This window comes from Variovorax palleresanus (assembly GCF_051144945.1).
Classification (GTDB): domain Bacteria; phylum Pseudomonadota; class Gammaproteobacteria; order Burkholderiales; family Burkholderiaceae_C; genus Variovorax; species Variovorax paradoxus_S.
In genome coordinates this window covers 4,696,802-4,753,918 of record NZ_JBJNVP010000002.1, presented here as the reverse complement: position 1 = coordinate 4,753,918, position 57,117 = coordinate 4,696,802, and the positions used below count along the sequence as shown (strand labels likewise).

Here is a 57,117-nt window from a genome sequence, read left to right as displayed (position 1 = left end):
GCGCTGTCGGCATCGCTCCCCGTGCCGCCAGGCGCCCTGCACTTCTTTGCCGGCGATGCCGGCTGGTGCGCCACCGCCGCGGACGTGGCGCGGCACTGGGAGCACATTGCCTCGGCCAACTGGCTCGCCACCGCACGGCATGCCGCGCTGGTGTTTTCAGAAGGCGTGCTGGTCGACATCGGCAGCACGACCACCGACCTGATCGCCTTCGGCAACGAGGGCGTGCTGACCACCAGCCGCACCGACGCCGAACGCCTGGTGAGCGGCGAGCTCGCCTACCACGGCGTGGTGCGGACCCCGGTGTGCGCGCTGACGCAGCGCATCGAATGGCGCGGCCAGGCACGACACGTGATGAACGAGTTTTTCGCCACCACGGCCGACGTCTACCGGCTGTGCGGTGAGCTCGATCCGGCGCACGACCTGTACCCGAGCGCCGACAACGCGGACAAGGGCCTGCCCGCCACGCGCCAGCGCCTCGCGCGCATGGTGGGGCTGGACGAGCGCGATGCCTCCGCGGGCGAATGGCTGGATCTTGCGCAGGCCTGGCGCGCCGCACAGGTCGAAGCCATTGCCGCACAGCTGCGCCGCGTGCTGGCCGCGCATGCGCTCTCGCGCGAGGCCGTGATCGTGAGCGCGGGCTGCGGTGCCTTCCTGGTGCCCGACCTGGCCGCCGCGGCCGCGGGCGAAACCCCCGGCTCCGTGCCGCGCCGTTTTGCCGCCTATGGCGGCGACGTCGCGAGCGTGGCCCGCCATGCGGCCGCGGGCACCACCACCTGGGCACAGGTGTGCGCACCGAGCGTCGCGGTGGCGGCGCTGTTCGAAAGGGAGCACGACTGATGTGGGTCGTCAAGATCGGCGGCAGCCTTTGTTCGGACCCGGTGCTGCCGCTGTGGCTCGACCTCCTGACGCAGATCGGCGGCGGGCGCGTCACCGTGGTCTGCGGCGGCGGCACCTTTGCGGATGAAGTGCGGCGCGTGCAATCGCACTGGCAGTTCAACGACCTGGCCGCCCACAACATGGCCGTGCTGGCCATGGCGCAGACGGCCTACCAGCTGCATGCGCTGAATCCGGGGCTGCAGCTGGCCACGCGCAAGACCGACATCCCCGACTTGCTGCGCCAGGGAAAGACGGCCTTGTGGCTGCCGCTCGAATTGCGCCGCGACCACCCCGACGAGCGCACCGGCTGGGACGCCACATCGGACACCATTGCGCTCGATCTCGCGAAACATCTCAACGCCGAGCAGCTGGTGCTGGTCAAGTCCTGCGCCATCGATCCGCGGATGACGCTGGCGGAGCTTGGCGATACCGGGGTGCTCGACCAGCAGTTTGCGAAGCAGTCCGATGACGCGGCCTTTCCGATCACGCTGCTTCACAAGAACCAGCTGTCGACCATGCGTGCGCTGCTGCTGGGCGAGGCCACCTTCACGCCACGCTGACGAACGCCGAGCGACCGAGCACGCGGGCGAGATCGCCCGGCGCCGAAAAGCTCAAGCCGCCGCCGCTTCCACGACCGCTTCGCCATGCAGCAACGCGGCCAGCGCCGCGAGCCGCTCGGGGCAGAGCGCCGTTTTGCGGTCGGCCACGCAAACCGCGCTGCGGAATCCCGCGAAGTCGGGCGCCAGCGCCTGCAGCAAGGGAATGTGCGCCACACGCAGCGCACCCGCCGCACCGGCCATGCGGCCCGATGCGCGCACCTTTGCCACGAAGGCGCGCAGGTCCGCCATGGGCACCGCATCGAACAGGCTGCCGGCCAGCTTGTCGGCGGTGTCGACCATGATCCCCGGAAAATCGAGCGCACAAGCGTGCGCGATGAGCGCGGCGTCGAGCCCTTTGTCGGCAATGAAGACCGGCACCACCGGCCACTCGCAGGCTGCCAATGCATCGAGCACCGCGAAGGCCTCAAGGCCACGCTCTATGCCGACCTTCACGTAGTCGACACCGCAAGCGCCCACCGCGTCCACTTGCGCGCGGATGCGGTCCAGCGCATGCATGGGCAGATCGCCGATGGTTGCGCTCACGGGCAGGCCGATGCCATGCGCGCGCAGTGCACCCACGATGGCGCCGATGGTCGCCACAGGCAAGCCGCCCAGCGCGCCGTCGCTGGGCTCCTTCAGGTCGATGAAGTCGGCCCCGCCGCGGGCCGCGAGCAAGGCTTCTTCCACGCTGCGAACGCTCACCAGCATGCGCGTCATGATGCGCGCTCCGGCATGCCCGTGCGGTGCTGCGCGACCGCGGCGCAGAGCCACTCCCAGGCCTCGCGCTCTTCGGGTCCGGCGGTCTTGTCGATCGCAATCTGCAGGTAGGTCATTTCGGTTTCCACTTTCTCTGGGGGCAGCATGTGAAGGCGGCTGACCAGCACCGCGCCTTCGATCACCGCGGCCTGCGCGCGGTTGAAGCCGATGAAGGGCGCATGCGTGGCCTCGTGCACGGCCAGCATGCGCAGCACCGGGCGCTGCGCGTCGTCTCGCTGCTCGGCCAGCTTCAATTCGACGTGGCGCAGCGCGGCGGCCAGGCGCACGCCTTCGATGCGTTCGGCCGGGAGCGTAGGCCAGGCCTTGCGGCCGGTCACGCAGCCGGCGAACACGCGGGTGTCGCAGACGATGTTGAGCACCGCATGGCCGGTGGCCACGATGTTGTCGTGCGTGGTCGAGGGCTTGAACGGCATCAGCAGGATGCCACCCTCCTGGTAGCGGATGCCCATCGGCGCCACGTGCGGTTGGCCGCCGGGGGCCACGGTGGTGACCACGGCTTCGAAGATCTGGTCGTTCATGAGGGTGTTGGCGCGGTGGTGGTGCCCACGGCCCCGGGTTCGGCTGCGGCGTTGTTCTTCTTCGATGTCTTCATGGTGGTTCCCGGTGCGCACCAGCGCGCAAGGTCTTCGGTGGGCCGCGGCGCGGCGCAGCCCCAGTCGAGCGGCTGGTCCTGCACATAGCGCTTGCCGAGCTGCCAGGCGATCTCGGCGCGCGCGAGTTCCACGCCCATGTAGAACGCATGGTCGGCATCGTCCTGCAGCTTGAGCTGCGGCCAGAGCTCGAAGGCGCCCTGCCCCAGCCGCAGGCCGTCGCGGTTGTACACGTGCAGACCCAGCGGCGATATCTGCACGCGGAAGTTCGGGTCGCGCACCTGCGAGGCGATCTCGCCGATCTCTTCGGGCGTGTCGGGGAACGGATGCTTGGCATGCACCGTCATCAGCGCGTCGCTCATGCCCTTGGGCAAGGTGCCGTGCCGGACCGCGGCATGCATGATGCGGCGCGCCCAGTCGGCCTCGCTCACCGCGCGGCGCGCATGCTGGCTCACCTGCGTGGTCAGCACGGCCGCCACGTTCAGCTCGGCGGCAATGCCGAACAGCACCGCGTTGATGCCGCTGGTGTCGGCCTCCGTCAGCTCCGTGAGGTTGCCCACGCCGAGCATGATCGGCGCATCGGGGAAGCGCTCGCGCAGCCGGTGATAGCGCACGATCGACGCCGTCAGGCCGAACGGGATCGGGTCGAGGATCGAATCGGCCAGGAAGGCGCGGCCACGCTGCTGCATCTGCGCCACCGCCTGGTACAGCGATTCTTCGTCGGCCGGAACGCGCGGAATCAGCACCGGCGTGGCCTCGACTTCGTCGGCGATCCACAGGGTGTCGAGCGTGAGGCTCAGCAGGTAGTCGGCACCGGCCTTGCCGCCGGTCAAAAGCTCTTGCGCCTCGCTCGAATCGACGCTCACCTGAAAGCCTTCGGCTTTCAGCGCCCGCACGCTGTCGGCCAGGTGGTCGAAGCGCGTCTCGGGCAGGCAGCCCAGGTCGATGACGTTGGCACCGTCGGCCGCCAGCTGCCGCGCACGCTCGACGATCTGCGGCACCGAGAGCCGCGGCGCATCGACGATCTCGGCAAAGATCGCGACCTCGTACTCGTTCAGGTCGACTGCGCGCGCGGTGCGGTTGAAGTGGCGCGGCAGGTCTTTCAGCTCTTGCGGGCCGCGCTCCACCGGAACGCCGAAGTGAAGGCTCAAGGCCTCGACGTCGCCGCGGCAGCGGCCCGGCACCATGATGCGGTCGGCGCGGCGCGGCGCGGCGCCCTCGCCTTCACCCTCGGTGCACACCGGAGCCGCGACGCGGCGGCGGATCATGTCGGCCGTCATCAACGCGGCCACCTGCAAACCGATCTCCCGCACTTCCCACGTGAACGGTGCCGCCTCGATGCCCGCCAGCACCCGCGTGAGGCTGGCTTGGGCGAGGCGCCCGGTCAGGAAGACGATGTGTTCCATGCGAGAGAGAGTTCCTTCATGCGTGCATCGAGCACGGCTTCGAGTTCGGCCGGCGACGCGACCACCTGGCAGAAGTCGATGCCGCGCAGCCGCTCCACGTTGTCCAGTTCGATGCGCCGCGGACGCAGCGTTACCCAGTCATGCGGCGACTTGGTCACCACCACCGGTTCCGTATCGCATGCAAACACGATGCCAGGAATTCCGAGCTTGCCGGCCTGGGCGAACATGTTGGTCGGCAGGCTGTCGCTGATGCCGAAAGCGCACTTGGCCACCGTGTTGCTGGTGGCCGGCGCCACCACCACCGTGTGATAGATGTCGTCGTAGAGCATGCCCACCGGCACGCCGCTCGCGGTCTTGTCGCGAAAGACGCGAAAGCGCGCCTTCAATGCTTCGATGTGCAGCTTGTAGATGGGCAGCACTTCCTCGGCGGCGGCCGAGAGAAACAGGTCTACCGAGGGCAGCCGCGAGGCGAGCGCCAGCGACTCCTCGAGAAAGTGGCCGGAACCCGTGATGCACCAGGCGATGCGCGAGCGCGGCGGCGAGGCCGGCAGCGGCGGCTCTCCGTCTTCGGCCACCAGCGCCGCGCCGCGTGGATCGATCTTGTTGCCCGTGGCCGGTGGCTCCCCATTCGTCGTCATGTCCAGCGAGCCTGCCGGCTCAATCGGGTGGAGAGATTTCGATGTGAAGCTTGTGGAGTTTTCGGTACAAGGTGTTGCGGCTGACATCGAGCGCCTTGGCGACGTTGCTCACGTTCCAACGATGCTGCTCGAGCATCTGCAACAGCACTTGCCGCTCGTTGGCCTGGATCGGGTTGAGTTTGACGGCGGGTGCCGCATCGGAGGGCGCGGCGTCCGCTGAAACTTCCGTGGGTTCGGATGCGGCAGGCAGCGCGGAATAGGCCGATACGGGCGAAGGCACCACCCTTGCGGCCAGCGACGGCAGGTGCTCGCGCGTGATGGTCTTGCCGTCGGCCAGCGCGGCGGCGCTGCGCAGCACGTGACGCAGCTGCCGCAGGTTGCCGGGCCACGGATAGGCCATGAGCACGCGCTCGGCATCTTCGCCGAGTCGGCTGTCGCTGCCGCCCTCGTCCTTCAGCACGTCGTGGATCAGTTCGCGCTTGTCTGTGCGGTCGCGCAGCGGCGGCAGGTCGAGCTCGATGCCGGCGAGCCGGTAATAGAGGTCCTCGCGGAAGCGGCCTTCGCGCACCAGGCTCGGCAGGTGTTGATGGCTTGCGCTCACGAGCTGGAAATCCACCGGGTGGGTTTCCTCGGTGCCGAGCGGCGTGACCTGGCGCTCGTCGAGCACGCGCAGCAGGCGGGCCTGCAGCTCCAGCGGCATGTCGGCAATTTCATCGAGAAACAGCGTACCGCCATCGGCTTGCAGGATCTTGCCGCGCCGGCCGCTGCGCTGCGCGCCCGTGAAGGCACCGGCCTTGTAGCCGAAGAGTTCGGATTCGATCAGCGTCTCGGGCAGGCTCGCGCAATTGACGGCGACGAAGGCGCCTTCGGCATGCGGGCTGGTCTCGTGGATGGCGCGCGCGAACACTTCCTTGCCCGAGCCCGTTTCGCCGCACAGCAGCACGGGCGTGCGGCGCGCAACCACGCGGCGCGCGGTGTCCAGGTGCGCAACCAGGCGCGCATCCTTGAAGGTGCGAATGCCAGGCGCACGCGTGGCCGATGGCCGCAGCGGCGCGCGGAAAGCCTCGGCGCCCGTCTCTGCGATGACGGGTGCCGTCCCTGCGCCCGCGCCGCGCACACGCGAAGGCGTGGCCGCATCGGATGCCGGCCGCCTGGCCACCGCGAAGAAGCGCAGCGCCGCGTTGGCCCGGTAGGCCACCACCGGATGGAATGAAGAAGAAAGGCTGCGCTGCACGATGTCTTCGAGCGAGGTCTGGAACAGATCGTCGATGCGTTGCGTGCGGATCTCGTCCATCGATTGCAGGCCGAGCTGGAACAGCGCGCTGCGGTTGGCCGCGAGAATGCGCCCGTCGTCGCCGACCGCGAGCTTGCCTTCGTGCAGCGTGTAGACGAACTCCGGCCGGCTGTGGAAGTGCAGCGGATGCGCATTCGAAAAGCGCTTGTCGATGAGCCGGTTTTCGATCATGCGCGCCGTCATGCCGAGCAGCACCAGCACGTGCTGCTGCATCAGGCTGGAGCGGCTGGTCACGTCGAGCACGGCAATGATCTCGCCGGACGGATCGAACACCGGCACCGCCGAACAGGTGAGCTGCGTGAAGTGGCTGAAGAAATGCTCTTCGCGCCGCACGGAGATCGGGTGTGCGGCAGCAAGGCAGGTGCCCATGCCGTTGGTGCCGGCCTCGGCCTCGCCCCACATGCCGCCGGCGCGCAGGCCCATGGGCTCCGCCTCGGCCGCGAACTCGGGCGAGGACACCATGTGCACGATGACGCCATCGGTATCGGTCAGCACCACGGCGGATTCCGCATCCGCGAGCTGCTGGTAGAGCGTGGTCATCTCGTAGCGCGCGCACTCGATCACGTCGGCATGCTGGTTGCGCCGGCTCTGCAAGGCAGACGACGCGATGATCACGGGTTCGCGCGGGCGGCCCGGGTCGAGCTGGTATTGATTGAGGCAACGGCTCCACGAGCGCGTGACCAGGTCGTTGCCTTCTTCGTGAAACCCTCGCCTCACCACGTCGAGCACACGGTCAGCGTGCCTGTCGCCTTGTCGCAGCGTCAATGTCATTGGAGTTCTCCGGCGCGTTCCATATGTCTCCTTGGTCGGCCCATTGTTGTGCCTGCTGAGTTACTGCGCACCCGGTGAAACACCAAGCACTCGCAGCCCCGCGGCGGGTCCGATCTCTGGCCTGCATTTTGCGTTGATGAATCCTGTCGTTGGCTGACTATCGGCCGCAAGACACACTTTCAAACACATTCGAATCACTGGAGACACCACTTGAACACCAGCCCGCGTCCTTCCACCGGTCCCTTTGCTTCGAATGTCTCGCATGCCTCCGGCGCGGTGGGCGCGGCCGAGGCGCCCGCGCCCATGGACCTGATCTTCATCGAAGGCTTCAGCGGCCAGACGGTGATCGGCATCCACGATTCGGAACTGCATCATCCGCAACCACTGATGATCGACGTGCATGCCGGCGTGCCGCGTGCGCGCGCCTGCGACACCGATCGCATCGGCGACACGATCGACTACGGCGTGGTGCGCGAGCGGCTGGTGCGGCTCATGGCCGAGCACCGGCTGCAACTGCTCGAGGCCTTTGCCGAAGCCATCGCCGACATCCTCATCGACGAGTTCGGTGCCAGCTGGGTCCGCGTGAAGGTGGTGAAGCCACGCAAGTTCGACGACGTGCAGGCCGTGGGCGTGCAGATCGAACGCCATGCGCCCACGCACCGCGCTTCCAAGTCGGCGCCCGGTGCCACGGTGCTGAACTTTCTCGCGAGCGGCATGGTGCCCGCCAAGCACTGAATAGCGCCCTCCGCCGCTTCTTGCGGCGGCACATGGAAAAAAACCGACGCGGTTCACGCGTCGGTTTTTGTTTGTGCGCTTCAGAGGTGGGCAGCGAACGGATGCGCCGTCGTGCCCTTCTTGTCGACCACCTCGGCGGCGGTCGGCAAACCGGCCACTGCACGCTGGATGGACTCGCGGGTGGCCTGGTAGTTGTAGTCCTGGATCTTCTTGTCGTCGTCGGCAAGCCAGTGGATGAACACGCCGACGCAGATGAACAGGTTGTCCGCCTCCGCCATGGGGATGGTGCCATCCTCCACGCTGTCGGCCACCGCCAGCGCCACGCCGCGCTGCGCCGGGCCGAACATCTGCACCGCCTGCTTGGCGCCCTTGATGGTCACCTTGTTGAACATCACGGTGGCCGGTTTGGTCAGCAGGTTGGGCGCCACGACTGCGAGCAGCGAAGTGAAGCCGTCCTTGTTGTTCGTCAACGCGTTGGCGAAGGCGGTCTCGGCAGCGCTGCCGCGCGGCCCGATGATCAGGTCGATATGGGCTACTTCATTGCCGTCGCCAACGAGCGATTCGCCCACCATCAGTCGATCGATTTTTGCCATGGTTTCGAGTCTCCTCTCAGAGGTCCAAGGTGATTAGGGTCATTACGACACCGGTCAGGAAGACCAGCGCAATGCCATGGGTATCACGATCCGTGCCATGCGTTCGCGGCATCGCGCGCGGGTGCCGCGCACGACTGGATCCAGCCCGAAAGCAGCAGCGCCGCCACGGTGAAATCGGCGCTCGTCCCGGGGTTGACGCCCTCAGCCTTTAGCGAAAGGTCCCACTCGGCAAAGGCAGGATCAGCATCGAGCACAGCGCCCGCGCCGGCGCGCTCACGCCAGGCCTGCGCCGCCGTCATGACAGTCTGTGCCACGCGCTCGCCGTGTTTTCGAACAATGTGTGAATCGGGAAAGGCGCCGAGGTAAGCCAGGTAAAGCCGTTGGACAGAAGCCACAGTGGCCGCATCCGGCGGCATGTCGGCATCGGCCAGGACCGCCCCGCAACCGGGCTGGCAGGCCGGCGCCTGGAACGCCAGCGCGAACAGATCCGCGAAGCCGTCGCGGTACTGGCGTGCGATGAGATCGCGGTCCGCGGCCAGCGCCATGGCGGCGCGCAGGTCGATGGTGGGAGCGTCGTGCACGTCCTGCTCCGCCGCGCTTCCAAGGCCTCCCGGATGCGCGCGTGCAATGGCGCGGTAGGCCGCGCTGGCGTCGTCGATGTCGAGCGTGGCCAGCACCCCTTCGATGGCGGCGCGCAAGGCCGCGGGCGTCGCGGCGCCGGGCTGCCGTTCCACGGCCAGCGCAATCGGCGCGCACAGCAGCAGGATGCCGAGGTTGGTGTTGCACCCGGCCACCGCCCAGGTGGCCTCCACCGCGGCCTCGATGCGCTCCCCCACGCGCAAGCCGGGCTCGAACAGCGCACCGGCCGCGGCGCGCGCGCTGGCGATGAACATCGAAGCCTGCATGCCATGGCCGGGCGAGGCCAGGCTCACGTTGCCCGGCTTGCGCACGGCCACGTCGAGCCAGCAGGCCCGAAGGAAACAGGCCCGGGCACGCTCGGTGGCCGCTTGGCGCATGGCCATCAGGCGCGGCGCTCCGGAGCCACGCTCTCCTGCACGCGGCGCTGGACCTGCGCCATCTTGCGGTCGAGCAGGTCATCGACGAGCGCGCGCGCGATGTTGAAACCCGTGACGCGCTGCAGCCCTTGCCACGCGGCCACGCCGTTGACCTCCAGCACCTGGATCTTCGGTCCGCTGGCCGCGGCGATGAGGTCCACGCCCGCGTAGTCCATGTCCAGCGCGCGCGCCGCGCCTTCGGCCATGTGCGCGAGCGCCGGCTCCAGCTCGGCCGGCTCACAGCGCGCGCCCTGCGCCACGTTGTGGACCCAGTGCGTGCTGACGCGCCGCATGGCGGTGATGGCACGCCCGCCCACCACCATCACGCGCCAGTCGAAGCCGGGCGAGGCCATCGGTGGAACGAAGCGCTGCAGGTAGGCGAGGCCCGCATAGCCGGCATCGATGTCGGGCATGGGATGGTGCACACCGTCGACCTCGCCCACGAGCCGGAGGTTCTTGCCCTGGGAGCCGAACAAAGGCTTGAGCACCAGCGCATGCCCCGCGGCCACCTCGCGCATGGCGATGCGCCGCGCCTGGGCCGCCGATTCGGTGGCCCAGGTGGCCGGTGCCGGAATGCGCGCGGCATGCAGCAGCAGGCTGGTCATCGACTTGTCGACCGTGCGCTCGATGGCGCGCGCATCGTTGTAGACCGGCACCCCCAGTTCGCGCAGCGCATGCAGCACGCCGAGGCGCTTGGTGACCTGCTCGAAGCTGCCGCCCGCAATGCCGCGCACCAGCACCGCGTCGGGCAGTTCGCGGCCATAGCCGGGAATGACCAGGCCATGCCAGGCCGCGGTGGTGTCGATGTTGCAGTCGGCCAGATCGACGCAGCGCCCCACCGCGCCGCGTGCGCGCAGCGCAGCCTGCAGCTGGCGGGTGTGCCAGCCGATCTCGTCCGTCATGATGACGATACGCATGGTCATGGGATTGCCTTCATGCTTCCTGCAGCCAGAGCCGCTGCAGCAGCCCCATGTCGGGCGCACCGCCGTGCCAGGTGTTGCCGCTGTCGATGTTGCTGACCCACACCTCGGCCGGTGCGAACAGCGCGCCGTCGATCTTGTAGAAGTCGTATTCGACCTCCTTGAAGATGTGGGCGAAGGAGCGGCCGTGATCGCGTGAATTGCGCGACGGCAATGCACGGGCCAGCTCGCGCGCCGCATCGTCGTCGCCCCGAACCGTCAGGTGCACGCGGCCGCCGTACAAGATGGCGTCGTTGGTGCGGCCCATGGCCTCGACGCCATCGGCACTTGGCGACGGCAGCGGCGCGGTGCCCGCGCCATCGACGATGTTGGCCAGCGCAAAGCCCAGTTCGTGCGCCTTGTGCAGTGCCACTTCGAGCACGCGCGCCACCACCTGGGTGGTGCCCGCCAGGCTGGTGGTGGGCGTGAGGATCAGCGTCAGCGCCTCGGGGGCCAGGCCGCAGTCGCGCAGCAGCTTGTCGATCACGACCTTGGGCGGGGCCCGGTCGACCTCGAGCACCAGCACGCCGCATGGCGCGTGGTCGCGGTAGTCCAGTTCGGCAAAGAGTTTTTCCTTCACCGCCAGTGCGCGTGCCGGACCGGAGCCGAGCGAAAAGAATTTCTTGCCGCCCGTCTCTTCCTTGGATGCCGCGAGGCTCCAGCCCGCGTACTGGCTGCCCAGGCACGCCAGCACCGGCTGCGAGCTGCGCACGTCGAGCCACGTGGGCCAAACCTCCGTGCCGGCGCCGCTGCGCAGGTTCACGTGTCCGAGCCCGCCCATGCAGATCTCGCCCACGCGCAGCCCCGCCGCCACGCTGCCCGCTGCCTCGATGCCGGCATCGACGATATGCACGCCGGTGTCGTCACGGCGCACGCGCAGCCCGAGCACATCGGCGTCGGCCAGCAGGCGCTCGACCAGCGGACGGGCCAGCAGGTTGACGCTCAGGCCCGCGGCGGCCGTGGGCGAGGATGTGTTGCTCATGCGTGGGTCTCCAATGATTGCAGCAGCCGTTCGCGGCCTTCGTTCAAGCGGGCGCGCACCTGCTGTGCGCTGGTGCCGCTCGCGGTCAGGGTGCACACGGGGTCGTCGATGTCGAAACGCTGGCCCGGGGCCGGCACGTCGCAGAGGCCGGGCCATGCGGCGAGCCGCTCTGCCGCGGCCGCATCGAGTTCGACGGGTTGCCGTGCGAACACGATCTCGATGCCTTCGATGTCTTGCGCAGGCGAAGAAACCGTTGACGGCGGAAGCTCGCCCTGCAGGCAGGCACGCACATGCGCCTGCATCACGCCCGGCGAGCCGTCGGGCCAACGGTAGAGGCTCATGCTGGCCGGCGGACGGGGGTTGATCTCGAGCACGCCGATGGCGTCGCCGTCGCGCATGAAGTCGAGGCTGCACAGGCCGCGCAGCTCGAACTCGACGGTCAATGCGCGCGCAATGTCGGTCACTCGGCTCGCGAGGTCGTCCGCCAAAGGCACCGGCCCGATGGCGCCGCAGAACACGTAGGGCCGCGTGCCGAAGCTGCGCACGCTCTGCTCGTTGAAGCCGAGCACATGCACGTCCCGGCCATTGGCGATGAAGGTGGCCGACATCGGCAGCCCCGGCATCTCGCGCTGGAAGTAGTGGTGCGACGAAGGCGGCTCATCCATCGACCAGGGCGCATGGCGCACGTGCCAGCCGCCGCAGCCATGCGCGTCTTTCATCAACCATCCCGAGGGGTCCTCGGGCGGCTGCAGCAAAACCTGCGGAAACGGCAGGACACGCGCCGAAAGAAAGCCGAAGAATGCCGCCGGGTCGCGCAAGCGGCGCACGGCGGCGGGCGCGATTCCGATCAGCGGCAGCACGGCCGCGCCCTCTTCGAGCAAGTCGGGCTCGCCTTCGAAGCCGCTGCCCGCGATCCAGCCCAGCACCGGCTCGCCGTCCACGCCCTCTTCTGCCAGCGTGCGCAATGCCGCCATCACGCTGGCGGCATCGATCTGCAAGCTGCCCGGCGTGCCGATGGGCAGCCAGCGCGACGCGGCGCGGCACGTGTCGATGTCGCCGAAGAGGTCGAGCGCGACCACCTTGAAGCCATCGCTGGCCGCCGCCTGGGCCATGGCGCGCGCGGAGATGGCGGCAACGGCAATCGTCGGCATGGGGCGGAGGCGCTTCAAGCCGTCTTCGCGGCCTGCTCGACCAGGAAGGCGCGTGCCACGGCAAAGGCTTCGGCAAAGCTCAGCACCTGTGCCTTCTCGGCCTCGCACATCTGCACCAGCAGGCGATGCTGCGTCTGGTACTTGACGTTGCCCACGGCCAGCGCACCGATGCCCACGGCCTGCGTGCCGGCCAGCGGCTTGGCGTCGTCCATCACGCCCACGCCGGCAATGCCTTCGGGCGGCACGGCGTTCACGTCGGCCGCCACCTTGAGGCGCGTCGCGGCGCCGAGCGCTTCTGCGGACACCACCTGCACGCCCGCGGCCGCGCAGGCCAGCAACACGTCGGCATCGGCGATGGAGCGGCGCACCGCATCGGGGTCGCCGCCCGAGAGGCCGTGCAGGCTCACGCCGAAGCGCTGCCCGGTTTCGTCGGCGGCTTCCTGCGCCGCGTCGATGCCGTTGCGGCTCGACAAATAAACGTCCGCCCCGGCCTCTGCCGCGATCACGCCGGCCACGCGGCCCACCGGACCCGTGCCGCCGAGGATCACCACACGCTGGCCCTCCAGGCCGTGGCCATGGTTGCGCTTCAACGCCGCCTCCACGCATGCGACCATGGCCGCGGCCGTGGTGTAGGCACCGCTCGGGTCGGCCATCAGCGAGACGACGAAGGGCTTGACCATCGAGGTTCTTGCGCGCTCGAGCATGTCGGCGGCCAGCTGTGCATCGCGCCCGCCGATGAAGATGCCGGTGCGCGCAACGCCCTTGGGCCCGCGCGAGAAGATGGTGTCCTGCGTGAGCCCGGTGATGCGGTCGAGTGCCACGCCGCAGTACGGCACGATGATCTGGTAGCCCGCGTCCGCCGCCATGTTGATGTCGAATGGACTCATCTGCGGGCCGGGGGTGAACATGTGGAGGATGCGGGGACGTTCCATGAGAGAGAGCCTGCGTTGGGAATAGATGGAAAAAAGTTGATGGGCAACTTCAGCGCATGCGTGCCGCCGCGCTGCGGTCGCGCACCACGGCACCGCGGTTGCGGCCGGTGACGATGCGGATCTCGAGCTGCGGGTCGACGTGCCCGCCGGCCCGCGCGGCGTCGACGAGCAACTGAGCCCGGGTTTCCGAAGACACGATCGCGAAGCCGGTGGGGCCCCAGGAGCTTTGCCCGATGGCCGCCCCGTTGGCGCGGCTCGCATCGGCAAACCATTGCATCAGCCGCGCGACGGCCAGGCTGGTGAAGACACCGCCCTGCGCCGGCGCGAAGTGCTCGCCGAGCAATTGCTGCATGCGGTTGATGCCGGCGGCAAACGGCGCGAACTCCTCGCTGGCCGCACCGGGCAGCACGCGCATCAGGACCTGGTGGCAGATGTCGGCGGCCACCGGCTGCGGCAGCGGCGGCAAGGCCGCAATGGCATTTTTTTCGGCCCCGCCCGACAGGCCCCGGTGCACCGGATCCTGAACCACGACGATGCGCCATTCATCCGGAAACGGAATGCGCGAGAGCAGCGGCGCCGGCAGGCCATCGGCGCCGGGGCCGCCATCGAGCAGCAGGCCGCCGGTGTCGAAGCCCGCAATGCCGATGCCCGAGCGCAGGCCGCGGCCGAGCCAGTGCGCCAGCGTCGCGGTGCCCACGTCCAGGCCGTGCCATTCGGCAAAGGCGCGCCCGATGGCCGAGGCGAGCTGCGTGCCCGAACCGAAGCCCGCATGCGGTGGCAGCACCTGGCACAGCCGCAACGACAGCGGCGCATGGCAGCCGCTGCGCTGCCGGAGCAGCGAGAGATGCGCGGCGGCGCGTGCCAGCTCCGCTTCGGCGGCTGGCGTGTCGGCCGCCAGGTGGTCCGACGATGAAGCCGAAAGCTCGAGCTCGGTCGTGAAACCGTCGATCACCACCCCCAGGCTGCCGAAGGCGCGCCCGAGCGAGCCGGAGGGATCGAGAAAACCCAGGTGCAGGCGCCCGGGGGCACTCACGCTCACCGTGCGGATACCCAGGTCGTGCCGGGGGGCGAAGGCGAGATCGGCGGAGTTCATGGGCGTTGGTGGACGGCGCGGCGAAGTCATGGACCCGCTTGTCATAGCAAGGGCCGTTCCGTGCGGGCCTCCACAGGGGCGCACCGCGGCTTCGCGCGTGGAGAAGGCGGGCGATGTCCCAGGAGCGGGACACTGTGTCACGCCGTACGTCCGGGCCCGGGCGGCGCGGGCACAATCGCGCGCATGCCGCTCCTGAAGCACAGCCTGCCTGCATTTCTCGCGTCGGCCCTCGCCTTCGCCGCGCCCATGGCGCACGCAACCGAGCCGCTGCTTCTCGTCACCTCGCCAGCCGCCTTGCAGGCTGCCGAAAAATCCGGCGCCAGCTTTACCCACTGGTTCGGCGAAGCACCCGCTTCGCCCGATGGCACCACGGCCAACCAGGCGCTGATGCGCTCGCCGGCGTGGCAATCCATCGCACGTCCGCTCGCCGAAAGTATCGCGCGCATCCAGCGCGGCGACCGGCAGGCCGGTGTCGGCATCTCGCGCTATCCGCACCGGCTGTTCGATGCGCGCTGGCTTGCGAGCCCGGATGCCTTCTTCGAGCTGGTGGGCGTTACCAACCGCATGGACCGCCGGCCGTTCCAGAGCGGCGCCTGCGGCGAGACCCGGTTGGTTTACCGGCTCGCCTATCGCACGCCCGCGATGCAGTCGCGCCTGCCGATGACGGTCAATGTCGAACTGCGCGGCGATGCGCCGGACGCCGACGGCAGTTGCGCGAGCACCGCGCGGCGCTGGCAGCCGCCACGGCCTTCGATGGCGGACGAGGCGCTCGGCCGCTGGCTGGTGTCGCCCGACGGCCCGCTGGCGCCGCAGCGTCTTGCGCCCGCACGCATCGCGCAGATCACCACCAACCTGCAAAGCGTGCGCTGGCCCTCGGCCGTGCGTCCCGACCTCGGCGGCCATGCAGAGTACATGCTGCGCGCCTTTCGCTGGAATGCCGGCATGCAACGCTTCGACGTGGCACCGCTCGAGAACACGCCCGACGTCGCGAAGCTCAAGGCCAATGCCCCGCTGCGCAAGGAACTGCAGCAGTGGTTGCGGCAGCCTGCCAACCTGCGCGCGCTGGACGAAGCCACGCTGCAGCTCCCCGAGAAGTTCCTTGCGACCGAAGCCATCTCGGTGGCGCCGCGGGGCCTCGAACGGCTGGCCAACCGTCCGTTCGCCCAGATTTTTTCGGCCGGCGAATGGCAGGCCGTGCCCGGCAGCCGCACGCTGCAGTCGCCGCAAGCGATGCTGCGCCGCCTCGACGATCTGAGCTGCGCAGGCTGCCATCAGAGCCGCGCGGTCGCGGGCTTTCACCTGCTGGGTGTCGACCGGCGCGGCGCATCGCGCACCTTTACGGCGGGCAATGCGCTGGCGCTGCCGCACTCACCGCACCTTAAGGACGAGCTGGCGCGGCGCGGCCGCTATGTGCATGCCGCGCTCTCGACGCCGCGGCCCGATCCGTTCCGGCCGCTCGCCGAAGCGGACGACGCGAACACCGCGCCCGAGAAAGCCACGGTTGGCGCGAGCTGCGAGCCCACCCGCATCACGCAATCCGCCAACCCCTGGCTCGACCGCGCCGAGAAATTTCCGCGCGTTGCCTGCGAAGGTGCGCTCTCCGTGTGCGAGAAAACCTCGGTCGGCTTTCCCGGCGGCATGTGCTCGGGCCCTTGCGATCCGCTCGACAAGAACGGCACCTGCGGCGGCATCGCAATCCTCAGCGACTTCAACCAATGCCTGGCGGCGAACAAGCCCTTTGGCGAATGCCTGGGCAAGCACACGCGGCCCGGCAACCTGCGCAGCTGCTCGGCACAGCAGCCTTGCCGCGACGACTTCATCTGTGCCCAGGCCGAAGGCCAACCCGAAGGCCGCGGGGCCTGCATACCGCCCTACTTTCTCTTCCAGATGCGGGTGGACGGGCACTCCTGACTCACGCGCCACCGGCACTGCGCGTCACCCTTTGGGTGACAACTTTCGGCCTATGGACAAGGTGCAGGCCGGCGGTTCAGCATCGATATCCCGCTGGATACACGAACCTGAATGATCGCCAGCGCCATCCTCGAAATTGCTATTTCCATTGGAGTATTTTTTTCAGTAAAGGAGTGTTTTTATGACCGCGCTAAATATAACGGCCGGCTCAGTCGTCACTCTGGACGAATCCGCCAATTTGCAGAACCTTGCCGCTACTCCCGCCGTTGCCGGCGACAGTAACGACAACGATATTTCCGCAAGCTCGCTACCGACGGCCTTCAGCGGCCGCCTGGCGGCCCAGAGCGTGGGAACCGCCATCAATGCCGCGTTGAGCGGCTATGACGGTACCAACACCGGCACCAACGCATTCACATTCAGCGTATCCGGCACGGTCGCCGATCTTGCATTCACGGACAGCAACGGCGCTTTGCTCAATGGTGTCGACAGCGGCCTCAATACCACCGACGGCGAAGATATCTTTCTTTATACCGACACAACCAACAACAACATCGTCTACGGAAAGACGGCCCTCAATGTCGTCGTGTTTGCGGCCTACCTGGAGGAAACGGGAACCCCGGTGTCGGGCGCCAAGCTCTGGACGGTTCAATATGAAGCGATATCGCATCCGGATGCTTCGAACCCGGACGACGCGGTCAATCTCGCGGACAAGATATTTGTCTCGGTCACTTCGGATAACGCGTTTTCTTTTGCCAATGTTCCCTCAGGCCAGAATCTGTTCGCGATGTTCGGTGATGCAAGCGCCGCCATCGTTGCGACTGGCAAGAATCCGGCAAATGAATCGACGGGCGCCAAATTCAACGACGGAGACACGGTCAATTCCAGTCAGGGCGGCGGGTTCACGAGCCTGGGCACCAACAACCAGATGATTGATCCCCCCGACGGCAAGAACGGTGCCGAAGGGATGTATTTCACTTTCGTGAGTGGCGCCAACACCGACAACACGGTTCCCAATCTCGATCAGAACGAGGCCGACGAAGAATCGAACATCGATTTCACCGGGCTTATCGGCACCACTTCGGCAGCTTTCACGGTCGCGCAATTGCAGCCCAATAAAGCGGCCACGCTCAAGATCAGTGCCTATACGACGGTGCTGGCGACTGGCGACAATTATGTGGACAACCTTCAAAATAATACGGCCGTCAATATCAGCTCGGTCGTCGTTCGTGATTCGGCCGGAAACCTGGTAACGGGCCTGTCCATTGATCTCAGCGGCGACACCGCCGTGATCAGCGGAGTCAAGGCCGGCTATGTGATCGAATACCAGACGAGTGGCGACCACAACCGCGTATTGATTGAAAACGTCGGCTCGACCGACAACGATTTCAACGCCAGTTTCGACATCGGTGGATTCAGTCTGCCCCGGACCGTGCAGTCGACGGGAGAAATCGGCTCAATGATGATCTTCGAGGACGACGGCCCGTCCGCCTCGCTTGCGGCGCCCACCGACACGGTGCTGCTCAACACGCAGGATGCTGACACCATTGGCGCGGCCACCGACTCCGACACGCAGAGCTTTGCGACGGCCTTTGGCGTGGCGTCGACCAGCTACGGCGCCGACGGGCCGGGCACCACCACATCGAGCTTCGCGCTCGGCGTGGCCACGCAGGGCGGGGATTCCGGGCTCAAGAGCGACGGCGCGACCATCTACCTGTACGTGGTGGCTGGAACGGTCATCGGGTCGACGTCGGCCACCGAGGCCGGCATCACGGCGGGCAACACCATCTTCGACGTCTCGGTCAGCGCCACCGGTTCGGTGACGCTGCAGCAGTTCGCCGAGATCGATCACGCACTGCCGGGTGATTCGTCCAACTACGCGGCCCAGGAAGCCTCGCTGGCCGACACCTTGATCACCCTGACCAATACCGTGACGGTCACCGACGGGGACGGCGATACGGCCACTGATTCCGAGGTGCTCAACATCGGTGCCAACATCCGGTTCGACGACGACGGTCCGTCCGTCGTGCTGGCAGCGCCTACCGACACGGTGCTGCTCAACACGCAGGATGCCGACACCATCGGCGCGGCCACCGACTCCGACACGCAGAGCTTTGCGACGGCCTTTGGCGTGGCGTCGACCAGCTACGGCGCCGACGGGCCGGGCACCACCACATCGAGCTTCGCGCTCGGCGTGGCCACGCAGGGCGGGGATTCCGGGCTCAAGAGCGACGGCGCGACCATCTACCTGTACGTGGTGGCTGGAACGGTCATCGGGTCGACTTCGGCCACCGAGGCCGGCATCACGGCGGGCAACACCATCTTCGACGTGACGGTCAGTGCCACCGGTTCGGTGACGCTGCAGCAGTTCGCCGAGATCGATCACGCGCTGCCGGGTGATTCGTCCAACTATGCGGACCAGGAGGCCACGCTGGCCGACACCTTGATCACCCTGACCAATACCGTGACGGTTACTGATGGGGACGGCGATACGGCCACCGATTCCGAGGTGCTCAACATCGGCGCCAACATCCGCTTCGATGACGACGGTCCGTCCGTCGTGCTGGCAGCGCCTACCGACACGGTGCTGCTCAACACGCAGGATGCCGACACCATTGGCGCGGCCACCGACTCCGACACGCAGGACTTCTCGACCGCCTTCAGCGTGGCGTCGAGCAGCTACGGCGCCGACGGGCCGGGCACCACCGTCTCGAGCTTCGCGCTCGGCGTGGCCACGCAGGGTGGCGACTCGGGGCTCAAGAGCGATGGCGCCACCATCTACCTGTACCTCGTGAGCGGCAAGGTCGTTGGATCGACGGCCGCCACCGTGGGTGCCATCACAGCGGGCAACACCATCTTCGACGTCGCGGTCAGTGCCACCGGTACGGTGACGCTGCAGCAGTTCGCCGAGATCGATCACGCGCTGCCAGGTGATTCGTCCAACTACGCGGCCCAGGAGGCCTCGCTGGCCGACACGCTGATCACGCTCACCAACACGGTGACGGTCACCGATGGCGATGGCGACACGGCGACCGACTCCGAGGTGCTCAACATCGGTGCCAACATCAAGTTCGACGACGACGGTCCGTCCGTCGTGCTGGCAGCGCCCATCGACACGGCGGTGCTCAACACGCAGGACGCTGACACCATCGGCGCAGCCACCGACTCCGACACGCAGGACTTCTCGACCGCCTTCAGCGTGGCGTCGAGCAGCTACGGCGCCGACGGGCCGGGCACCACCACGTCGAGCTTCGCACTCGGCGTGGCCACGCAAGGCGGCGACTCGGGGCTCAAGAGCGATGGCGCGACCATCTACCTTTACCTGGTGGCCGGAACGGTCATCGGGTCGACTTCGGCCACCGAAGCCGGCATCACGGCAGGCAACACCATCTTCGACGTCGCGGTCAGCGCCACCGGTTCGGTGACGCTGCAGCAGTTCGCCGAGATCGATCACGCACTGCCGGGTGACTCGTCCAACTACGCGGCCCAGGAGGCCTCGCTGGCCGACACCTTGATCACCCTGACCAATACCGTGACGGTCACCGACGGGGACGGCGATACGGCCACTGATTCCGAGGTGCTCAACATCGGTGCCAACATCAAGTTCGACGACGACGGTCCGTCCGTCGTGCTGGCTGCGCCCATCGACACGGCGGTGCTCAACACGCAGGACGCCGACACCATCGGCGCCAATACCGACTCCGCCACCACGAACTTCGCGACCGCCTTCAGCGTGGCGTCGACCAGCTACGGCGCCGACGGGCCGGGCACCACCACATCGAGCTTCGCGCTCGGCGTGGCCACGCAGGGCGGTGACTCCGGGCTCAAGAGCGACGGCGCCACCATTTACCTGTACGTGGTGGCTGGAACGGTCATCGGGTCGACTTCGGCCACCGAAGCCGGCATCACGGCAGGCAACACCATCTTCGACGTCGCGGTCAGTGCCACCGGCTCGGTGACGCTGCAGCAGTTCGCCGAGATCGATCACGCACTGCCGGGTGACTCGTCCAACTACGCGGCCCAGGAGGCCTCGCTGGCCGACACCTTGATCACCCTGACCAACACGGTGACGGTTACTGATGGGGACGGCGATACGGCCACCGATTCCGAGGTGCTCAACATCGGTGCCAACATCCGGTTCGATGACGACGGTCCGTCCGTCGTGCTGGCAGCGCCCATCGACACGGCGGTGCTCAACACGCAGGACGCCGACACCATCGGCGCGGCCACCGACTCGGACACCGAGGACTTCTCGACCGCCTTCAGCGTGGCGTCGAGCAGCTACGGCGCCGACGGGCCGGGCACCACCGTCTCGAGCTTCGCGCTCGGCGTGGCCACGCAGGGTGGCGATTCCGGGCTCAAGAGCGATGGCGCCACCATCCGGCTGTACCTGGTGGCCGGCAAGGTCATCGGGTCGACTTCGGCCACTGAGGCTGGCATCACGGCGGGCAACACCATCTTCGACGTCGCAGTCAGCGCGGCTGGCTCGGTCACGCTGCAGCAGTTCGCCGAGATTGATCACGCGCTGCCAGGTGTGGGGTCGAACTACGCGGACCAGGAAGCCACTCTGGCCGACACGCTGATCACCTTGACCAATTCCGTAACGGTCACCGATGGGGATGGCGACACCGCCAGCGATTCGAAGGTGCTCAACATCGGCGCCAACATCCGGTTCGACGACGACGGCCCGACGGTGACCGCCATCTCCGATCTCACCGGAGCGAACGACGGCCTGCCCATTGCGGGAACCTACAACTTCTTCGTGGGCGCCGACGATGTGGACAACGCGTCGACCGACGGCATCGTGCTGAACAGCCTGACCGGAACGACCGGCGGCGGCCGGCCCATCACCGATGCTGCCGTCACTCACTTTGCCGAAGATGCCACCACGGTCACCTACAACTTCAGCTTCAACTACTACCCGGGGCCAACCTCGACGACGACGCAGGCGGCAACAGGCACGGTCGTCTTCAACAAGACGGACGGTACTTTCACCTTCGATCTGAATCAGCTCATCGGTGGACAAACGACGTTCTCCACGAGTTCGCCGCTGGCTTCCTTCAACTACGACACGGAAGGCAACAACTCGCCGGAGATCGTGGTCCAGCAGTACAGCAGCGACTTCTTCGGCGTGCTGTCCGCCAGGGCTGCCACGCCGCCGAGTGACTCCAGCGACCTGGTGGCGGGCGGGAATCACGCGTTTGTTGCCGGCGAAACCTTCAACAGCGCAAGTGCGGGCTTTGTCAACGTCGCAACCGACACCCTCGGCGTGAACTCCGACACCGTGCAGGCTGGCGAGCTGCTGAACTTCGACTTCTACAGGTCGAATCCAGTGAGCAACCCCAACCTCACGAGTCCGCCCCAACGGCCCAGCGCTGCCATTGTCGGTACGGACAAGGCCTACGCCGACGCGATTAACATCACGATCGATCAGATCACGGACGGCGAAGACGTGGCGATCCTTCTGAAGTTGTTCAATGCATCGACCAACACCACCACGACCCGGCTGTTGATCGCCAACTCCGCGACGGACTATCAATCGGCCGCAGGAGGCACGAAGATCGTCAGCATCGGAGAGGACGACTACGACAGCGCCAACTTCCAGATCGCGGGCGTGCAGATCCTGAGCAGCACCGAAGACCTCACCGGCACGGGCGTGAGCCTGAGTACCCACAACGCGGTGAACCTGACCGCGGCTGGAAATAACTATGCCGATACGTCGGACAACGATGTGTTCAAGATCATAAAGATCGATGTGGTCACAGAAACGACCATCAACTCGGACGTGGACCTGAACTTTGCAGGCCAGTTGATCGACGGCGATGCCGACTTTGCGAACTTCGACTTCGATGTCCACCTGGAGATCGATGGCGTGGCCAACCTGATCGGCACCACCCAGCAAACGGAGGCCATCGCGTAGCGAGCTCTTCGGCAAGGGGGGCAGCAGCAATGCTGCCCTTTTTTTTGGCCTGGGCCTCAGGCGCACAAATGCAGGAGCTACTCATTGAAGGCATCCGCCGGCCTATCGCTTGCAATTAGATCGCATGCGATATATCATTCGGCCCATGCCTGCCAAGCACCCCTCCACCCAAGCCGCCGACGCCCCCCCAGGCGACTCGCTGGCGCTGGACGAGCAGCTCTGCTTCGCGCTCTATTCGACGATGCTGAGCCTCAACAAGGTGTACCGCGGCCTGCTGCGCGACCTGGACCTGACGTACCTGCAATACCTTGTCATGCTCGTGCTGTGGGAGCAGGACGGCGTCAACGTATCCGAGATCTGCGCACGGCTCGCGCTCGAAACGACCACCCTCACGCCCCTCCTCAAGCGACTCGAAGCGCGCGGCCTCATCCAGCGCGTGCGGTCGGCAACGGACGAACGGCAGGTGATCGTGTCGCTCACCGCCGAAGGCCGTGCACTTCGCGGCAAGGCCAAGGCGCTTCCGTCATGCCTCGCCGCGGCCATGGAGCTGCCGCCCAAGGACATCGTCAAGCTGCGTACGCAGTTGAAAACGCTGCGTTCCAACCTCGACAGGAACGCGTGATGGCACGCCGCATCCGCCTTCCTGCTTTTCTTTCTCATTTATATCGCACGCGATATTAATACGAACGATAGTTTTAACCTGCATTAACCACGACGTCAAAAAAGGAACGCACCATGTCCACGAACAGCAAGAATTTCACCGCCACCCCGACCCGCCGCAGCCTGCTGGCCGGCGGCGTTTCCGTTGCAGCCGGGGCCCTCGTGGCGACCGGCTTCTCCAAAGCGGCATCCGCCGCTTCAACCGCCGCGCCGAAAGCCGGTGCGGTTCCTGCATCTTCAAAAGGAAAGCAAGTCATGAGCAACACCATCGTCACCAAAGACGGCACCCAGCTCTACTTCAAGGACTGGGGCCCCAGCACCGGCCAACCCGTCGTGTTCAGCCACGGCTGGCCGCTCAATTCCGACAGCTGGGAATCGCAGATGCTGTTCCTTGCCTCGCAGGGCTATCGCGCCGTGGCGCACGACCGCCGCGGCCACGGCCGCTCCAGCCAGCCCTGGAACGGCAACGACATGAACACCTACGCCGACGACCTGGCCACGGTGATCGAAACGCTGGACCTGAAGAACGCCATCCTGGTGGGCTTCTCGACCGGCGGCGGCGAGGTGGCGCGCTACATCGGCCGCCACGGCACCAAGCGCGTGGCCAAGGCCGCGCTGATCTCGGCCGTGCCGCCGCAAATGCTGAAGACCGCCGCCAACCCCGGTGGCCTGCCAATGGAGGTGTTCGACGGCCTGCGCGCGGCGCAGCTGGCCAACCGTTCGCAGTTCTACAAGGACTTGCCCACGGGTCCGTTCTTCGGCTTCAACCGCCCGGGCGCCAAGGTCTCGCAAGGGCTGATCGACGCGTGGTGGGCGCAGGGCATGATGGCCGGCCACAAGAACACCTATGACTCGATCAAGGCGTTCTCGGAAACCGACTTCACCGAAGACCTGAAGAAGTTCGACGTGCCGACGCTCATCGTCCACGGCGACGACGACCAGATCGTGCCGATCGGCGCCTCGGGCCTGGCCTCGGCCAAGCTGGTGAAGAACAACAAGCTCATCGTCTATCCGGGCGCCCCGCACGGCCTGACCGACACGCACAAGGACAAGTTCAACGCCGACCTGCTGGCGTTCATCAAGTCCTGAGCGTTCCGCTCTTGCCCCCTCTCCCTCTGGGAGAGGGGTTGGGATGAGGGCATCGGCCTCAATGAAACGGCCGCGCCTTCTCACAGGCACATGCCCTCACCCCTGCCCTCTCCCAGAGGGAGAGGGAGTCAAACCGGGAGAAAGTCAAACCCTCAAGGCTCTTCTTCGTACCACCGGTCCTTCGAAAGCATCACCCGGTGGTGCCCACACCCTGCCGGCATCATCGGAAAGCAGTTCTCCTGCGCTGCAACCTGCACGTCGAGGAAGAACGGCCCCTCGCTGGCAAGGCATTCGGCAAGCGCCGCCTCCAGCTCAGCCGGATCACAAACGCGCCGCGCACCCCAGCCGAAGGCCTTGGCCAGCGCCACGAAATCGGGCAGCGCCTCGTTCCAGCTGTGGCTCAGCCGGTTGCCGTGGTTGAGCTCCTGCCACTGGCGCACCATGCCCATGTAGCCGTTGTTGCACAGCACCAGCTTCACCGGCGTGCGGTGCTGCACGGCCGTCGAGAGCTCCTGGATGTTCATGAGCACCGAGGCGTCGCCGCTCACGCACACCGTGAGCGCGCCGGGGTGCGCAACCTGCGCGCCAATGGCGGCCGGCAATCCGTAGCCCATGGTGCCGGCACCGCCCGAAGTGAGCCAGCGCCGCGGCCGATCGAAGCGCAGGTATTGCGCGGCCCACATCTGGTGCTGGCCCACGTCGGTCGACACGATGGCGTCGCGCCCGGCAATGGCGCGCTGCAGCGACGACATCAGCTGCTGCGGCAGGATGGCATCAGCGCGCGGCGTGAAGCCGAGGCAATCTTCCGCGCGCCAGCGTTCGATGCGCTGCCACCAGGGCGCAAGCCGTTCGGGCGCCAACGCATCCGCGGGCAGCAGCGCGAGCAAGCCTTGGACGATGGCGCCGCAGTCGCCGACCATCGGCACGTCGACCTTCACCACCTTGTTGATGCTGCCCGGATCGATGTCGATGTGGATCTTGCGCGCATGCGGGCAGAACTCGTCGAGCTTGCCGGTCACGCGGTCGTCGAAGCGCGCGCCGACGCACACCACCAGGTCGGCCTCGTGCATGGCCAGGTTGGCTTCGAGCATGCCGTGCATGCCCAGCATGCCGATGAACTTCGGGTCCGACGCAGGAAAGGCGCCGAGCCCCATCAGCGTGAGCGTGCACGGCGCATGCAGGCGGTGCACCAGCTGCGCGAAGGCCTCGCACGCGGCCGGCCCCGAGTTGATCAGCCCGCCGCCACCGTAGAGCACCGGCCGGCGCGCCGTCGATATCAGATCGGCCGCGCGCTGCAGCATGGCCCGCGGCGGCAGCGCGGCCCTGCCCGTGCGCAGCGCGCGCAGCGGCTTGGCCGCGGCACCATGGCCCAGGCGCATGAGCTGGACATCCTTGGGCACGTCGAGCAGCACCGGCCCCGGCCGCCCCGAGGCGGCAATCTCCAGCGCGCGGCGCACCAGCTGCGGCATGTCGTCGGCCGCGCGCACCTGCTGGTTCCACTTGGTCACCGGGCGAGACATGCCGAGCGCGTCGCTCTCCTGGAAGGCCTGTGTGCCGATCACCCCGGTCGCGACCTGCCCGCTGATGCACAAGAGCGGCACCGAATCGCTGATCGCGTCGAGCAGCCCGCTGATGGTGTTGCCCACGCCCGGCCCCGACGTGACGAGCACCACGCCCACGCGCCCCGTGGTGCGCGCATAGCCTTCGGCGGCATGCACCGCGGCCTGCTCGTGCCGGACCAGCACATGGCGCAGCCGCGGCTCGCCGTGGAGCGCGTCATAAAGCGGCAGCGCGGCACCGCCCGGGTAGCCAAAAAGAGTGTCGACGCCGCATTCGACCAGCGTGTCGAGCAGGGCCTCGGCCCCGTTGCGGGGACGGGCCGCAGCCGCGGCGACTCCCGGCTGGGGGGATGGGGAAGAAGCGGGAAGGAGGGGAGGAAGGTCGAGCAGTCGCATGCCGTCGATTCTTCCGGTTTTGATGCAGAATTTGCTTCTTTCTTTTGGCTCTCTCGGCCTATTTCATGAAAACTCTTCGAAAAATTCCAGCAAATGAAGAAGGATCTTTCGACAAGATCGACATGGCGATCCTGCGGGTGCTGCTGCTCGACTCGCGCAAGACCCTGCAGGAGATCGGCAACGAGGTCGGCCTGTCGCCCACCAGTTGCTGGACGCGCATCAAGAAGCTCGAAGCCCAGGGCGTGATCAAGCGCTACACCATCGACGTCGATCCGGCCAAGCTCGGCTATCACGATTCGGTCATCGTGCAGGTCACGCTCGAAAGCCACACCGACGAAACGCTGTACGACTTCGGCCGCGTGCTTGCGACCATTCCGGAGATCCAGGAGGCGTATCTCGTGTCGGGCGACTACGACTACTACATCCGCATCGCGGTGCGCGACACGCGCGACTACGAGCGGCTGCTGCGCGAAAAGCTCTACAAGATTCCGGGCATCCGCCACAGCAAGTCGCACTTCGTGCTGCGCGTGCTGAAGGAGACCAGCGCGCCCGTCATTTGACGGGGCCATGCCGCCGCATCCGTCAGCGCACGAGCCAGCCGTTGATCTCGTCGATGACTTCGACCTTGGCGCCGCCCGAGAGCGCCTGCAAGCGTACCCGCGACATCAGGTAGACGAAGCGGGCCTGGGCCAGGTCACGCTGGGCCGACACCTTCTGCTGCTCCGCGTTCAGCACGTCGGGCAAGGTGCGGCTGCCAGCCTCGAACGAGCGGCTGTTCGAGATGACCACCTGCTCCGCGGAACGCACCGCCTGTTCGAGGGCCCGAACCCGCAAGACGCCTTCCGTCACGCCGCGGAACTCACGATGCAGCCGCACACCCAGGTCGCGGCGCATGGCCTCGAGGGCCTCTTCCGCCCGATGCTGGCCCGCGATTGCCTGCCTCACGGTCGAACTCACATGGCCGCCCGAATAGAGAGGAATGTTGAGCTGCAAGCCGATGGACTTGTTGTTGTAGCGGGTCTTGATGTTGTTGATCGTGTCGCTGTCGTTGCGCGACCACTGGGCGACCGCGTCCAAGGTCGGGTAGTGGCCGGCTTGCGCCTTCTCCAGCTCATGCTTGGCTGCTTCCACCTGCGCGACCAGCGACTGAAGCTCGGGGCTGTTCGTCTCGGCCCGTTCGACCCAGTCTTCCAGCCGATCGGGCGCCGGCCGCACGAGCTGCATCCTGGACGAGTCGAGCGGCGCCAATCGGTCGATCGGGCGATTGACCAGGCCTTGGAGTTGCCTGCGTGTGAAGTCCTGGTTCTGGCGCGCCTCGAGTTCCTGCGCTACGTTGAGGTCCAGGGCCGCACGCGCTTCGTCGATGTCGGTGCGGGTGCCAAAACCGGCGCCGAGTCGCTTCTGCGCGGCATCGAACTGGGTCGTATAGGCCGTCTTCTGGGCGAGCACCAGCGTGAGGTGTTCCTCGGCCAGCAGTGCCTCGAAGTACGCGCCGCTCACCCGAACTCCAAGACTCTGCAATTCGCGTTCGAGATTCGCTTCGGCATCTTCGACCTGCGCCTTCGCCTGGCGGTAGTCGGCCATCTGGTACATGCGGAAGATGGGTTGCCGCAAGGTCAGCGCCTCGGTGCTGCTGGTGTAGCGCAGGTTGGCCGTGACGAGCTGCCCGGAGGCATCCGGCGAAGTTCTCTCCAGCCAGTTTCGATAGCGCGAGACGCTCGCCGACAGGTTGGGAAGCAGTTGCGCGCGGGCCTGCGGCAGGCGTTCGCGCCGGGCATCGGTGGCCGCCCGCACCGCGCGGATGGTCGAGTCTTGCTCCAGCGCTTCCGCATAGGCCTGCGACAGATCGAGCGACCAGGCCTGCCCCGAGAGAAGGCCGGCAGCAGCGAATGCCAACAGGGTTTTCTTCTTCACGCTCATTCTTCCGTCATCGAGGCTGCGATGCGCTTGGTGAGCGGATGCAAGAGGTAGACGAGCAGCGAGCGCTCCCCTGTCTTGAAGACCACTTCGACCGGCATGCCCGGCTGCAGCGAACGCTTGCCGAGCTTCTGAAGGCCCTCCTGCGTCACGGCGACCCGCGCAAGGTAGTAGCTGGTGTTGGTCTGCGGGTCGGTCAGCAAGTCGCCGGAGACCGAAACCAGCTTGCCCTGCACCACGAGCTGCGGAGAGTGGGCAAAGCTCGAGAAGCGCACGTCCACCGGTATGCCGGCGCGGATGCGGTCGATCAGATGAGGCGGCACTCGGGTCTCGAGCAGCAAGGGCTCGTTGACAGGAACCACGTCCATCAGTTTTTGCCCCGGCGCAATCACGCCGCCAACGGTTTGCGCCACCAGCGCCACCACCTGGCCCGAAGCGGGCGAGCGGATCTCGGTTCGGCCCAGTTCATCGCGCAAGGCGACGAACTTCTCGTAGTCGCCAAGCACTTCGCGGCTGACTTCGGCCTGCTGGGTTTCCACCTCCTTGTGGTACTCCTGCTGCCTGGCAATGGCACGCTGGCGAAGCTCCGAGACCGTTCGCCGGGCCCGGCCCATGTTGCCGATGAGCTCGGCAATGAAGGTATTCGATTCCGCAACCTGGCGTTCCATCTCCAGCTGGCGATTGCGCGGGGCATACCCTTCGGCGACCATCTTGCGCGTCTGCGCCAGTTCTTCGTTGAGAAGAGAAAGCTGGGTTCGGCGGCTGCCCAACATGCTTGCGTACGCTTGAGACAACTCTTGCTGACCCTGGATGTTCTCTTCGATTGATTGCAGGTCGGCCCGCAACGCGGCGCGGCGCGACCTGAGCAGTTGTTCCTGGTTGAACATCTGTTGCCGGATCAGCGGGTCCGCGGCGGCCGCCTGCAAGTCGGGATGGAACTCGATGGCGTTCTGTCCCCCCTGTTCCGCCAGCAAGCGCCCCTGTATGGCGCGAAAGCCCAGATAGCGCTGCCGCACGGTTTCGAAGCTCGCCCTGGCCGCGGCGTCGTCGAGCTTGAACAGCAACTGCCCCTCCTGGACCTGATCGCCCTCGCCGACCCGCACCTCCTTGAGGATGCCGCCAATCTGATGCTGGACCGCCTTGCGCTTGGTGTCGATGGCCACCTGCCCCTGGCTCGGCACGCCCTCGTCCAGCGGAGCGAACGCAGCCCACAGCAGAAACCCGCCGAATCCGGCAGCCAGCGCCCACGCGCCGATGCGGCCTGCGCGGCCGAACTCGCTTCTGAGGCCATTTGCATCATCCTGCGACGTGTCGTCGTCGACGACCGGCGAGGGGTTTGAAGTAGTGACGTCCCTGAGAAGATTCGGTTTGGCCATTTGAAGCTCCCGGAGATGGATCGATGACAGGACGGGCGTCGGGTCAAGCCGACTGCACCAGGGCCGCCGTTCGCACGGCAGCAGGCTGCGGGCGACGGAAAGACGCGAGCACGGCATCGCGTGGACCGTCCGCGGTCAATTCGCCATCGCTCAAGACCATGAGGCGGTCGGCCACGGCAACCACGCCTTGGCGGTGCGTTATGAGGAACACCGTTTTTCCCTTGGCCTTCAGTTCCCGTATGGCGCGCACCAGCGCGGCCTCGCCGGCATCGTCCAGGTTGGCATTCGGCTCATCCAGGACAATGAGCGAAGGGTCGCCATAGATCGCACGCGCCAGTCCGATGCGCTGCCTTTGCCCGCCGGAAAGCAGGTTGCCTGCGTCCCCGATGAGGGTGTCGTAGCCTTTCGGAAAACGCAGGATCGTCTCGTGCATGCCGGCACTGCTGGCGGCCTCGATGACCTTGCGCGAGTCGATCTCGCCGAGCCGCGCAATGTTCTCGGCTATGGAGCCGCCGAACAACTCCACGTCCTGCGGCAGATAGCCGATATGCGGCCCCAGCTCCGGACGATTCCAGCCTCCGATCGGCACCCCGTCGAGCAGCACCGCGCCAGAAGACGGGCTCCAGATGCCCACCATGACCTTCGCCAGCGTCGACTTGCCCGAGCCCGAGGGGCCCAGCACCGCGACCACGGTTCCTGCGGGAACCGCAAACGAAATATTCTTCAGGATGGGCGCCGGGCGCCCCGCGGCCCCTGCAAAGACGCCTTGCAAGCCGATGGTGCCGGTGGGCCCGTCCCGGGAAGGGACATGGTCCTGCTCCGGAAATTCGTCCAACAGTCTTTCAAGACGCTGGAATGCACTGCGGCAGGAGACAAAGCCGCGCCACGTGCCGACCAGCTGGTCGATGGGCGCCAGGGCACGGACCATGAGCACGTTCGCCGCAATCATGGCGCCTGGCGACAACTGGCCATCGATCACCAGCAGCGCACCTGCCCCCAATGCGAGCGACTGTTGGCTGTAGCGTATGAACTTGCTCCAGCCGGCCACGCGATTGATGAAGCCCTGCGCCAAGGCGCCCTTCTCCATGGAGGCCGCATGCTGGCGATTCCAGCGCTTTTGCAGGTTGGCGATCATGCCCATCGATTCGAGCACCTCCACGTTCCGAAGCTTGCCCTGGAGGTCGCCGATCGTCTCGCCCGTGGCTTTCAGGGCCTCTTCCGCCGGCGCGGCGGTCTGCCGCTGGCCGAACCACGCCAGTGCGGCCTGGACCAGCGCGAACCCCAGCGCCACGATTCCGAGCCAGGGGTGAAGAAAGAAGATCACCGCGATGTAGATCGGCGTCCAAGGCGCATCGAAGAGCGCAAAGACGCCTGGACCGGTGAGGAACTGGCGGATGTGATTGAGGTCTGCGAACGGCCTGGACTTGTTGGACGACGGCTGGCCGAGATAGGCCTGGAAGCTCCCGTTGAACACCCGGGTGCTCAGTTGCCGGTCGAAGCGCAGGCTGGCCCGCACCAAGAGGCGCGAGCGCAGCCATTCCGACAAGGCCAGCGCCACGAACAGGAGCAGCGTGATCAGGGACACCGCGAGCAGCGTCAGTTCGCTTTGGCTGGACAGCACGCGGTCGAATATCTGCAGCATGTACAGCGTCGGCGCGAGCATGAGCACATTGGCCAGGAAGCTCAGCGAGCCGACCAGCAGGAACTCCCTTCGGAACCCCCAAAGGGCGCGCGCCAGTTCGCTGCGGTTGAAGAACGAGGGTTTGTTCATGGCTGTGGGCTCGCCTCTGGCGTGACGCTCGCGGCGTTCTCGGCATTGCGCCGTATCGACACAGGCTGGTTGGCGGCCTTGCGTATCCGGTCCACCGCCTGCTCGCCGGCTTGCCGCAGCGCGGCCAGAACTTCGTCGCGTGGGCCGAACCCCTGCATCGCGCCATCGCACAGCACCAGCATCTTGTCGGCCACGGCCAGCACGCTGGTGCGGTGTGTCATGACGACGAACGTGGTGCCGCGCGCCTTGAGTTTCAAAATGGCGGCCGTCAATGCGGCATCACCGGCCTCGTCCAGGCTCGAATTCGGTTCATCGAGCACCACCAGCGCGGGCTCGCCATAGATCGCGCGCGCCAATGCGACCCGCTGCCGCTGCCCGCCCGACAGCACCGTGCCTTCGGTCCCGATCGGGGTGTCGTAGCCCAGCGGAAGGCTGGTGATGTAGGCATGCAGGTCGACGGCCAGCGCGGCCTCCTTGACCTTCGAAGGCCGCACCTCAGCGAAGCGTGCAATGTTTTCGGCGATGGTGCCTTCGAGCAATTCCACTTCCTGCGGCAGATAACCGATGTGCGGGCCGAGCTCGGCCTTGTCCCACCCGAACACGTCCGCGCCGTCCAGCCGCACCTTGCCGCTTGCCGCCGGCCAAAGTCCGACGATCAGGCGCGCCAGGGTCGTCTTGCCCGCGGCAGAGGGCCCCACCACGGCAAGCACCTCGCCGGGCGACAGGCTGAAGGCCACGTTCTTCAGGATGGCCGAACCACTGCCCGGAGCGGCTGCCACAAGGTTTTCGACCTGCAGCGCGCCCTTGGGCGGCGGCAGAGCCATCGTGTCCGGCGGCGGCGCAATGGCGCTCAGCAGGCCGCCCAGGCGCTGCCATGCATCGCACGCATTCACCACCGTGCGCCACTGCGTCACGATCTGCACCAGCGGCACCAAGGCCCGGCCGCCGAGGATGGAGCCGACCACCATCATTCCGGCGTCGCCGTTGAGCTGGTTCTTCAGCAGCAGCCAGGCACCCAGGCCCAGCAACAGGGAACCCATGGTGACCTGCAAGAACTTGCCGAGCGCCTGGTAGGTCCCGGCGTGGTCCGAGGCCACGGCCTCGCGCTGCAGAAAATCGCGCCGCTTGCCCATCCAGCGGCGATGCACGTCCCGCAGCATGCCCATCGACTCGATGACCTGCGAGTTTCGGAGCGCGGCGTCCGCATACTGCTGCGCCTCGATCGCGCATCGATTGGCCGACACCAGCGGCGGCCGCGTGTTCCGGTCGTTGAGCCAGCCGACGAACACCTGCAGCAGCGAGCCCACCACGGCCGACCAGCCCAGCACGGGGCTGATGGCGAACATGAGCCCCATGAAGACCAGCGCAACCGGCGCTTCCATCAGCGCCAGCAACGGTGGTGAATACAGGAACTCGCGCAAGGTGCGAAGGTCGTTGAGCGGTTGCACGGTCCCGCCCGGCAAGCGCTTGAGGCCGGCTTCGAAGATGGCGACGAAGACGCGGTTCCGCAGCTTCTGGTCGAGCTTCTGCCCGGCCCGGTACATCACCTCGGTGCGGGCCCAGTCGAGCACTTCCATCAGGCAGAAAGCGGCCAGCACCAGCAGTGTCAGCATGGCCAGCGTGAGCGTGCTGCGGCTGTTCACGACCCGCCCATACACCTCCAGCATGTACGCGCTCGGAGCCAGCAGCAGAAGACCCGAGCACACACTGAACCACGCCGCCCGCACGAAGTAGGCGTTGAGGGCTGTCACCGCCTGCCGCAATTCGCCTGACTTTTCCTGAGGTTTCATGCCACCTCGCAGATTTGGAATTCAGTACGCCTTGGCACAGGCCAAAGCGGCAAGGGGCAGCATTCCTGCCGCCCCCTTGTCAAGAGCTCGTTACGCGATAGGCTCCGTCTGGTTGGTTGTGCCGATCAGGTTGGCCACGCCATCGATCTCCAGGTGGACATCGAAGTCGAAGTTCGCAAAGTCGGCATCGCCGTCGATCAGCTGGCCTGCAAAGTTCAGGTCCACGTCCGAGTTGATGGTCGCCGATGTGATCACGTCGATCTTGATGATCTTGAATACATCGTTGTCCTCCGTATCGGCATAGTTATTTCCAGTCGCCGTCAGGTTCACCGCGTTGTGGGTGCTCAGGCTGATGCCCGTGCCGGTGAGGTCTTCGGTGCTGCTCAGGACCTGTACGCCCGAGATCTGGAAGTTGGCGCTGTCGTAGTCGTCCTCTCCGATGCTGACGATCTTCATGCCGCCTCCGGCCGATTGATAGTCCGTCGCGGAGTTGGCGATCAACAGCCGGGTCGTGGTGGCATTGGTCGACGTATTGACCAACTTCAGCAGGACAGCCACGTCTTCGCCGTCCGTGATCTGATCGATCGTGATGTTGATCGCGTCGGCGTAGGCCCTGTCCGTACCGACGACCGTTGCGTCGGGCCGCGGCGGCGGGCTTGTCACACTGGGGTTGTTCACCGGATTCGACCTGAAGAAGTCGAAGTTCAGCAACTCGCCGTTCTGGACGGTGTCGGAGTTCACGCCAAGGGTGTTGGTCGCGACATTGACAAAACCGGCACTCACGCTGTTGAAGGTTTCCCCCGCCGTGAACGCATGATCGCTGCCCGACACCAGGTCGCTGGAATCGCTTGGAGGCGTGGCGGCCCTGGCGGACAGCACGCCGAAGAAGTCGCTGCTGTACTGCTGGACCACGATCTCCGGCGAGTTGTTGCCTTCCGTGTCGTAGTTGAAGGAGGCCAGCGGCGAACTCGTGGAGAACGTCGATTGTCCACTGAAGACCTGGTCCAGATCAAAGGTGAAGGTACCGTCCGTCTTGTTGAAGATGACCGTGCCTGTTGCCGCCTGCGTCGTGGTCGAGGTTGGCCCGGGGAAGTAGTTGAAGCTGAAGTTGTAGGTGACCGTGGTGGCATCTTCCGCAAAGTGCGCGACGGCCGCATCGGTGATGGGCCGGCCGCCGCCGGTCGTTCCGGTCAGGCTGTTCAGCACGATGCCGTCGGTCGACGCGTTGCCCACGTCATCGGCGCCGACGGCGAAGTTATAAGTTCCCGCAATGGACTGGGCGTCATTCGCGCCGGTGAGGTCCGAGATGGCAGTCACCGTCGGGCCGTGATCGTCGAACTTGATGTTGGCGCCGATGTTGAGCACCTCGGTATCGGTCGCGGTGTCGCCATCCCCATCGGTGAGCGTCACTGTATTGGTGAGGGTGATCAAGGTGTCGAGCATCGTGGCCTGCTGGGCCGCGTAGTTGGACCCCACGCCCGGCAGCGCGTGATCGATTTCGGCAAACTGCTGCAGCGTCACTGAGCCGCTTGCGCTCACGGCCAGGTCGAAGATGGTGTTGCCCGCCGTGATGGCGCCCACGGTGGCCGCCGTCGATCCGATGACATTCCCGCCCACCAGGTACAACCTGATGACCGCGCCATCGCTCGTGAGCCCTGAAGCTTCGCCCGGCGTGGACAGGCCGAGTGCGAAGGTCGAAGCGGTGGAGCCCGCTCCATCGGCGCCGTGGCTGCTGGAGGTCGCGCCGAAGGCGGTCGAGAAGTCCTGCGTGGCGGAATCGACTCCGGCGGAGTCGGCATCCTGCGTAGTGAGCAGCGCCGAGTCGGTAGGTGTTGCCAGCACGATGGACGGGCCGTCGTCGTCGAACCTGATGTTGGCGCCGATGTTGAGCACCTCGGAGTCGCTCGCGGTATCGCCATCCTGGTCGGTGAGCGTCACCGTATCGGACAGCGTGACCAGGTCGTCGGCCATCGAGGCCTCCTGGGCCGCGTAGTTCGACGAAGCCCCCGGCAGCGCGTGGTCGATTTCGGCAAACTGCTGCAGCGTCACGGAGCCGCTTGCGCTCACGGCCAGGTCGAAAATGGTGTTGCCCGCAAGAATGCCGGCTTCCGTGTTGGACGTCGAACCGATGACCTTGCCGCTCACCAAATACAGGTAGATGGTCGCGGTATCGCTCTTGAGGCCTGAGTCGCCACCCTGCGTTTTCACACCGAGAGCGAAGACCGAGCCGGTGGAGCCCGCCCCATCGGCGCCGTAGCTGCTCGAACTCGTGGTGAAGGCGGTCGCGAAGTTCGTGGTGGCGGAGTCGGTGGCTTCGCCGATGGTGTCGGCGTCCTGCGTGTTGACCACCGCGGTGTCGGTGGGCGTCGCCAGCACGACGGACGGGCCGTCGTCCTCGAAGTTCATCATCGAGCCGACCTCTGACGTTGCGGCGGAAACCTGCAGCAGCCGGAAGCCCCCGACGTCGAAGTCGGCGTGGGTGTTGCCCGAGGCATTGAGGGCCGCCCCGTTTTCAACGAGTACGCGGTTGTGGTCCGCTGACGTCGTGTATTCGATCGAGTAGTCGGCCTTGACGCCGGTGATCAGCGCGACGCCACCGGTGATGCTGATGGCGATGGTCGGACTCACTCCGCCCTCGCTGCCGTTCGAGAAGGTTTCGAGAACCGCGTTGGTGACGGAGTCGAGCACGCGCACGCTCGTGATCGGAACCGTCGCGTCGCCCGCATAGCCGTCGACGAAGCTGTTGCCAGACTCAACCGCCGTGCTGTATGCGGTGACCCTGACCTGGGCACTCTTTCCGCTTTGCAACTGCACAACGTCGAAATCGGCAGTCCTCGCCCCGAACATGCCGGTGAAGTCGATGTTCGACTCCAGATGGGCCTCGCCCGGTTCCAGTTCCGGAATGGTGACGTCCGCCCTGGCGCCGGTCACGAACGTGAAGCGGATGCCCTCCTGCTCTGTGATCATCTGGTTGTTGGTACCGAACGTGGTCGGCCCGCCGGCCTTGCTGGAGTTGATCGTGTCGCCGGTGCCAATGTTGATGTCATCGTCGGTGATGTCGGGATTGGCCCCGGACTGATTTGCCGGGTCCTTTCCCGTCGCGATGATCGACACGTCGGTAATCCGGCCGTCAGCGTCGATCGTCGGATTGGTCTTCGTGAACATCAGGAACAGGTTCTGGCCAGATGGCGCGTCTGCGAGATTGAACTCCGCATCCTGGCTGACACTGACGTAGACCTTCTCAGTCAGGTCGACTGCATCGTCGGGGTTGGTCGCATCGGGGTTCGATATCGCTTCATACTGGACCATCCAGATCTTTGCGCCCGTCACCGGGGTTCCTGTCTCCTCCAGATAGGCCGCGAACACGACGACACCGGCGCCGGTCTTCCCCAAGACGACGTTGTTGTTGGTCGTGTCGGTGTAAAGGAAGATGTCGTCGCCATCCGCGGTATTGAGGCCGCTGTCCAAGCCATTGAGCGGAGCGCCGGCCGCGTCCGTGAATGACATACCGGTGAAAGCGCCGGTCCCGCTGAACGTGAATGCGTTGGCGCCGGTGCCACTCCCCGTATAGCCACTCAAGGCGGCTTTGGTTGGGGCTGGCGCACCCGCGGCAGTCAGGCGGGTGGTGAAGGTGGCCGGCAGCGAAGTTACGAGGATGTCATTGTCGTTACCGTCTTCCGCAGGTGCGGGGGTAGCGACAGCGTTCTGCAAACCGTCGGATTCGTCCAGAGTGACGGTCGAGCCAGGTGTAAAAGTGAACGCAGGCATAAACGCTCCTCGAGTTGGTTAAAAAAACGCCGACGGAGAACAGCGCAACTCCGAACGAGCTGCGTTCGCTGGCAATTGACCAGGTTCACTTATCAGCAAAGGGGAGACGATGCTGAACCGCGGCCCCGCGCACTGTCCATAGGTCGAAAGTTGTCACCCAAAGGATGACGCGCCGCGCCCGCTGATTCACGCCTTTGAGTCGCAACACATCTCGATACCTTGCAGGGGCCACGAATCGATACGAACGATTGTGTAACCTTTATCATTACTTTCTCGGTGCACTCAACAAGCGCCCGGGGGGAAACATGAAACAGGTCCCACGCTCGTTTGCGGGGCTGGAATCTGCGTGGAACGCAGATCGGCAGCCGTCAATGCAAGGCTCTCACCCGCCGTCGCCATTCGCGCTCCCGGCGTTGCGCGCGTCGAGCTGTTTTCAACCCGACTTGCTCGAGATCCCGCCTCCTGAGCGCCACCCGGCATTCGAAACCGGTGTTTCGGTCCTGATCGCAACCTGTCCAAGCCGCTCATCGACGCTGTGCGGACTGAGCCTGTTGGCCTCGAGGCACCGGGCCGAGCGGACGTACCGGGTCGAGCACACGGAAATGAGCAGCACCTCCGACCTGGAAGTCCGCTGCCGGCAGCAGGTGCCTCGTTTGATGGTGGTGGACATCGCGCTGCTTTCGCAGGAAGGCGTCGGCAAACTGGACGATCTGCGCCGCCACTTTCCCACCATCGACTGGCTCCTCGGCTGGGAGCAGCCCTCGACACAGGGGCTGGAGGCGGCCATCCGGATCCAGGCGCACGGCTGTGTGGAGTGGGGAGCGAGCGCAGAGCAATTCGCACGATCGCTGGATGCCGTGCTGGCAGGCACCCTGGCTTTTCCGGGCCCGGTATTGCAGGCGCTGTATCTGTCCTTGCTGCGGCTGGCGGTGGCCGGCGGGCGTCCGGGGTCCGGTGCGGCACTGCCTGCAGTCGGCCTCACTGCGCGGGAGGACGAGGTGCTGTCGCTGATGAACCGGGATATGTCGAACAAGCAGATTGCCGAGCAGCTCGGCATCAGCGTCAACACGGTCAAGAAGCACCTCGCGCATGTGTTCGCCAAGCAGGGGCAGCACAGCCGGCGCTGGCATCTCGCCCGACCGGGGTTCTCAGGACCGCTTCCCGAAAGACTCGTCCCGCATCTTGAGCCGGCCTTCTCGCCGCGCCCGGTTGAGAAACTCGAGCTGGTGGCCGAGTCCGATGTCCCGCGCGATGCGGGCTACTTCAAGAAGGTGATCGGCGGCCGGTTTCCCCGGATTTCCTATCACCTTGGCGGGGCGGCGGACGACAACGGCCCGCCGCAAGCAACAGTGCCGGAGATCGTCTCGCGCCTTGCCTGCCACGCCGCGTGGCCCAATGTCTTCTCGACGGTGCCGCTGTTGAAGAGCGTCTTCGACGCTCGGGGCAAGTAGCCGTCCGGATCGCCGACGGTTCCGTAGGCGACGACTACACGCTTGCGGCAATCCGCTCCCGCAGCCAACGGTGCGCCGAGTCGCGGTGCCGCCGCTCGTGCCACAGCATCGCCATTTCATAGCCCGGCACTTCGAGCGGCGCCTCCACCACGCGCAGCCCGGGCGCGCCGCGCGCCAGCCGCTCGGGCAGCATCGCGACCATGTCGGTGCCGGCCAGCACCGACATCATGAAAAGAAAATGCGGCACCGACAGCGCCACGCGCCGCGCCAGGCCCTTCTCGGCCAACGCGTCGTCGGTCGGCCCGACGAACCCGCCACCGCCGGGCGACACCACCACATGCTCCAGCGCGCAGAACTGCGCGAGCGTGGGCCGGCGCTTAAGGCGTGGATGGCCGGCCCGCCCGGCCAGCACGTAGCGCTCATGGAACAGCACGCGCCGGTGCAGCCCGGGCGGCGCGCCCACGCTGGTATGAAAGAAAAGATCGATCTCGCCCTGCTCTAGCTGCCGCGCCATGCGCGAGGGCACCGCCTCCACCACGGCGAGCCGGGTGTTCGGCGCGGCCGCGCGCAGCCCGGCGAGCGCGGGCAGCAGGATCGCCGACTCGGCATAGTCGGCCGCCGCCACGCGCCAGGTGGTGGTCGCCTCTGCCGGGTCGAAAGATCTCGTGGGCGCCACCGCGCGGCCCAATGACTCCAGCGCTTCGCGCAGCGGCTCGCGCAGCTCTTCGGCGCGCGCGGTGGGGAGCATGCCGCGCTGCGCAGGCACCAGCAGCGGATCGTTGAACACCTCGCGCAGCTTGGCGAGCTGCACGCTGACCGAAGGCTGCGACAGATTCAGGCGCTGCGCCGCGCGCGTCACGCTGCGCTCGGCCAGGAGCACGTCGAGCGTGAGCAGCAGGTTGAGATCGAGCCGCATGAAATTGTCCATGGCTATTCCTGGAATTCTGAATATTCATTTCCAATATAGCCTCACGGCGCCTAACCTGCGTGCTTCTTCATCCGACGAACCATGCCGCCATGAAAATCCTTCTTGTTCATGCCCACCCCGAAGCCCGCTCGCTCAACGGATCGTTGAAGCAGTTCATGGTCGAACGCCTCGTGCAGTCGGGGCACGAAGTGCGCGTGTCCGACCTCTACGCCATGCAATGGAAGGCGACACTGGCCGCCGACGACTTTGCGCACCTCGAGCCCGGTGCTCACTTCGATCCCGTCGCGGATTCGCTGCGCGCCTTCGAGTCCGGCACCCAGCGCGAAGAAGTCGCCGCCGAGCAGGCCAAGCTGCTGTGGGCCGACACTGTGATCTTCCAGTTTCCGCTCTGGTGGTACACGATGCCGGCCATCCTCAAGGGCTGGGTCGACCGTGTCTACGCCTATGGCTTTGGCTACGGCGTGGGCGAGCATTCCGACAGGCACTGGGGCGACCGCTTCGGCCAGGGCGTGATGGCCGGCAAGCGCGCCATGCTGGTGGTCACGACCGGCGGCTGGGCCTCGCACTACGGGGCCCGCGGCATCAACGGGCCGATGGACGACCTGCTGTTTCCCATTCACCACGGCATCCTCTACTACCCGGGCTTCGAGGTGCTGCCGCCTTTCGTCGTGTACCGCACCGACAAGGTCGATGCCGCCGCTTACGGGCGCATCACCGACGACCTGGGCCGCCGGCTCGACACGCTGTGGACCACCGACCCGATCCCGTTCCGGCCGCAGAACTTCGGCGACTACGAGATTCCCGCCCTCACCTTGCGCGACGACATTGCACCGGGTGAGGAAGGCTTTGCGGTGCACACCACCGCATCGGACAAGAACACGCGCTAAGGCAGCACCGGATTCGCCACTGCTTTCGCGATGGCCGCATCGGCATCCACCTGCAGCAGAAAGCGCCTGGAGACCAGGTCGTTGGCGGCGGCGGTCACGGCCGCGACGTAGCCAGCCTGGTTGGTGTAGCGCTCCTCGAGCGAGAGCCGTGGATCGCCGCTGCCCGAACGATCGGCCGCCGTCTTCGCAAAAGGAAAGTACGAGCCGAAGAGGCCCGCCAGGTCGATGGTGCCCGGCTTGCTGGTGTAGTTCCAACCGGTGTTGGTGCCTACGGGCACCGCCACGTCCAGGCTGCGGATGCCCGCGACGTCGTTGCCGTCGGCGTCCACCTGCGGCACGAGAACGGCGTAGTCGCGGCCAAGGTAGGCCGGTGGCACTTGCGTGGCAATGCCGGTCTCGTCCTGCGGCCGGTAGTTCGGACCCCAGCCGAGCAATGAATAGGTGTTGACCAGGCCCGTATAGGCGGCGCCCGGAATGGCCGGAAACTTGAGCTGCTGCGGCCGCACCAGCGTGGCATCGGCCAGCTTGGGCACCTGGTTGTCGGGCGGCGTGGTGCCCTTGACGACCCACTCCTCGAGGTTCTGGTAGAGCGCGCGCACCACCGGCACCACGCCCGCGTTCGCGTTAGTGGCGTAGAGCGCCCCGGCGCTCGCGCCCGGCAGCGAAGGAAGGCCCAGCAGATGGTGCGTGCTCGCGTAGTAGTAGATGCGCGCGTTGCCGGGCTGCACGAGGTCGGCCGTGCCCCAGGCGTCCGTCAAGAGCGGCGAACCCTGCAGCACGAAGAACTCCGTGCCGCTGAAGCCGATGAAGAGCTTGGGGCAGGTGCCGCTCGCCTCGCAGCGCGACAGGATGCCGCCGCGGCGCTGGGCCACGTCGTCCACGTAGTCCTTCGACAGCCCGCGCGTACCGGCCTGGCCGAAGGCCGTGTGGTCGGTGCGTACGCCCCCGCCACCGCCGGGAATCGCAAAGCGCATGTTGATGTTGGTCTGCCGCGCCGCAATCTGCGCGAACACGCCGTCGAACACCTTGCGGCCCGCGCGGTCCTCGTTGAAGCCGAGATGGACGAAGGTCTTCATGAAGTTGCCGCACTGCGACACGCCGGAAGCAATGGTGTTCTTGATGGCGGCGGCCACCGGGTTGGCGGTGCCTGCGGCGTCGCTCGCGTCATGATGGAAAAAGGCGATCATGTCGCGCACGGCCGCGAGCCCCAGGCCCATGACCTTCGGGTCCTTCGCGACATAGACCAGCTCGTACATGTAGGCCGGGTCCCATTTGTCCCTGAGGCACACGCTCGTCTCGTCGGGTGTGCCGGGGAACGGCGCGGCGGCGCTGCACTTGGCAAACTTCCAGTCGCTCGCGGGAATGAGCTGGCGCGCATCGGTTTCGTTGATGCGCCGCGTGAGCACGTAGCCGGGCTGCGTGTTGTCCAGGCTCGCGGTTGCATAGGCCTGCATCGCAGAGTTGTACGGCCCGCCCGGCAGCGGCAGCGAATCGTTGGTGGCCGCCGTGGGCAGCAGCTCGGCGCGGTAGGTGCCGGTGATGGTGCTGCCGTCCGCGTTCCTGGCCACGGGCACCTGGAGCGTGAGCTTGCCGGCCGCGGCCGGCACGTCGCCCTGCCACGCAGCCGTGAGAAAGACGTAGCCGCGCGACGCAAAGTACGGATCGAGATTGACGATGTTGCCGCGGTTGGGTGCGTCGTAGCGCAGCACGCCGTTGGCCTTGCCCATGTCCTTGGGCTTGAAGAGCACGAAGTCGGCGCTGTATTCCACCTTGCCGTTGGCGTTGCGCGGCGCGAGCGACAAGTCCTGGATGACGGCGTTGTGCGCATCTTTGGGGTCGACCTCGCCCGTGAAGGTGCCGGTGATCTTCTCGTAGGCTCCCACGCTGCCGAAGGTGCCGGCAACGTCCTCGGTCCTGGAGATGGCGAGCTTGAACTTCGGCGCTTCGGAGGCGGCGGGGGGTGGCGTCGTCGCGGCCGGCGGCGGCAGCACGAAGCCACCGCCTCCGCCGCCGCTTCCACCGCAAGCGCTCAGAAAAAGGGCGGCCGAAGCCACCGTGGCAGCCAACAGGCTCCAGCGTTTCATGGTTTGTCTCCGTCGTTGAGGTATTTGTGCGGTGCCGGTCTCCGCTACGGCCAGCGCGCTTATTCGGCTTCGATGCCGGCGGCCTTCACGATGCGACCCCACTTCTGCGACTCGGCCGTCTGGAATTTGGCGAGTTCTTCAGGCGAGGTGGTGAACACCTCGGTGCCGGTGGGTTCATAGAAAGCGGTCTTGGCGGATTCGCTCTTCGCAGCCTTGACAAGCAGTTCGTTGAGCCGCTTGACCACGGCCGGCGGCGTCTTCGCGGGTGCATAGGCCGCGAACCAGTAGCCCATCTCGTAGCCCTTCACGCCGGCTTCCGAAATGGTGGGCACATCAGGAGCCAACGGCGAACGCGCGGCGCTCGAAACACCCAGTGCGCGCAGCTTGCCGCCCTTCACCTGCGGCAGGCCGGTGGCCGCGTCGGTGATCATCATGTGGATCTGCCCGCCCAAGAGGTCGGTGACGGCCAGCGTATTGCTCTTGTAGGGCACGTGCAGCAGCTTGATGTCGGCCATCTGCTGCAGCAGCTCGCCCGCCATGCGGCTCGACGAACTGCCGCTGCCGAAGCTGTACTTGCCCGGCTCTTGCTTGGCCAGCGCCACGAACTCGGCCACGCTCTTGGCCGGGAACGACGGGTTCACCACCATGATCTGGCCGCCCTTTCCCAGCGCCGTGATGGGCGCAAAGTCTTTCACCGGGTCGTAGGGCAGCTTCTTGAACAGGTGCTCGTTGGCAGCATGCGTGGTGTTGGTGGTGATCAGCACCGTGTAGCCGTCGGCCGCGGCCTTGGCCGCCTGCTGCGAGGCGATGAAGCCGCTGGCCCCGGCCTTGTTGTCGATCACGACCGGCTGCTTCGTTTCGGCCGTGATGCTGTTGCCCAGCGCGCGCGCGATCTGGTCGGTGGCCGTGCCGGCCGCGAAGGGCACGACGAAGGTAATGGGCTTTTCTGGAAAGGCCTGCTGCGCGTAGCCCAGCAGCGGCGCCAGGGCCAGCGCGGCGGCCGAGAGGGTCAGGGAACGTCGTTTCATTGTTTTGTCTCCGGGTGGATGGATAGGGAAAAAAGAGGCAGCCGCTACGGCCCGGCCAGGAGGGGCGCCAGCGAGCGCGGCACGCGGATGGGCATGTCGAGCAGCAGGAACGACAGCGCCTTGCCATGCGCATCGAGGTTCAGCGCATCGTTGACGCCGCCGTCGAGCACCGCGTCGAGCACGAAGTTCATCGCGTGCAGCCGGGGCAGCAGGAAGCGCTGCACCCTTGCGGGCGCGCGGTGGCGGAACTGCATCGACACGCTTTCTGGCGTGAGCTGTTCAGCGAGCAACGGGTAGAGATCCGGATGCCAGGCGATCACGCTGATGTTGGAGCGGTCGCCCTTGTCGCCCGTGCGGCCATGGGCGGCACGGTACAGCGGTACTTCGATCATGTCTGCCGTGGTGTTCGTGTTCATGCGAGGGCCTCCGCGCCGAGCAGTTCGAAGCGCACCGGCACCGCTTCTCGCGGCAGCAGGCAGGACAAGGTGTTGAGCCGTGGCGTGAGTGCGGTGCGCACCCCGCCGCCGCCCGCCGGCCCGCAGGTGTAGAGCGCCATGACTTCGCGCGCGAGGCGCTCGGCCTGCCCGCGCTCCGCATGCGTGGCCGCCACGCGCAGGCGCACGTCGCAAAGGCCTGTGTCGGGCGTGTCCGCGAGCATGCGGCCGGCGTCGTCGCCCAAAATGCTCAGCGCGCCGATCAGGTCCACGCGCAGCGCGAGCCCATCGAGCCGCTTGCGAAGCACCTCGGCCGCGAGCCGCGCACGCGCCTCGGCACGCGGCCCCGCGTAGGAGATTTCGCCTTCGGCGAGCCAGCCGCCTTCATGGCAGACATTGACCTTGTAGTGGCTCGGCCGCGCGTGGCCGCGCACGCCGGAGAGCGCCACGCGATCCGCCACGCCCGGTTGCTGCTTCACCTCGGCCTCGGCAATGTCGGCCACCACGTCGGGCGTGAGATAGGCGCTCGGGTCGTGCACCTCGTACAGCAGCTGCTCCTTGACCGTGGCTTCGCTCACGAGGCCGCCGGTTCCGTCGGCCTTGCCGATGGTGCAGTTCCCGTCGGCATCGATCTCGGCGATGGGGAAGCCCACCGCTTCGAGGCCCGGCACCTCCTTGTAGCCCGGGTCGGCAAAGTAACCGCCGCACACCTGCGCGCCGCACTCGAGCAAGTGGCCCGCCATGGTGGCGCGGCCCAGCCGGTGCCAGTCGTCCGCTCGCCAGCCGAAGTGCGACATGGCGGGGCCGACGGTGAGCGACGGATCGGCCACGCGGCCGCACACCACGATCTGCGCGCCGGCGTCGAGCGCGGCGGCAATCGGCTCGGCGCCGATGTAGGCGTTGGCGCTGACGATGCGCAGCCCCTCCATCTGCGCGCCGAGCGTTTCATGCAACAGCGCGCGGTGCTCGGGGCCGGAGAGATCGTCGCCCTCCACCACCGCAATGCGTGGCGCGGAGGCGCCAAGCTCGCGCGCCATGCGCGCGATGTGGCGGGCTGCGGCGCGCGGGTTGGCCGCGCCAAAGTTGCTGACGATGCGGATGCCGTGCGCCAGGCAGCGCGCCAGCACGGGGCGCAGCATCGCGTCGAGCAAGGGCTCGTAGCCGGCGTCGGGGTTGTCGCGGCGGCGCAGCTGGGCGAGCGCGAGCGTGCGTTCGGCCAGGGTTTCGAAAATCAGGAAAGCGCGCTGCCCGGCCGGCCCGCTGGCCAGCCGCTCGATCAGCGTGTCGACCACCGGCCCGGCGGCATCGGTGCGGTCGCCGGAAAAGCCGGCCGCGCAGCCGATCAGCAATGGAGGCGGTGCAATGGCATTCATGGGGGCCGACTTTAGGCAGCCCACCATCATCCGTAAAATCGAAAATTCGGATCAATTGATCCGAATTTCAGATGACGCGCAGACGCTCGTCGCTCACTGCTCCAACCGGATGCCGCGCCTGGCGATGATCGCGCCCCACTTGCGGCCCTCGCTGTCGATGAACGACTTGAATTCGTCCGCCGACCCGCCGCCCGCCACGAGGCCCTGGTTGGCCAGCAGTTCGCGCACGGCCGGCTCCTGCAGCACCGTGTTCACATCGGCATTGATGCGGCGAACCACCTCGGGCGGCGTGCCGCTCGCAGTGAACAGGCCGTTCCACGCCAGTGCCTCGAAACCCGGATAGCCGGCCTCGGCCACCGTGGGCAGGTCTTTCATGAGCTCGGATCGCCCCGCGCTCGTGACCGCGAGCAGCTTGATGCGCTTGCCCTGCACGAGAGGCAGCAGCGCGGGCGCCACGGTGAACAGCGCCTGCGTGTCGCCCGATGCCACCGACAGCCCCGCGGGCGGCGACCCCGCATATGGCACGTGCACCGCGTCGATGCCGGCGACGCTGCGAAATAGCTCCATCGTGAGATGCGAAGAACTCCCCGCCCCCACCGACGCATAGCTGAACTGGTGGCCCTGCTTCTTCGCCCAGGCCACGAACTCCGTCAAGTTGTTTGCCGGATTGCCGGCCTGCACCGCCAGCACGTTGGGCTGCGAGGTGGTGAGCACGATCGGCACCAGGTCGCGCGCGGGTGCATACGGCATGCGGCTGTACATGTAGGGGCCGAAGGCGATCGGCCCGTTGAAGCCGATGCCCAGGGTGTAGCCGTCGTTCGGCGCCTTGGCGACGGCGTCCATGCCGATCAGGCCGCCCGCGCCGGGCTTGGTCTCGATGACGATGGGCTGCTTCCACATGGTGCGCAACCGGTCGGCCAGCGTGCGCGCGATGAGGTCGAGCGAACTGCCCGCCGGCGCGGGAACGATCACGCGCACCGGCTTCGTCGGCCATTCCTGTGCCGAGGCGCCCGCGGCCATCGCGCATGCGAGGAGGAAGATGGCGAGCTTGCTCTTGTTCATTTCAGTTCTTGCTTGACCCCGAGACATGTTGTCCACCCTGCTGCACCAGCGCCGGGCCGGAGGGCATCGGGAATGATGTAGCCAAACGGCATATCGGGGTTTATGTCTGTTTTGCGTAACATTGATGAAACTCTTTCGAGATTTCAGCGCCACTCCTGTGGGGCGCACGTGACCCGCATGGATGATCAGGGAATGGTCGTCGCTCCAAACGGCCGCTGAAAACACCTCACGCCATGGCAATCCGTCCCCGCGCGATATTCACCATCTGCTCCAACAACTACGTGCCGATGGCGAGGGTGTTGCTGGAAAGCGCAAAACGCCACCATCCGGAAGCCGAGGTTTACCTGTGCCTTGCCGACGAGGCGCTGCCAGAGGCCGGTTTCTATCCGGGGCAATGCGAGCTCATTGTGGCCAAGACGCTCGGCATTACGAACTTCCGAGAGTTCGCGTTCCGCTACGACATCATGGAGTTCAACACGGCCATCAAGCCGTTCATGATGCGGCATCTGCTCGCGCGCGGACACGAGTCCGTGGTGTACCTGGACCCTGACATCGAGGTCTTCGCCCCGCTCGAACGGGTGTTCTCGCTGCTCGACGAAGGCGCCTCCTTCGTGCTCACGCCGCACCTCACTCAACCGCTGGAGCAGCCCAACTTTCCGAACGATCTCGGGATCATGCGCGCGGGCGTCTACAACCTGGGCTTTCTCGGGGTGGGCGCTGGTGAGGAAGCCGACCGGATCCTTCGCTGGTGGTCGCGGCGCCTGCAGTATGAATGCGTCAACGAGCCGGATCGCGGCATCTTCGTGGATCAGAAATTCATGGACCTGGTGCCGGGCTTCGCGGAAGGCGCCCGCATCCTGCGCGACACCGCCTACAACGTGGCGTACTGGAACCTGCAGCAGCGCACCCTCGGCGGGGCACCGGGCGACTGGAAGATCGACGGCGCGCCGCTTCGCTTTTTCCATTTCAGCGGTATCGACCCGTCCAACCCGAGGACCCTGTCCAAGCACACCGAGTCATTCCGTGATGACCAGCAGTCGCCGCTGCTTGGCGAGCTCTTGCGCCGTTATGCCGCCCAGGTGCTCGCGAACGGCCACGGCCGGGTCCCGAACGCCATTTACGCCTACGGGCGCTTTGCATCAGGCACGCTGCTGCCCGAGGTGGTGCGCCGGATGTTCCGCGACCGCCATGTCCACTGGTCCGGGGGCGATCCGTTCCACTCCTACGAGGAGTATCTGCACCTGCCGTGCGCACGAACCGCCGGCGCCGCATCCCGCGGGGTCACGAACCTGATGTCGTACCTGCACGAGCGCGAGCCCTGGCTGCGAGGCATCTACGATCTCGCAACGAGTGAAGGCGCAGGCCGCTACATCGACTGGTACGTCCAGAATGCGCGAACCATATTGAAGGACAGCCGGCTCGTCGCACCCGTCGCCTTGCGCGCCGGCGCTCAGGCGGCGCCCGGCCGCGGCCGGCGCCCGCCCGCAAGGCGCGGTGCGGAGCCGGACGCGGCGGTCATCGGCTACCTGCGCCTGGCACTCGGCGTTGGCGAGGCGGGCCGCCAGGTGCTCCGCACGCTGCGGCACGCCGGACTCGAGGCCCGCGGCCTGCCGATCCAATTCAACTCCATGTCCGCCGCCGTGGACAAGTCGCTGGAGCCGCTGTTCGACGACACGGCCACCGCCAGGGTGCAGGTCTTCAACGTCAACGCCGACCAGTTGCCGGCCGTCATCGCGCACCTGGGGACAGCCCTGCGGCCGGACGCCTACCGCGTGGCGATGCCTTTCTGGGAGCTGGAGCACTTCCCGGCGCCATGGCTGGCAGCCTTCGATCTGGTGGACGAAATCTGGGCGCCGACCCGTTTCATTCAGACCATGCTCGCCCGCAGGATCGGCAAGCCCGTGGTGCATATGCCGCTGCCGCTGGACTTCGAGGCCCCACCGGCCTTGGACCGTGCACGCTTCGGACTTCCGGAGCACGCATTCCTGTTCTTCTTCAGCTTCGATTTTCTTTCCTATGCCGAACGCAAGAACCCCATGGCCCTGGTGCGTGCATTCAAGAAGGCATTTCGCGATGGCGGCGCCCATCCCAACGTGCGCCTCGTGCTCAAGACACTCAACGCCGACATCGCGCCGGCACACAGCCAGGCCCTGCGCGACATCCTGCGTACCGACCTCGACCTGACCCTGATCGAACAGACGCTGACCCGCACCGAGACGCTGCAGCTGATCACTGCATGCGACGCGGTCGTATCCCTGCACCGCAGCGAAGGACTGGGCCTGCTGATTGCCGAAGCCATGGCGCTCGGCAAGCCGGTGATCGCGACCGACTACTCGGCAAGCGCCGAGCTGGTCTCCTCGGACACCGGCTGGCCCGTCGACTTCAAGCTCGTGCCGGTACCCGAAAACCAGTATCCGTTCCACCAAGGCCAGGTCTGGGCCGAACCTGACGAGAACCATGCAGCCTGGCAAATGCGCCAGGTGTTCCACAACCGGCGCGAGGCACAGCGTCGTGCCGATACCGCGCGCGCCATGCTGAAACAGCAGTTCAGTGCCGAGAACTGCGGCACACGCATGCGACTGCGCCTTCAAGAGCTGGAATCGGCCGGCCCGCCATTGCAGGCGTCGGCAATGGCCCGCGCGCCGGAGGAAGACCGTGCCGGATAAAGCGCCGCGCGAAGCGCAATCCGTGGTGGGCAGGCGCCCGAGGCGCTGGACCTTGATCGGCGATGTCGGCGGCGCACACAGCTATCACGTGGGCGACGAGGCCATGCTCGAAAGCAACGTGCGGCTGCTGCGCACCATCGACCCGGAGGCCACACTGCACGTGGTCTCCGCCGACCCTGCCTTCACCGCGGCAACGTATGAAGTCGAGGGTCTGCCGCGCCTGGGCTTCGACAACTGCGCATCGGACGAAGCGCGCGAAGCGCTGCTGGCAAAGCTTTCGCACGTTCACTGGACCAGCGAAACGCCCGGCGCCTTCGCGCGCATGGCTGACGAATCGGACGGCCTGCTGATCTCCGGCGGCGGCAATCTGCGAAGCACCTGGCCGAACTGCATCTATGAGCGGGTGGCCCTGTGCAGAAGAGCCTTGGCGAACGGAGCGCCGATCGTCGTCCTGGGCCAGACCCTCGGACCGGAGCTGAACGCGCGGCATCGCGAACTGGTGTCGGAGATCGTCCGCGCAGCGTGGTGGTTCGGCGTCAGGGAAGCGCAGAGCTTCACGTTCGCGCTGGAGCTCGGTGCGCGGCCCGAGCGCTTGTCCTACCAGATCGACGATGCGGCAGAACTCTGGAAAGAAGCCGCCGACACCGAGCCCGCCGCATGCCTGCCCTTCTCCGCGGAGACGCCGTGGATCGGGATCACGTTCCATCCATTCGTCGATCCGACGAGCGACGATCCATTGCTCGACCAGTTGGCCGATCAACTGGAACAGACCTCCGCGCGAACGGGTTGCCGGCTGGTGTTCATTCCGCATGCCAGGGCCGCCGCGACCATGGGCGCTCCCTGGTCCGACGAGGATGTGGGTCGGGCGCTGGCACGGCGCATGCGGTCGACGGTGCTTCACCTGATGCCGGTTCTCTCGGCGCGCCAGGTGGCCCGGCTGACCGGGCAGGCACAAATGATCGTGAGTTCGCGCTACCACCCGATCGTCTTCGGGCTGGCGCAGGGCGTGCCGTGCCTCGGCATCTGGGCCGACCTGTACACCCGCACCAAGTTGTGCGGTGCCCTGCAGCACTTCGACCGTGCCGACGATTCGTGCAGCCTCGAAGGCATCCGTGGGCAACAGCTGGCGCGGAAGCTGGCCGAGCTGTGGAACAACCGCGCGGCAGCGCGCGAGAAAATTCATGCGCTGGGCCTGCACAACGATGCGGACGAGCAGCGCCGTCGGCGTCAGCTCGTCCGGCTGGTCATGCAGCGAGCGCCGGTGGACACGCCGCAACCCGATCGGCTGGCCGGCATTCTGGCCACCGCCGTGCGCGAACCGGATGCCTTGACGGCGCCCTTCGGTTCGGGGGAACCGACCAGGGCGGCGCCGATGACCGAGGCGCTGCCGCGCCACGCGACTGCGGGCCGCGCGCAGCCCGCGTCACTCCATCTCAAAAAGGATCCAAAGATGCTGACCGACGCAGACTGGCAGAGTTTTTCGCGCGACGGGTTCCTGCACCTTGGGCAGGTGCTCGATGCACAACAGGTACAGGCGCTGCAGCTGCGTGCCGACGCTCTGGCCCTGGGCCAGATCTCGAATCCAGCGATCCAGATGCAGTACGACACGGGCGGCGACTACGAGGCGTTGCCCGAGGCCGTGAGCCAGTTCGAAGAAGGCACTCGCCTGTACCGGAAGATTCAAGGGCTGGAAACCGACGACCTGTTCGCAGCGCTGATCGACAGGCCGCTCTTTCGCGAGATTTGCGCGCACGTGTACGGCGCCCATGCGGCGGTGTCGATCTTCCGCGCCATGGTCATGAACAAGCCCGCAGGCCAAGGCACCTACCTCCCATGGCACCAGGACGGCGGCACGGTGTGGCAACTCGATCGCGACCCGCTGACGACCATCTGGGTTGCGCTCGACCCCGCCACCCGGGACAACGGCTGCATGGATGCCATCCGGGGCTCGCATCGCCTGGGCTTGCTGAGCATGCACGGCAGTACCTTGACCGAAGAGCATGTGCGCCAGTACTGCCATGAAGAGCTGAGCGTGCCGCTCGAGGTGCCTGCGGGACACGCAGTGCTTCTGCACAACTGGCTCATCCATCGCTCCGGCATCAACCCTTCATCCACGCCACGGCGCGCCTTCACCATGTGCTGCATGGATGCCCGCACGCGCGGCATCCTGACAGGCGATCATTTTCCGGTCGTGTTCGGCGAGCAGTCCTCCAAGCCTGATCCGTTTGTGCGCCAGCTGCAGCAGGAGCATGCCGCGCAGACCGACAAGGCCACCCAGGCCGAGGAATACGCATTGAGCCTGCGCGACCAGAACACCCAGCTCCAAATGTCGATTGCCGAGGCCACGAAGTACGCACAAAGCCTCGAAGCGCAAGCCGCAACCTTGCAGCAGCGCAGCCTCGACCTGGAAGACGCACGCGAAGAGAACCGCCGGCTCGCGAACGCGGTGGCGCAAATGCGTGGGGAGATGCTTGCATTGAACCGCGCGCTGGACGCCGCGGTGCAGCCGTCCCATGCTGCGCAGGCCGCGCAGGCCGCACAGGTGGAACAGGCAGCACAGGCTGCACACGCGCTGCAAGAGGAACTGAACACGCTGAGGGTTCATGCGGAACAGCTGGCAACGTCCATGCAGGCCGTCTACGACTCGAACTCGTGGCGCGTCACCCGCCCGCTTCGCGCAGTGTTCGGGATGCGGCGCAACCAGCGATAGCGGCCACGCACAGGCATGATGCGGTCTACCAGATCGGCCCGGAGAGCCTGAGGACCTTCCTCTCGACCCGGCCGCTGGAACCGACGGAGCGGTACCCATGAAAGCACCACCACGCCTGCAGGCGCTGGTCAACGAAGGCCTGATCGACACGGTGGTACGCCAGCTGATGAGCGGCAAGGAAGCCATGGTCTACGTGGTGCGTTGCGGCGACGAGACGCGCTGCGCCAAGGTCTACAAGGAAGCCGACAAGCGCAGTTTTCGGCAGGCCGTCGACTACACGGAAAACCGCCGCGTGCGCAATTCGCGCGAGACGCGCGCCATGGCCAAGGGCACGCGCTTCGGCCGCCAGGTGACCGAGGCCATCTGGCAGAGCGCCGAGGTCGATGCGCTCTACCGCCTCGCGGCGGCCGGGGTGCGCGTGCCGGTTCCCTACAACTTCCTGGAAGGCGTGCTGCTGATGGAGCTGGTGACCGACGCCAACGGCGATGCGGCCCCGCGCCTGAACGACGTGGCGTTCACACCCGAAGAAGCCATGCAGCACCACGCCAGCCTGCTGAAGGAGGTGGTGCGCATGCTGTGCGCGGGTGTCGTGCACGGTGACCTGTCGGAGTTCAACGTGCTGCTGGCGGCCGACGGCCCGGTGGTCATCGACCTGCCGCAGGCCGTGGATGCGGCGGGCAACAACCACGCCAGGCGCATGCTGCTGCGCGATGTTGAAAACCTGCGCAACTTCTTTGGCCAGTTTGCGCCGGGGCTCCTTGGCACGCACTACGGCGACGAGATCTGGCACCTGTACGAGCGCGGCCTGCTGCGCGTCGAATCGATTCTGACCGGCACGCACGTGCGCGACACCGGGCCGGTCGACCTGGGCAACGTGCTGCGCGAGGTGGACGATGCGCGCGAAGAGGAAGCGGCGCGGCGCCTGCGCATGCAGTTGCCGCGGCTGTGAGGCCGGGCCTCAGGGCCGTTGGTTTTTCAACTCGCGCAGTTGCTCCTCGGCATGCTCGAGTTCTGCCCTGAGCAGCCGGATGTCGTGCTCCAGCTTGTCGATGCGCGCCGCACGGCTCTGAGGCGGTTCCGCCCCCTGGCAGCGCGTGCGAAGCGCGGCCAGTGTCTCGGCGAGTTGCCGCCGACACAGCATCTGCCCCCTGGAGCGCGCCAGGTCCATGTCGCGCTCCAGCGCAGCTTCTTCCGCATGGCAAGAAGTGCCCCCCGCCGGTTCCGCAGGTTGCGCAGGCGGCGTGGATTGGGCGAAGGCGGGCATTGCCAGGGCCAGCGCAATGACGGGGAGGCAGCGTTTCACGCACGGCTCCCGTTGCGGTCCTGAGGGCCACCGTGCCGATCGAATTTCATTGCGACTCCCGTTTGTTGGCGGTGCCAGGGTCCGCTTTGCCTGATTCTGTCCCAGGTCAGGACGTAAGAAGGCCCCTCACGCCAGTTCCTCCACCCGCAGCGCGGTGACTTTCCCCGCGACCGAGGGATGTGCCTGCAGCGCGTGCAGCGCCAGGTCCATCGTGCCCTGCTGCACCGGCTGCGTCAGCACCAGCACCTGCGGGCCCGAGCCGGGCTGCGCAGCAGCAGCCAGCGTCACCTGGCGTACCGGCACCTGCTGCTGCACGAGCCAGCCCGAAACCGCCTCGATGTCGCCGGCGGCATGCACGGGCACCCGCAGGTAGTGCGATGAGCATGTCGCGGCACGAGGCAGCACCGGCAAGGCGCGCATCGCGTGCGCATGAAACCCGAGGTGCGGCACGCGCTGCGCCGCATGGGTGCCGTCGAGCCGCGCCACGTCCACCAGATCGGCGATCACCGCCGAAGCGGTCTGCTCGGACCCGGCACCCGCACCGTAGTACATGGTGACGCCGGCCGCATCGCCCTTGACCATGACGCCGTTCATCGACCCGTTCACATGCGCCATGAGGTGCGACGCGGGCACCAGCGCGGGCTGCACGCGCAGCTCCATGCCCTCTTCCCTCCGGTACGCCACGCCCAGCAGCTTGATGCGAAAGCCCAGCTGAGCGGCGCAGGCCACGTCCATCCGCTGAAGCGACGTGATGCCTTCCACCTGCACGTCGGCAAGCCGCACGGAGGTGCCGAACGCATTGGCGGCCAGCAGGGTGAGCTTGTGCGCGGCATCGATGCCCTCGATGTCGAAGGCCGGATCGGCCTCGGCATAGCCCAGTGCCTGGGCCTCTGCGAGCGCGGCGGCAAAGTCCAGGCCTTCGTCCTCCATCTTGCTCAGGATGAAATTGGTGGTGCCGTTGATGATGCCCGCCACCCACTCGATGCGGTTGGCCGTGAGGCCTTCGCGCAGCGCCTTGACGATGGGGATGCTCACCGCCACGGCGCCCTCGTAGGCCACGGCCACGCCATGCTGCCGGGCTGCGGCAAAGATCTCGGCGCCGTGCACCGCCAGCAGGGCCTTGTTGGCCGTGACCACGTGCTTGCCGTGCGCAATGGCGGCCAGCACCCAGTCGCGCGCCGGGCCGGTGCCGCCAGCCGCTTCCACCACCACGTCGACGTCGGGGTGCGTGGCCAGGCGCAGCGGGTCGTCCGTCACCGGAACAGTGCCGCCCACGATGCTGGCGGCGCGTGCCAGGTTGCGTGCCGCCACCATTACCAGTTGGATCGGCCGGCCCGCGCGTCCCGCGATGTCGGCCTGGTTGCGCGACAGCACCCGGAACGTGCCCGCGCCGACGGTGCCGATGCCGATCATGCCCACGCGCAGTGCGCGAAGGGCCGCAGGACGGCTGGGCAGGGGTTCGAGTGACTGGACTGGATCGCGGTACATGGAAATCTCCGGATGAAAAAACAAAAAACCCAGCTGCCAGAGCTGGGTTCATTCATTCGGAGAAAGAGCGATACACCAGGTGGCTGCCGAAACGGCCACCTGCGCGTGCTCAGGGGGCCGCGGTGGTAATGGTGGTAATCATTCGTGCAACCAACGCCCCGTTCGCCCGCGCGAAGGCAGGCGACGTCAGGCGGGCCAGCGAGGCTGCGCAGACGGTGGTGGGGAAGAAATGGCACGGCATGAAGCAGGGAGTGTACACAAGACCCATCTGGCGCAGGGGACTTCCCGCGCAAGACCCGCGGAAATACGGGGAGCAGGCCTACACATCTCTGCCCGCAGCGAGCCTAATGTCGTGAGAAAAGAACTGCATCATCCAGGAGGCAGCATCATGAAGAGATTCTTCCTAGAGCCCCGCATGCGGGCGAGCTTCGGCGGCGCTTTCTACCCCACTGGCTATTCGATGGTGATGTTTCCGAGCGCGGAAGACGCCAACCGCATCGGCCACAAACTGATCGAAAACGGCGTGAGCGGCGACGAGATCTACCTGCTTCCCGCTGCCACGATCCTGGAAGAGATCACCCCCACCGTGAGGGAAGCCGACGATCCGCTGCCCTCCGCCGGCACCGATGCGGCCACCGTGCGCGCCTACACCCAGCTGGCGCGCGAGGGCCACACCGGCCTCCTGGTCAGAACAAAAAACGAAGAAGCCGCCAATCACCTGATGGAGGTGGTGCGCACCGTGCCCTATTCGATCGCGCAGCGCTATCGCACGCTGGTCATCGAAGACCTTTGACTCCCCGATCCGGCGGCAGCGGAGGCCGCAGCAGCCACGGCGCGCCGCACCACGTCGCGGGCCATGGCCTGCGCCAGTTCATGTTCGCCCAGAAAGACGGTTGCGGTCGTCTCCTGCGTGAGCAGCCGGGCTTCATCTTCGTTGTGGCTGCGGATCACGGTCTCGATTGCCGGATTGAGCGTGCGCGCGATTTCCATCATCTGGCGCGCGTTGATGGCGTCCGGCGTTGCCACCACCAGCACCCGGGCGCGCGCAATATGTGCCTGGATCAACACCGAAGGATCAGCCGCATCGCCCCACACGGCCGCCACCCCGGCTTCGCGGAGCTTCTCCACCAGTTCGCGGTTCTGCTCCGCCACCACATAAGGAACGTCGTTCGCCTCCAGCTCGGACGCGATGCGGCGCCCGACCCGGCCGTAGCCCACCAGCACCACCTGCCTGGAGAGGTACCTGGCTTCGGTGGTTGTGGGCAATTCGGCCAGCGGATGGTCGCGCGATTCGAGTTTCGCCGCAAACGGAAGACGGGCATGCAGCCATTTTTGCAATGGCACGATCAGGCTGAACCACAGCGGATTGGTGGCAATGGAAATGAGCGCGCCGGCCAGAATGAGGCTCTGGCCTTCGACCGGCAGCACGCCAAGCGATACACCGAGCCCCGCAAGAATGAACGAGAACTCCCCGATCTGCGCGAGGCTCGCGCTCACGGTGAGCGCGGTGCGCAGCGGATAGCGAAACGCCAGCACCAGCGCGCAGGCGGCAAGCGACTTGCCCAGCACGATCACGGCCACCACCGCCAGCACCTGCAGCGGGCGTTCGATGAGCACCGAAGGATCGAAGAGCATGCCCACGGACACGAAGAACAGCACCGCGAAGGCGTCGCGCAGCGGCAGCGATTCCTGCGCGGCGCGGTGGCTGAACTCCGATTCGCGCATCACCATGCCCGCGAAGAACGCGCCAAGCGCAAACGACACGCCGAACAGTGCTGCCGATGCGAAGGCGATGCTCACGGCCGCCGCTATCACGCACAGCGTGAACAGTTCGCGCGAGCCGGTGCGCGTGACTTGCCAGAGAATCCAGGGGAAGGCCCGCCTTCCGACCACCAGCATCAGCGCCACGAAGCCTCCCACCTGCAGCAGCGTGAGCCCGAGCGTCTGCCACAGAGGGTCCGGCGCGCCGCGCGCCGGATCGCCGACAGTCCCGCCCAGGGCGCCCGCAAGCGGCGGCATCAGCACCAGGACCAGCACCATGGCCAGGTCTTCGACCACCAGCCACCCCACGGCAATGCGGCCCGTGAACGAGTCGAGAATGCCCAGGCTCTCGAGCGCCCGCAGCAGCACGACCGTGCTCGCCACCGACAACGCCAGGCCGAAGACCAGCGCCTCGCCCCAGGACCAGCCCCACCAGAGCGCCAGCGCGCCGCCGAGCAGGGTGGCCACCGCGATCTGCGCCAACGCGCCCGGCAGAGCGATCTTGCGCACCGCCAGCAGGTCGTCGAGCGAAAAATGCAGGCCCACGCCGAACATCAGCAGCATCACGCCGATTTCGGCCAGTTGCGCCGCAATGCCCGCATCGGCCACGAAGCCCGGCGTGAAGGGCCCGATGATCACGCCCGCCAGCAGGTAGCCCACCAACGCCGGCAGCCGCAGCCGCACGGCCAGGAAACCGAACACGAGCGCCAGGCCCAGGCCGGCGGCAATGGTGTTGATCAGGGAAACGCTGTGCGGCATCGTTCCATTTTGCAGGAGCGATGTATTTCCCTTGCCCTGCGCCGACAAAAACTTCAGGACCGTTTCAGCCACGTTCCATTCGTTGAAGGCACAGCCTTCAAATGAAAAAACCCGCCGAAGCGGGTCTTGTCGATCGGGTTCCGGTCGGCAGCGTCAGTGCATGTGCAGGCCGCCGTTGACCGAGAAATCGGCCCCGGTGCTGTAGCCGCCCTCGTCCGTGGCAAGCCACGAGATGATGGAGGCAATTTCGCTCGGTTCGCCCAGGCGCTTGACCGGGATGGTGGCCACGATCTTGTCGAGCACTTCCTGGCGGATGGCCTTGACCATGTCGGTGCCGATGTAGCCCGGGCTCACGGTGTTGACCGTCACGCCCTTGTTCGCCAGCTCCTGCGCCAGCGCCATCGTGAAGCCGTGCATGCCGGCCTTGGCCGCCGAGTAGTTGGTCTGCCCAGCCTGGCCCTTGGCACCGTTGACCGAGCTGATGTTGATGATGCGGCCCCAGCCTTTTTCGACCATGTCGCTCACCACCTGCTTGGTGACGTTGAACATGCTGTTGAGGTTGGTCTCGATGACCGCGC

Annotated in this window: 43 protein-coding genes (2 of these 43 only partly in view); 14 read left to right on the top strand and 29 right to left on the bottom strand. The window is 66.5% G+C overall.

The features are described 5' to 3' along the window. Together ACJ7Z0_RS26100 and ACJ7Z0_RS26095 are read left to right on the top strand one after the other, a co-directional pair. Positions 1-837 carry the 3' portion of a hydantoinase/oxoprolinase family protein gene (locus tag ACJ7Z0_RS26100; RefSeq protein WP_434792157.1) on the top strand. Its footprint begins 264 nt before the window's first position, so only the last 837 of its 1,101 coding nucleotides appear in the window; the start codon falls outside the window, past its left edge; its stop codon occupies positions 835-837. Then, entirely contained in the window at positions 837-1,436 is a 600-nt protein-coding gene (locus ACJ7Z0_RS26095; RefSeq protein WP_434792156.1) for an amino acid kinase family protein, read from the top strand. The genes ACJ7Z0_RS26100 and ACJ7Z0_RS26095 overlap by 1 nt, the downstream gene beginning before the upstream one ends. Before the next feature lie 51 nt (positions 1,437-1,487). Here ACJ7Z0_RS26095 and ACJ7Z0_RS26090 read toward each other — a convergent pair whose 3' ends face one another. From ACJ7Z0_RS26090 to ACJ7Z0_RS26070, 5 genes are read right to left on the bottom strand one after another with little or no spacing between them, the layout of a single operon-like run. Then, positions 1,488-2,192 (bottom strand): (5-formylfuran-3-yl)methyl phosphate synthase, encoded by a 705-nt coding sequence (locus ACJ7Z0_RS26090; RefSeq protein WP_434792155.1) that lies wholly within the window; start codon positions 2,190-2,192, stop codon positions 1,488-1,490. Continuing rightward, entirely contained in the window at positions 2,189-2,770 is a 582-nt protein-coding gene (locus ACJ7Z0_RS26085) for a DUF447 domain-containing protein (RefSeq protein ID WP_434792154.1), read from the bottom strand. Before ACJ7Z0_RS26085 ends, ACJ7Z0_RS26090 begins: the two co-directional genes overlap by 4 nt. Further along, positions 2,767-4,248 (bottom strand): DUF6513 domain-containing protein, encoded by a 1,482-nt coding sequence (locus ACJ7Z0_RS26080; protein ID WP_434792153.1) that lies wholly within the window; start codon positions 4,246-4,248, stop codon positions 2,767-2,769. Before ACJ7Z0_RS26080 ends, ACJ7Z0_RS26085 begins: the two co-directional genes overlap by 4 nt. Next, the gene (locus tag ACJ7Z0_RS26075) at positions 4,227-4,886 is read right to left on the bottom strand and encodes a flavoprotein (protein WP_434792152.1); all 660 of its coding nucleotides are present in this window, start codon (positions 4,884-4,886) and stop codon (positions 4,227-4,229) included. The genes ACJ7Z0_RS26080 and ACJ7Z0_RS26075 overlap by 22 nt, the downstream gene beginning before the upstream one ends. A 19-nt stretch (positions 4,887-4,905) precedes the next feature. After that, on the bottom strand, positions 4,906-6,951 hold the full coding sequence (locus ACJ7Z0_RS26070; protein ID WP_434792151.1) for a sigma-54-dependent Fis family transcriptional regulator: 2,046 nt from the start codon (positions 6,949-6,951) through the stop codon (positions 4,906-4,908). Between the two features lie 303 nt (positions 6,952-7,254). Here ACJ7Z0_RS26070 and ACJ7Z0_RS26065 point away from each other — a divergent pair, with 303 nt between their 5' ends. Then, the gene (locus ACJ7Z0_RS26065) at positions 7,255-7,686 is read left to right on the top strand and encodes a dihydroneopterin aldolase (protein ID WP_434792733.1); all 432 of its coding nucleotides are present in this window, start codon (positions 7,255-7,257) and stop codon (positions 7,684-7,686) included. Positions 7,687-7,766: 80 nt separating this feature from the next. Here ACJ7Z0_RS26065 and fae read toward each other — a convergent pair whose 3' ends face one another. The 7 genes from fae to ACJ7Z0_RS26030 all read right to left on the bottom strand — a co-directional run bounded on the left by fae (position 7,767) and on the right by ACJ7Z0_RS26030 (position 14,451). Next, on the bottom strand, positions 7,767-8,279 hold the full coding sequence (gene fae, locus ACJ7Z0_RS26060) for a formaldehyde-activating enzyme (protein ID WP_055796023.1): 513 nt from the start codon (positions 8,277-8,279) through the stop codon (positions 7,767-7,769). Between the two features lie 83 nt (positions 8,280-8,362). Beyond that, positions 8,363-9,301 (bottom strand): triphosphoribosyl-dephospho-CoA synthase, encoded by a 939-nt coding sequence (locus ACJ7Z0_RS26055; protein ID WP_434792150.1) that lies wholly within the window; start codon positions 9,299-9,301, stop codon positions 8,363-8,365. Then, the gene (locus ACJ7Z0_RS26050) at positions 9,301-10,251 is read right to left on the bottom strand and encodes an ATP-grasp domain-containing protein (RefSeq protein WP_434792732.1); all 951 of its coding nucleotides are present in this window, start codon (positions 10,249-10,251) and stop codon (positions 9,301-9,303) included. Before ACJ7Z0_RS26050 ends, ACJ7Z0_RS26055 begins: the two co-directional genes overlap by 1 nt. 16 nt (positions 10,252-10,267) lie before the next feature. Next, on the bottom strand, positions 10,268-11,275 hold the full coding sequence (mch, locus tag ACJ7Z0_RS26045; protein ID WP_434792149.1) for a methenyltetrahydromethanopterin cyclohydrolase: 1,008 nt from the start codon (positions 11,273-11,275) through the stop codon (positions 10,268-10,270). Then, entirely contained in the window at positions 11,272-12,426 is a 1,155-nt protein-coding gene (locus ACJ7Z0_RS26040) for an ATP-grasp domain-containing protein (protein ID WP_434792148.1), read from the bottom strand. The genes mch and ACJ7Z0_RS26040 overlap by 4 nt, the downstream gene beginning before the upstream one ends. A gap of 14 nt (positions 12,427-12,440) precedes the next feature. Beyond that, positions 12,441-13,358: an NAD(P)-dependent methylenetetrahydromethanopterin dehydrogenase gene (locus ACJ7Z0_RS26035; RefSeq protein WP_434792147.1), complete on the bottom strand. Its 918-nt coding sequence runs from the start codon at positions 13,356-13,358 to the stop codon at positions 12,441-12,443. A gap of 49 nt (positions 13,359-13,407) precedes the next feature. After that, positions 13,408-14,451, bottom strand: coding sequence for a beta-ribofuranosylaminobenzene 5'-phosphate synthase family protein (locus ACJ7Z0_RS26030; protein ID WP_434792146.1), 1,044 nt, complete (start codon positions 14,449-14,451; stop codon positions 13,408-13,410). A gap of 183 nt (positions 14,452-14,634) precedes the next feature. Here ACJ7Z0_RS26030 and ACJ7Z0_RS26025 point away from each other — a divergent pair, with 183 nt between their 5' ends. The 3 genes from ACJ7Z0_RS26025 (at position 14,635) to ACJ7Z0_RS26015 (ending at position 22,901) form a co-directional block, all read left to right on the top strand. Then, the gene (locus tag ACJ7Z0_RS26025; protein ID WP_434792145.1) at positions 14,635-16,362 is read left to right on the top strand and encodes a hypothetical protein; all 1,728 of its coding nucleotides are present in this window, start codon (positions 14,635-14,637) and stop codon (positions 16,360-16,362) included. A 181-nt stretch (positions 16,363-16,543) separates the two neighbouring features. Next, entirely contained in the window at positions 16,544-22,279 is a 5,736-nt protein-coding gene (locus tag ACJ7Z0_RS26020; RefSeq protein ID WP_434792144.1) for a beta strand repeat-containing protein, read from the top strand. A 145-nt stretch (positions 22,280-22,424) separates the two neighbouring features. Beyond that, on the top strand, positions 22,425-22,901 hold the full coding sequence (locus tag ACJ7Z0_RS26015) for a MarR family winged helix-turn-helix transcriptional regulator (RefSeq protein ID WP_434792143.1): 477 nt from the start codon (positions 22,425-22,427) through the stop codon (positions 22,899-22,901). 73 nt (positions 22,902-22,974) lie between these two features. Here the strand turns inward: ACJ7Z0_RS26015 and ACJ7Z0_RS26010 are convergent, their stop codons facing one another. After that, on the bottom strand, positions 22,975-23,196 hold the full coding sequence (locus ACJ7Z0_RS26010) for a hypothetical protein (protein WP_434792142.1): 222 nt from the start codon (positions 23,194-23,196) through the stop codon (positions 22,975-22,977). Here ACJ7Z0_RS26010 and ACJ7Z0_RS26005 point away from each other — a divergent pair. Next, positions 23,195-24,028, top strand: coding sequence for an alpha/beta fold hydrolase (locus ACJ7Z0_RS26005; protein ID WP_434792141.1), 834 nt, complete (start codon positions 23,195-23,197; stop codon positions 24,026-24,028). The genes ACJ7Z0_RS26010 and ACJ7Z0_RS26005 overlap by 2 nt on opposite strands. A gap of 152 nt (positions 24,029-24,180) precedes the next feature. Here ACJ7Z0_RS26005 and ilvB read toward each other — a convergent pair whose 3' ends face one another. Then, positions 24,181-25,983: a biosynthetic-type acetolactate synthase large subunit gene (ilvB, locus tag ACJ7Z0_RS26000; RefSeq protein ID WP_434792140.1), complete on the bottom strand. Its 1,803-nt coding sequence runs from the start codon at positions 25,981-25,983 to the stop codon at positions 24,181-24,183. Positions 25,984-26,105: 122 nt separating this feature from the next. Between ilvB and ACJ7Z0_RS25995 the strand changes: the two genes are divergently transcribed. Continuing rightward, positions 26,106-26,543 (top strand): Lrp/AsnC family transcriptional regulator, encoded by a 438-nt coding sequence (locus ACJ7Z0_RS25995; RefSeq protein ID WP_431122480.1) that lies wholly within the window; start codon positions 26,106-26,108, stop codon positions 26,541-26,543. A gap of 22 nt (positions 26,544-26,565) precedes the next feature. Here ACJ7Z0_RS25995 and ACJ7Z0_RS25990 read toward each other — a convergent pair whose 3' ends face one another. The 5 genes from ACJ7Z0_RS25990 to ACJ7Z0_RS25970 form a co-directional block, all read right to left on the bottom strand. Beyond that, the gene (locus ACJ7Z0_RS25990) at positions 26,566-27,903 is read right to left on the bottom strand and encodes a TolC family outer membrane protein (RefSeq protein WP_434792139.1); all 1,338 of its coding nucleotides are present in this window, start codon (positions 27,901-27,903) and stop codon (positions 26,566-26,568) included. Next, positions 27,900-29,276, bottom strand: coding sequence for an HlyD family type I secretion periplasmic adaptor subunit (locus ACJ7Z0_RS25985; protein WP_434792731.1), 1,377 nt, complete (start codon positions 29,274-29,276; stop codon positions 27,900-27,902). Before ACJ7Z0_RS25985 ends, ACJ7Z0_RS25990 begins: the two co-directional genes overlap by 4 nt. Before the next feature lie 43 nt (positions 29,277-29,319). Beyond that, the gene (locus ACJ7Z0_RS25980) at positions 29,320-31,047 is read right to left on the bottom strand and encodes a type I secretion system permease/ATPase (RefSeq protein ID WP_434792138.1); all 1,728 of its coding nucleotides are present in this window, start codon (positions 31,045-31,047) and stop codon (positions 29,320-29,322) included. Continuing rightward, a complete protein-coding gene (locus ACJ7Z0_RS25975) occupies positions 31,044-32,837 on the bottom strand; it encodes a type I secretion system permease/ATPase (protein ID WP_434792137.1) in 1,794 nt (597 codons plus the stop codon). The genes ACJ7Z0_RS25980 and ACJ7Z0_RS25975 overlap by 4 nt, the downstream gene beginning before the upstream one ends. A gap of 90 nt (positions 32,838-32,927) precedes the next feature. Next, complete coding sequence (locus ACJ7Z0_RS25970; protein WP_434792136.1) at positions 32,928-36,605, bottom strand: DUF5801 repeats-in-toxin domain-containing protein; 3,678 nt, start codon at positions 36,603-36,605, stop codon at positions 32,928-32,930. 602 nt (positions 36,606-37,207) lie between these two features. Here ACJ7Z0_RS25970 and ACJ7Z0_RS25965 point away from each other — a divergent pair. Then, the gene (locus tag ACJ7Z0_RS25965) at positions 37,208-38,056 is read left to right on the top strand and encodes a helix-turn-helix transcriptional regulator (protein ID WP_434792135.1); all 849 of its coding nucleotides are present in this window, start codon (positions 37,208-37,210) and stop codon (positions 38,054-38,056) included. 34 nt (positions 38,057-38,090) lie between these two features. On the opposite strand, the gene ACJ7Z0_RS25960 is transcribed toward ACJ7Z0_RS25965, so the two are convergent. Next, a complete protein-coding gene (locus tag ACJ7Z0_RS25960) occupies positions 38,091-38,984 on the bottom strand; it encodes a LysR family transcriptional regulator (RefSeq protein WP_434792134.1) in 894 nt (297 codons plus the stop codon). 89 nt (positions 38,985-39,073) lie between these two features. On the opposite strand from ACJ7Z0_RS25960, the gene ACJ7Z0_RS25955 reads away from it, so the two are divergent. Beyond that, complete coding sequence (locus ACJ7Z0_RS25955; protein ID WP_434792133.1) at positions 39,074-39,871, top strand: NAD(P)H-dependent oxidoreductase; 798 nt, start codon at positions 39,074-39,076, stop codon at positions 39,869-39,871. Here ACJ7Z0_RS25955 and ACJ7Z0_RS25950 read toward each other — a convergent pair. From ACJ7Z0_RS25950 to ACJ7Z0_RS25930, 5 genes are all read right to left on the bottom strand, one after another. Beyond that, positions 39,868-41,955, bottom strand: coding sequence for an alpha/beta hydrolase domain-containing protein (locus ACJ7Z0_RS25950; RefSeq protein WP_434792132.1), 2,088 nt, complete (start codon positions 41,953-41,955; stop codon positions 39,868-39,870). The genes ACJ7Z0_RS25955 and ACJ7Z0_RS25950 overlap by 4 nt on opposite strands. A gap of 59 nt (positions 41,956-42,014) precedes the next feature. Next, positions 42,015-42,983, bottom strand: a complete 969-nt coding sequence (locus ACJ7Z0_RS25945; protein WP_434792131.1) for a Bug family tripartite tricarboxylate transporter substrate binding protein — start codon at positions 42,981-42,983, stop codon at positions 42,015-42,017. A 44-nt stretch (positions 42,984-43,027) separates the two neighbouring features. Continuing rightward, on the bottom strand, positions 43,028-43,399 hold the full coding sequence (locus ACJ7Z0_RS25940; RefSeq protein ID WP_434792130.1) for an AtuA-related protein: 372 nt from the start codon (positions 43,397-43,399) through the stop codon (positions 43,028-43,030). Beyond that, positions 43,396-44,790 carry an acyclic terpene utilization AtuA family protein gene (locus tag ACJ7Z0_RS25935; RefSeq protein WP_434792129.1) on the bottom strand — a complete coding sequence of 465 codons (1,395 nt, stop codon included), beginning with the start codon at positions 44,788-44,790 and terminating at the stop codon, positions 43,396-43,398. Before ACJ7Z0_RS25935 ends, ACJ7Z0_RS25940 begins: the two co-directional genes overlap by 4 nt. Positions 44,791-44,883: 93 nt before the next feature. Further along, a complete protein-coding gene (locus ACJ7Z0_RS25930; protein ID WP_434792128.1) occupies positions 44,884-45,852 on the bottom strand; it encodes a Bug family tripartite tricarboxylate transporter substrate binding protein in 969 nt (322 codons plus the stop codon). A 233-nt stretch (positions 45,853-46,085) separates the two neighbouring features. Between ACJ7Z0_RS25930 and ACJ7Z0_RS25925 the strand changes: the two genes are divergently transcribed. From ACJ7Z0_RS25925 to ACJ7Z0_RS25915, 3 genes are all read left to right on the top strand, one after another. After that, entirely contained in the window at positions 46,086-48,518 is a 2,433-nt protein-coding gene (locus ACJ7Z0_RS25925) for a glycosyltransferase (RefSeq protein WP_434792127.1), read from the top strand. Then, positions 48,508-51,228 carry a phytanoyl-CoA dioxygenase family protein gene (locus ACJ7Z0_RS25920; RefSeq protein ID WP_434792126.1) on the top strand — a complete coding sequence of 907 codons (2,721 nt, stop codon included), beginning with the start codon at positions 48,508-48,510 and terminating at the stop codon, positions 51,226-51,228. Before ACJ7Z0_RS25925 ends, ACJ7Z0_RS25920 begins: the two co-directional genes overlap by 11 nt. Positions 51,229-51,325: 97 nt before the next feature. After that, positions 51,326-52,177: a PA4780 family RIO1-like protein kinase gene (locus tag ACJ7Z0_RS25915; protein ID WP_434792125.1), complete on the top strand. Its 852-nt coding sequence runs from the start codon at positions 51,326-51,328 to the stop codon at positions 52,175-52,177. Positions 52,178-52,186: 9 nt separating this feature from the next. Here ACJ7Z0_RS25915 and ACJ7Z0_RS25910 read toward each other — a convergent pair whose 3' ends face one another. Both ACJ7Z0_RS25910 and ACJ7Z0_RS25905 read right to left on the bottom strand, forming a co-directional pair. Further along, the gene (locus tag ACJ7Z0_RS25910; RefSeq protein WP_434792124.1) at positions 52,187-52,531 is read right to left on the bottom strand and encodes a DUF1090 family protein; all 345 of its coding nucleotides are present in this window, start codon (positions 52,529-52,531) and stop codon (positions 52,187-52,189) included. Between the two features lie 126 nt (positions 52,532-52,657). Further along, complete coding sequence (locus ACJ7Z0_RS25905; RefSeq protein WP_434792123.1) at positions 52,658-54,019, bottom strand: homoserine dehydrogenase; 1,362 nt, start codon at positions 54,017-54,019, stop codon at positions 52,658-52,660. A 388-nt stretch (positions 54,020-54,407) separates the two neighbouring features. On the opposite strand from ACJ7Z0_RS25905, the gene ACJ7Z0_RS25900 reads away from it, so the two are divergent. Beyond that, positions 54,408-54,812, top strand: a complete 405-nt coding sequence (locus ACJ7Z0_RS25900; protein ID WP_431122521.1) for a hypothetical protein — start codon at positions 54,408-54,410, stop codon at positions 54,810-54,812. On the opposite strand, the gene ACJ7Z0_RS25895 is transcribed toward ACJ7Z0_RS25900, so the two are convergent. Both ACJ7Z0_RS25895 and phbB read right to left on the bottom strand, forming a co-directional pair. Further along, positions 54,782-56,539: a cation:proton antiporter domain-containing protein gene (locus ACJ7Z0_RS25895; RefSeq protein ID WP_434792730.1), complete on the bottom strand. Its 1,758-nt coding sequence runs from the start codon at positions 56,537-56,539 to the stop codon at positions 54,782-54,784. The two genes, ACJ7Z0_RS25900 and ACJ7Z0_RS25895, sit on opposite strands and share 31 nt — an antisense overlap. 153 nt (positions 56,540-56,692) lie before the next feature. Then, positions 56,693-57,117, bottom strand: the 3' portion of a protein-coding gene (phbB, locus tag ACJ7Z0_RS25890) for an acetoacetyl-CoA reductase (protein WP_431122525.1). The gene runs 313 nt beyond the window's last position; the window shows 425 of its 738 coding nt (coding positions 314-738); the start codon falls outside the window, past its right edge — the gene reads right to left on this strand; it ends in the stop codon at positions 56,693-56,695.

Excerpts from the sequence above, each read along its gene's own strand:
- ACJ7Z0_RS26095 (WP_434792156.1), top strand. The coding sequence starts at position 837 with ATGTGGGTCGTCAAGATCGGCGGCAGCCTTTGTTCGGACCCGGTGCTG.
- ACJ7Z0_RS26090 (WP_434792155.1), bottom strand. The coding sequence starts at position 2,192 with ATGACGCGCATGCTGGTGAGCGTTCGCAGCGTGGAAGAAGCCTTGCTC.
- ACJ7Z0_RS26085 (WP_434792154.1), bottom strand. The coding sequence starts at position 2,770 with ATGAACGACCAGATCTTCGAAGCCGTGGTCACCACCGTGGCCCCCGGC.
- ACJ7Z0_RS26080 (WP_434792153.1), bottom strand. The coding sequence starts at position 4,248 with ATGGAACACATCGTCTTCCTGACCGGGCGCCTCGCCCAAGCCAGCCTC.
- ACJ7Z0_RS26075 (WP_434792152.1), bottom strand. The coding sequence starts at position 4,886 with ATGACGACGAATGGGGAGCCACCGGCCACGGGCAACAAGATCGATCCA.
- ACJ7Z0_RS26070 (WP_434792151.1), bottom strand. The coding sequence starts at position 6,951 with ATGACATTGACGCTGCGACAAGGCGACAGGCACGCTGACCGTGTGCTC.
- ACJ7Z0_RS26065 (WP_434792733.1), top strand. The coding sequence starts at position 7,255 with ATGGACCTGATCTTCATCGAAGGCTTCAGCGGCCAGACGGTGATCGGC.
- fae (WP_055796023.1), bottom strand. The coding sequence starts at position 8,279 with ATGGCAAAAATCGATCGACTGATGGTGGGCGAATCGCTCGTTGGCGAC.
- ACJ7Z0_RS26055 (WP_434792150.1), bottom strand. The coding sequence starts at position 9,301 with ATGGCCATGCGCCAAGCGGCCACCGAGCGTGCCCGGGCCTGTTTCCTT.
- ACJ7Z0_RS26050 (WP_434792732.1), bottom strand. The coding sequence starts at position 10,251 with ATGCGTATCGTCATCATGACGGACGAGATCGGCTGGCACACCCGCCAG.
- mch (WP_434792149.1), bottom strand. The coding sequence starts at position 11,275 with ATGAGCAACACATCCTCGCCCACGGCCGCCGCGGGCCTGAGCGTCAAC.
- ACJ7Z0_RS26040 (WP_434792148.1), bottom strand. The coding sequence starts at position 12,426 with ATGCCGACGATTGCCGTTGCCGCCATCTCCGCGCGCGCCATGGCCCAG.
- ACJ7Z0_RS26035 (WP_434792147.1), bottom strand. The coding sequence starts at position 13,358 with ATGGAACGTCCCCGCATCCTCCACATGTTCACCCCCGGCCCGCAGATG.
- ACJ7Z0_RS26030 (WP_434792146.1), bottom strand. The coding sequence starts at position 14,451 with ATGAACTCCGCCGATCTCGCCTTCGCCCCCCGGCACGACCTGGGTATC.
- ACJ7Z0_RS26025 (WP_434792145.1), top strand. The coding sequence starts at position 14,635 with ATGCCGCTCCTGAAGCACAGCCTGCCTGCATTTCTCGCGTCGGCCCTC.
- ACJ7Z0_RS26020 (WP_434792144.1), top strand. The coding sequence starts at position 16,544 with ATGACCGCGCTAAATATAACGGCCGGCTCAGTCGTCACTCTGGACGAA.
- ACJ7Z0_RS26015 (WP_434792143.1), top strand. The coding sequence starts at position 22,425 with ATGCCTGCCAAGCACCCCTCCACCCAAGCCGCCGACGCCCCCCCAGGC.
- ACJ7Z0_RS26005 (WP_434792141.1), top strand. The coding sequence starts at position 23,195 with ATGAGCAACACCATCGTCACCAAAGACGGCACCCAGCTCTACTTCAAG.
- ACJ7Z0_RS26010 (WP_434792142.1), bottom strand. The coding sequence starts at position 23,196 with ATGACTTGCTTTCCTTTTGAAGATGCAGGAACCGCACCGGCTTTCGGC.
- ilvB (WP_434792140.1), bottom strand. The coding sequence starts at position 25,983 with ATGCGACTGCTCGACCTTCCTCCCCTCCTTCCCGCTTCTTCCCCATCC.
- ACJ7Z0_RS25995 (WP_431122480.1), top strand. The coding sequence starts at position 26,106 with ATGGCGATCCTGCGGGTGCTGCTGCTCGACTCGCGCAAGACCCTGCAG.
- ACJ7Z0_RS25990 (WP_434792139.1), bottom strand. The coding sequence starts at position 27,903 with ATGAGCGTGAAGAAGAAAACCCTGTTGGCATTCGCTGCTGCCGGCCTT.
- ACJ7Z0_RS25985 (WP_434792731.1), bottom strand. The coding sequence starts at position 29,276 with ATGGCCAAACCGAATCTTCTCAGGGACGTCACTACTTCAAACCCCTCG.
- ACJ7Z0_RS25980 (WP_434792138.1), bottom strand. The coding sequence starts at position 31,047 with ATGAACAAACCCTCGTTCTTCAACCGCAGCGAACTGGCGCGCGCCCTT.
- ACJ7Z0_RS25975 (WP_434792137.1), bottom strand. The coding sequence starts at position 32,837 with ATGAAACCTCAGGAAAAGTCAGGCGAATTGCGGCAGGCGGTGACAGCC.
- ACJ7Z0_RS25970 (WP_434792136.1), bottom strand. The coding sequence starts at position 36,605 with ATGCCTGCGTTCACTTTTACACCTGGCTCGACCGTCACTCTGGACGAA.
- ACJ7Z0_RS25965 (WP_434792135.1), top strand. The coding sequence starts at position 37,208 with ATGAGCAGCACCTCCGACCTGGAAGTCCGCTGCCGGCAGCAGGTGCCT.
- ACJ7Z0_RS25960 (WP_434792134.1), bottom strand. The coding sequence starts at position 38,984 with ATGGACAATTTCATGCGGCTCGATCTCAACCTGCTGCTCACGCTCGAC.
- ACJ7Z0_RS25955 (WP_434792133.1), top strand. The coding sequence starts at position 39,074 with ATGAAAATCCTTCTTGTTCATGCCCACCCCGAAGCCCGCTCGCTCAAC.
- ACJ7Z0_RS25950 (WP_434792132.1), bottom strand. The coding sequence starts at position 41,955 with ATGAAACGCTGGAGCCTGTTGGCTGCCACGGTGGCTTCGGCCGCCCTT.
- ACJ7Z0_RS25945 (WP_434792131.1), bottom strand. The coding sequence starts at position 42,983 with ATGAAACGACGTTCCCTGACCCTCTCGGCCGCCGCGCTGGCCCTGGCG.
- ACJ7Z0_RS25940 (WP_434792130.1), bottom strand. The coding sequence starts at position 43,399 with ATGAACACGAACACCACGGCAGACATGATCGAAGTACCGCTGTACCGT.
- ACJ7Z0_RS25935 (WP_434792129.1), bottom strand. The coding sequence starts at position 44,790 with ATGAATGCCATTGCACCGCCTCCATTGCTGATCGGCTGCGCGGCCGGC.
- ACJ7Z0_RS25930 (WP_434792128.1), bottom strand. The coding sequence starts at position 45,852 with ATGAACAAGAGCAAGCTCGCCATCTTCCTCCTCGCATGCGCGATGGCC.
- ACJ7Z0_RS25925 (WP_434792127.1), top strand. The coding sequence starts at position 46,086 with ATGGCAATCCGTCCCCGCGCGATATTCACCATCTGCTCCAACAACTAC.
- ACJ7Z0_RS25915 (WP_434792125.1), top strand. The coding sequence starts at position 51,326 with ATGAAAGCACCACCACGCCTGCAGGCGCTGGTCAACGAAGGCCTGATC.
- ACJ7Z0_RS25905 (WP_434792123.1), bottom strand. The coding sequence starts at position 54,019 with ATGTACCGCGATCCAGTCCAGTCACTCGAACCCCTGCCCAGCCGTCCT.
- ACJ7Z0_RS25900 (WP_431122521.1), top strand. The coding sequence starts at position 54,408 with ATGAAGAGATTCTTCCTAGAGCCCCGCATGCGGGCGAGCTTCGGCGGC.
- ACJ7Z0_RS25895 (WP_434792730.1), bottom strand. The coding sequence starts at position 56,539 with ATGCCGCACAGCGTTTCCCTGATCAACACCATTGCCGCCGGCCTGGGC.